At 68.6% G+C, this 57362-nt stretch carries 52 protein-coding genes, 1 tRNA gene and 2 pseudogenes (2 of these 55 only partly in view); 42 read left to right on the top strand and 13 right to left on the bottom strand.

Annotation, left to right across the window (positions count from 1 at the left end):
• The 5 genes in view from AC3ENX_RS05130 to AC3ENX_RS05110 are tightly spaced (at most 29 nt apart) and all read left to right on the top strand, a layout consistent with a single transcriptional unit that may run on beyond the window.
• Positions 1–734, top strand: partial view of a PH domain-containing protein gene (locus tag AC3ENX_RS05130; protein WP_434810779.1) — the 3' portion only. It extends 1033 nt beyond the left edge of the window; only the last 734 of its 1767 coding nucleotides appear in the window; its start codon lies beyond the left edge, outside the window; the stop codon is at positions 732–734.
• A complete protein-coding gene (locus tag AC3ENX_RS05125; RefSeq protein ID WP_434810778.1) occupies positions 731–1429 on the top strand; it encodes a DUF2520 domain-containing protein in 699 nt (232 codons plus the stop codon). The genes AC3ENX_RS05130 and AC3ENX_RS05125 overlap by 4 nt, the downstream gene beginning before the upstream one ends.
• A complete protein-coding gene (locus AC3ENX_RS05120) occupies positions 1426–2187 on the top strand; it encodes a formylglycine-generating enzyme family protein (protein WP_434810777.1) in 762 nt (253 codons plus the stop codon). The genes AC3ENX_RS05125 and AC3ENX_RS05120 overlap by 4 nt, the downstream gene beginning before the upstream one ends.
• 29 nt (positions 2188–2216) lie before the next feature.
• The gene (gene lysS, locus AC3ENX_RS05115) at positions 2217–3752 is read left to right on the top strand and encodes a lysine--tRNA ligase (RefSeq protein WP_434810776.1); all 1536 of its coding nucleotides are present in this window, start codon (positions 2217–2219) and stop codon (positions 3750–3752) included.
• The gene (locus tag AC3ENX_RS05110) at positions 3749–4714 is read left to right on the top strand and encodes a GGDEF domain-containing protein (protein ID WP_434810775.1); all 966 of its coding nucleotides are present in this window, start codon (positions 3749–3751) and stop codon (positions 4712–4714) included. The genes lysS and AC3ENX_RS05110 overlap by 4 nt, the downstream gene beginning before the upstream one ends.
• Positions 4715–4810: 96 nt before the next feature.
• On the opposite strand, the gene AC3ENX_RS05105 is transcribed toward AC3ENX_RS05110, so the two are convergent.
• Positions 4811–5920 (bottom strand): DUF4192 family protein, encoded by a 1110-nt coding sequence (locus tag AC3ENX_RS05105; protein WP_434810774.1) that lies wholly within the window; start codon positions 5918–5920, stop codon positions 4811–4813.
• 108 nt (positions 5921–6028) lie between these two features.
• Between AC3ENX_RS05105 and AC3ENX_RS05100 the strand changes: the two genes are divergently transcribed.
• The 8 genes from AC3ENX_RS05100 (at position 6029) to AC3ENX_RS05065 (ending at position 16505) form a co-directional block, all read left to right on the top strand.
• The gene (locus tag AC3ENX_RS05100) at positions 6029–6220 is read left to right on the top strand and encodes a hypothetical protein (protein ID WP_434810773.1); all 192 of its coding nucleotides are present in this window, start codon (positions 6029–6031) and stop codon (positions 6218–6220) included.
• Between the two features lie 48 nt (positions 6221–6268).
• Positions 6269–7741: a cardiolipin synthase gene (gene cls, locus AC3ENX_RS05095; RefSeq protein WP_434810772.1), complete on the top strand. Its 1473-nt coding sequence runs from the start codon at positions 6269–6271 to the stop codon at positions 7739–7741.
• A 592-nt stretch (positions 7742–8333) separates the two neighbouring features.
• Positions 8334–8855: an endonuclease domain-containing protein gene (locus tag AC3ENX_RS05090; protein ID WP_434810771.1), complete on the top strand. Its 522-nt coding sequence runs from the start codon at positions 8334–8336 to the stop codon at positions 8853–8855.
• 296 nt (positions 8856–9151) lie between these two features.
• Positions 9152–11680, top strand: a complete 2529-nt coding sequence (locus AC3ENX_RS05085) for an ATP-dependent Clp protease ATP-binding subunit (RefSeq protein ID WP_434810769.1) — start codon at positions 9152–9154, stop codon at positions 11678–11680.
• A gap of 157 nt (positions 11681–11837) precedes the next feature.
• On the top strand, positions 11838–12827 hold the full coding sequence (locus tag AC3ENX_RS05080) for a hypothetical protein (protein WP_434810768.1): 990 nt from the start codon (positions 11838–11840) through the stop codon (positions 12825–12827).
• Positions 12824–14488 (top strand): hypothetical protein, encoded by a 1665-nt coding sequence (locus tag AC3ENX_RS05075; protein WP_434810767.1) that lies wholly within the window; start codon positions 12824–12826, stop codon positions 14486–14488. The genes AC3ENX_RS05080 and AC3ENX_RS05075 overlap by 4 nt, the downstream gene beginning before the upstream one ends.
• On the top strand, positions 14485–15162 hold the full coding sequence (locus AC3ENX_RS05070; RefSeq protein ID WP_434810766.1) for an ABC transporter ATP-binding protein: 678 nt from the start codon (positions 14485–14487) through the stop codon (positions 15160–15162). Before AC3ENX_RS05075 ends, AC3ENX_RS05070 begins: the two co-directional genes overlap by 4 nt.
• Positions 15159–16505 carry an ABC transporter permease gene (locus tag AC3ENX_RS05065; protein WP_434810765.1) on the top strand — a complete coding sequence of 449 codons (1347 nt, stop codon included), beginning with the start codon at positions 15159–15161 and terminating at the stop codon, positions 16503–16505. The genes AC3ENX_RS05070 and AC3ENX_RS05065 overlap by 4 nt, the downstream gene beginning before the upstream one ends.
• 6 nt (positions 16506–16511) lie before the next feature.
• Here the strand turns inward: AC3ENX_RS05065 and AC3ENX_RS05060 are convergent, their stop codons facing one another.
• Positions 16512–17393, bottom strand: a complete 882-nt coding sequence (locus AC3ENX_RS05060; protein WP_434810764.1) for a transglutaminase family protein — start codon at positions 17391–17393, stop codon at positions 16512–16514.
• On the bottom strand, positions 17390–19900 hold the full coding sequence (locus tag AC3ENX_RS05055) for a circularly permuted type 2 ATP-grasp protein (RefSeq protein WP_434810763.1): 2511 nt from the start codon (positions 19898–19900) through the stop codon (positions 17390–17392). Before AC3ENX_RS05055 ends, AC3ENX_RS05060 begins: the two co-directional genes overlap by 4 nt.
• Before the next feature lie 106 nt (positions 19901–20006).
• On the opposite strand from AC3ENX_RS05055, the gene AC3ENX_RS05050 reads away from it, so the two are divergent.
• From AC3ENX_RS05050 to AC3ENX_RS05040, 3 genes are all read left to right on the top strand, one after another.
• Positions 20007–20516 (top strand): amino-acid N-acetyltransferase, encoded by a 510-nt coding sequence (locus AC3ENX_RS05050; protein ID WP_434810762.1) that lies wholly within the window; start codon positions 20007–20009, stop codon positions 20514–20516.
• 45 nt (positions 20517–20561) lie between these two features.
• On the top strand, positions 20562–21221 hold the full coding sequence (locus AC3ENX_RS05045; RefSeq protein ID WP_434810761.1) for a hypothetical protein: 660 nt from the start codon (positions 20562–20564) through the stop codon (positions 21219–21221).
• A gap of 320 nt (positions 21222–21541) precedes the next feature.
• Positions 21542–21952 carry a dehydrogenase gene (locus AC3ENX_RS05040; protein WP_434810760.1) on the top strand — a complete coding sequence of 137 codons (411 nt, stop codon included), beginning with the start codon at positions 21542–21544 and terminating at the stop codon, positions 21950–21952.
• Position 21953: 1 nt separating this feature from the next.
• Here the strand turns inward: AC3ENX_RS05040 and radA are convergent, their stop codons facing one another.
• Positions 21954–23309: a DNA repair protein RadA gene (gene radA, locus AC3ENX_RS05035; RefSeq protein WP_434810759.1), complete on the bottom strand. Its 1356-nt coding sequence runs from the start codon at positions 23307–23309 to the stop codon at positions 21954–21956.
• A gap of 68 nt (positions 23310–23377) precedes the next feature.
• Here radA and AC3ENX_RS05030 point away from each other — a divergent pair, with 68 nt between their 5' ends.
• Positions 23378–24211: a transposase gene (locus AC3ENX_RS05030; RefSeq protein ID WP_434810758.1), complete on the top strand. Its 834-nt coding sequence runs from the start codon at positions 23378–23380 to the stop codon at positions 24209–24211.
• Between the two features lie 125 nt (positions 24212–24336).
• Here AC3ENX_RS05030 and AC3ENX_RS05025 read toward each other — a convergent pair whose 3' ends face one another.
• Positions 24337–25290, bottom strand: a complete 954-nt coding sequence (locus AC3ENX_RS05025) for an L-lactate dehydrogenase (protein WP_434810757.1) — start codon at positions 25288–25290, stop codon at positions 24337–24339.
• 124 nt (positions 25291–25414) lie between these two features.
• On the opposite strand from AC3ENX_RS05025, the gene AC3ENX_RS05020 reads away from it, so the two are divergent.
• The 13 genes from AC3ENX_RS05020 (at position 25415) to AC3ENX_RS04960 (ending at position 38711) form a co-directional block, all read left to right on the top strand.
• Positions 25415–25505: transfer RNA gene (locus AC3ENX_RS05020), tRNA-Ser, on the top strand.
• A 94-nt stretch (positions 25506–25599) separates the two neighbouring features.
• A complete protein-coding gene (locus tag AC3ENX_RS05015; RefSeq protein WP_434810756.1) occupies positions 25600–26736 on the top strand; it encodes a 3-oxoacyl-[acyl-carrier-protein] synthase III C-terminal domain-containing protein in 1137 nt (378 codons plus the stop codon).
• A 41-nt stretch (positions 26737–26777) separates the two neighbouring features.
• Positions 26778–27467 carry an iron-containing redox enzyme family protein gene (locus AC3ENX_RS05010; protein WP_434810755.1) on the top strand — a complete coding sequence of 230 codons (690 nt, stop codon included), beginning with the start codon at positions 26778–26780 and terminating at the stop codon, positions 27465–27467.
• A gap of 1 nt (position 27468) precedes the next feature.
• Positions 27469–28347 carry a DUF6999 family protein gene (locus AC3ENX_RS05005; protein ID WP_434810754.1) on the top strand — a complete coding sequence of 293 codons (879 nt, stop codon included), beginning with the start codon at positions 27469–27471 and terminating at the stop codon, positions 28345–28347.
• 76 nt (positions 28348–28423) lie between these two features.
• Positions 28424–30007, top strand: coding sequence for a molybdopterin-dependent oxidoreductase (locus tag AC3ENX_RS05000; protein WP_434810753.1), 1584 nt, complete (start codon positions 28424–28426; stop codon positions 30005–30007).
• Positions 30008–30117: 110 nt separating this feature from the next.
• Positions 30118–31125, top strand: a complete 1008-nt coding sequence (locus AC3ENX_RS04995) for a LacI family DNA-binding transcriptional regulator (protein WP_434810752.1) — start codon at positions 30118–30120, stop codon at positions 31123–31125.
• Positions 31126–31189: 64 nt separating this feature from the next.
• Positions 31190–32857 (top strand): ABC transporter substrate-binding protein, encoded by a 1668-nt coding sequence (locus AC3ENX_RS04990; protein WP_434810751.1) that lies wholly within the window; start codon positions 31190–31192, stop codon positions 32855–32857.
• Between the two features lie 67 nt (positions 32858–32924).
• A complete protein-coding gene (locus AC3ENX_RS04985; RefSeq protein WP_434810750.1) occupies positions 32925–33902 on the top strand; it encodes an ABC transporter permease in 978 nt (325 codons plus the stop codon).
• 39 nt (positions 33903–33941) lie between these two features.
• Positions 33942–34919 (top strand): ABC transporter permease, encoded by a 978-nt coding sequence (locus tag AC3ENX_RS04980; protein ID WP_434810817.1) that lies wholly within the window; start codon positions 33942–33944, stop codon positions 34917–34919.
• A complete protein-coding gene (locus tag AC3ENX_RS04975) occupies positions 34916–35830 on the top strand; it encodes an ABC transporter ATP-binding protein (RefSeq protein ID WP_434810749.1) in 915 nt (304 codons plus the stop codon). The genes AC3ENX_RS04980 and AC3ENX_RS04975 overlap by 4 nt, the downstream gene beginning before the upstream one ends.
• Positions 35827–36867 (top strand): ATP-binding cassette domain-containing protein, encoded by a 1041-nt coding sequence (locus tag AC3ENX_RS04970; protein WP_434810748.1) that lies wholly within the window; start codon positions 35827–35829, stop codon positions 36865–36867. Before AC3ENX_RS04975 ends, AC3ENX_RS04970 begins: the two co-directional genes overlap by 4 nt.
• A complete protein-coding gene (locus AC3ENX_RS04965) occupies positions 36864–38306 on the top strand; it encodes a glycoside hydrolase family 32 protein (RefSeq protein ID WP_434810747.1) in 1443 nt (480 codons plus the stop codon). The genes AC3ENX_RS04970 and AC3ENX_RS04965 overlap by 4 nt, the downstream gene beginning before the upstream one ends.
• Before the next feature lie 33 nt (positions 38307–38339).
• Positions 38340–38711 (top strand): hypothetical protein, encoded by a 372-nt coding sequence (locus AC3ENX_RS04960; protein ID WP_434810746.1) that lies wholly within the window; start codon positions 38340–38342, stop codon positions 38709–38711.
• Positions 38712–38727: 16 nt separating this feature from the next.
• Here AC3ENX_RS04960 and AC3ENX_RS04955 read toward each other — a convergent pair whose 3' ends face one another.
• The 3 genes from AC3ENX_RS04955 to AC3ENX_RS04945 are packed head-to-tail and all read right to left on the bottom strand — an operon-like array spanning position 38728 to position 39929.
• The gene (locus tag AC3ENX_RS04955; RefSeq protein WP_434810745.1) at positions 38728–39240 is read right to left on the bottom strand and encodes a hypothetical protein; all 513 of its coding nucleotides are present in this window, start codon (positions 39238–39240) and stop codon (positions 38728–38730) included.
• Positions 39241–39267: 27 nt separating this feature from the next.
• Positions 39268–39603, bottom strand: coding sequence for a peptide ABC transporter permease (locus AC3ENX_RS04950; protein WP_434810744.1), 336 nt, complete (start codon positions 39601–39603; stop codon positions 39268–39270).
• A complete protein-coding gene (locus AC3ENX_RS04945; RefSeq protein ID WP_434810743.1) occupies positions 39600–39929 on the bottom strand; it encodes a DUF7882 family protein in 330 nt (109 codons plus the stop codon). Before AC3ENX_RS04945 ends, AC3ENX_RS04950 begins: the two co-directional genes overlap by 4 nt.
• 110 nt (positions 39930–40039) lie before the next feature.
• Here AC3ENX_RS04945 and AC3ENX_RS04940 point away from each other — a divergent pair.
• Positions 40040–40318 (top strand): annotated as a pseudogene (locus AC3ENX_RS04940) (MarR family transcriptional regulator); the annotation flags it as partial.
• 188 nt (positions 40319–40506) lie between these two features.
• On the opposite strand, the gene AC3ENX_RS04935 reads toward AC3ENX_RS04940, so the two are convergent.
• Positions 40507–40998 (bottom strand): MarR family winged helix-turn-helix transcriptional regulator, encoded by a 492-nt coding sequence (locus AC3ENX_RS04935; protein WP_434810742.1) that lies wholly within the window; start codon positions 40996–40998, stop codon positions 40507–40509.
• Between the two features lie 188 nt (positions 40999–41186).
• Here AC3ENX_RS04935 and AC3ENX_RS04930 point away from each other — a divergent pair, with 188 nt between their 5' ends.
• From AC3ENX_RS04930 to AC3ENX_RS04895, 8 genes are read left to right on the top strand one after another with little or no spacing between them, the layout of a single operon-like run.
• Positions 41187–42278: a LacI family DNA-binding transcriptional regulator gene (locus AC3ENX_RS04930; RefSeq protein ID WP_434810741.1), complete on the top strand. Its 1092-nt coding sequence runs from the start codon at positions 41187–41189 to the stop codon at positions 42276–42278.
• Between the two features lie 37 nt (positions 42279–42315).
• Positions 42316–43608, top strand: coding sequence for a sugar ABC transporter substrate-binding protein (locus AC3ENX_RS04925; protein WP_434810740.1), 1293 nt, complete (start codon positions 42316–42318; stop codon positions 43606–43608).
• Positions 43609–43661: 53 nt separating this feature from the next.
• Positions 43662–44603 (top strand): carbohydrate ABC transporter permease, encoded by a 942-nt coding sequence (locus AC3ENX_RS04920; RefSeq protein ID WP_434810739.1) that lies wholly within the window; start codon positions 43662–43664, stop codon positions 44601–44603.
• A 1-nt stretch (position 44604) separates the two neighbouring features.
• Positions 44605–45561, top strand: a complete 957-nt coding sequence (locus AC3ENX_RS04915) for a carbohydrate ABC transporter permease (RefSeq protein WP_283716200.1) — start codon at positions 44605–44607, stop codon at positions 45559–45561.
• The gene (locus tag AC3ENX_RS04910) at positions 45558–46505 is read left to right on the top strand and encodes a carbohydrate kinase family protein (RefSeq protein ID WP_283716201.1); all 948 of its coding nucleotides are present in this window, start codon (positions 45558–45560) and stop codon (positions 46503–46505) included. The genes AC3ENX_RS04915 and AC3ENX_RS04910 overlap by 4 nt, the downstream gene beginning before the upstream one ends.
• A 3-nt stretch (positions 46506–46508) precedes the next feature.
• The gene (locus AC3ENX_RS04905; protein WP_434810738.1) at positions 46509–47471 is read left to right on the top strand and encodes a glycoside hydrolase family protein; all 963 of its coding nucleotides are present in this window, start codon (positions 46509–46511) and stop codon (positions 47469–47471) included.
• A gap of 21 nt (positions 47472–47492) precedes the next feature.
• Positions 47493–49514, top strand: a complete 2022-nt coding sequence (locus AC3ENX_RS04900; RefSeq protein WP_434810737.1) for a glycoside hydrolase family 32 protein — start codon at positions 47493–47495, stop codon at positions 49512–49514.
• A 47-nt stretch (positions 49515–49561) separates the two neighbouring features.
• Positions 49562–50614: a LacI family DNA-binding transcriptional regulator gene (locus tag AC3ENX_RS04895; protein WP_434810736.1), complete on the top strand. Its 1053-nt coding sequence runs from the start codon at positions 49562–49564 to the stop codon at positions 50612–50614.
• A gap of 1 nt (position 50615) precedes the next feature.
• Here the strand turns inward: AC3ENX_RS04895 and AC3ENX_RS04890 are convergent, their stop codons facing one another.
• Entirely contained in the window at positions 50616–52256 is a 1641-nt protein-coding gene (locus tag AC3ENX_RS04890; protein WP_434810735.1) for a glycoside hydrolase family 32 protein, read from the bottom strand.
• 78 nt (positions 52257–52334) lie between these two features.
• A complete protein-coding gene (locus AC3ENX_RS04885; protein WP_434810734.1) occupies positions 52335–53927 on the bottom strand; it encodes a glycoside hydrolase family 68 protein in 1593 nt (530 codons plus the stop codon).
• A gap of 149 nt (positions 53928–54076) precedes the next feature.
• Here AC3ENX_RS04885 and AC3ENX_RS04880 point away from each other — a divergent pair, with 149 nt between their 5' ends.
• A complete protein-coding gene (locus tag AC3ENX_RS04880) occupies positions 54077–54742 on the top strand; it encodes a hypothetical protein (RefSeq protein WP_434810733.1) in 666 nt (221 codons plus the stop codon).
• Here AC3ENX_RS04880 and AC3ENX_RS04875 read toward each other — a convergent pair.
• Together AC3ENX_RS04875 and AC3ENX_RS04870 are read right to left on the bottom strand one after the other, a co-directional pair.
• Positions 54705–55496, bottom strand: a complete 792-nt coding sequence (locus AC3ENX_RS04875) for a DUF998 domain-containing protein (RefSeq protein ID WP_434810732.1) — start codon at positions 55494–55496, stop codon at positions 54705–54707. The genes AC3ENX_RS04880 and AC3ENX_RS04875 overlap by 38 nt on opposite strands.
• A gap of 617 nt (positions 55497–56113) precedes the next feature.
• On the bottom strand, positions 56114–56521 hold the full coding sequence (locus tag AC3ENX_RS04870) for an ROK family protein (RefSeq protein WP_434810731.1): 408 nt from the start codon (positions 56519–56521) through the stop codon (positions 56114–56116).
• On the opposite strand from AC3ENX_RS04870, the pseudogene AC3ENX_RS04865 reads away from it, so the two are divergent.
• Both AC3ENX_RS04865 and AC3ENX_RS04860 read left to right on the top strand, forming a co-directional pair.
• A pseudogene (locus AC3ENX_RS04865) lies at positions 56439–56777 on the top strand (FGGY-family carbohydrate kinase); the annotation flags it as partial. The gene AC3ENX_RS04870 and the pseudogene AC3ENX_RS04865 overlap by 83 nt on opposite strands.
• A 185-nt stretch (positions 56778–56962) precedes the next feature.
• A protein-coding gene (locus AC3ENX_RS04860; protein ID WP_434810730.1) for an APC family permease crosses the window boundary here: on the top strand, positions 56963–57362 show its 5' end (the start). 1148 nt of this gene lie beyond the right edge of the window; only the first 400 of its 1548 coding nucleotides appear in the window; the start codon lies at positions 56963–56965; its stop codon lies off the right edge, out of view.

Below are 57362 nucleotides of genomic sequence, written 5' to 3'. Positions count from 1 at the left end.
TCCGCATCAACCGCCTCACCGGGCGCTCGGTGATGGACACTTCGACGGCCGCACAGCAGATGACCGAAGTCCTCCCGATCGGCAAGCGGGAGGATGTGGAGCGTGTGCTTCGCCTCATCCTCCCGTCGTTGCCTGAGCAGGAATGGTCGGGGGTGTTCGAGCACGGCATCCTCGGCCCGCAGGCCGACGACCCGTACACGAACATGCCGCGGCGGGCGGCGTGGCTGCGACCGTTCTCGTGGCGCCGCGTCGGTCTTCTCGTCACGCCGGCGGCGATGCTCGCGCGGAAGGGCTACATCTGGCGGTCGCTCGTGATCATCCCGCTGGCGCGGCTGCAGTCCGCGCGCGTCGAGCAGGGGCCCATCGACCGGATGCTGGGCATCGCGATGGTGACGGCGCACACGATCGCCGGTCCGGTCGTCGGCTACGTTCCGCATCTTGACCGGGACGCGGCGCTCGCCGGCTGGCGGGCGCTGACGGACGGCGCCGTCGCCGCCGCCGCATCCGACACATCGCACCGGTGGAGCGCGCACCTGCCGGAGCACGCATTCGGCGTGCCTGATGCGGTCGCAGCGCCCGCGGTTGCGACCCCGGAGTCTACATCCGGCGTGCCTGAGCCCGACGCGCCTGCCGCGCCGAGCGCACCCGAGCCCGATGCGGTGCCGCTGACGCGCCGCGAGGCGCGAGCGGCCAACGAGACCGACGCACCGGCGCCGCCGCAGGACCCGTCGTGACCGGAACGGCCCGACTCGGGGTCGGGGTCATCGGGGCCGGTCGTGTCGGACCGGTGATCGGTGCGGCACTGGCCGGGGCCGGGCACGCCCTGCTCGGCATCACGCCCGGATCCGACCCCGACCGTGTTTCGGCGATCCTCGGCGACGTGCCCGTTCTCACGGCAGATGAGATCGTGCGACGCAGCGAGCTCGTCGTGATCGCCGTCCCGCATGATGAGGTGGCGGGGCTCGTCGCAGGCCTCGCCGAGCTGGGGGCGTGGCAGGTCGGCCAACTCGTGCTGCACACCGATCCGGCGTTCGGGATCGGCGTGCTCGCACCGGCGGCGGCGTGCGGTGCGATTCCGCTGGCCGTGCACCCTGCCGTCGCCTTCACCGGCACGAGCATCGACCTGCGGCAGTTGCCCGGCGCGTACGCCGCCGTCACCGCCCCCGGTGCGGTGCTGCCGATCGCCCAGGCGCTCGCCGTCGAACTCGGCTGCGAGCCGGTCGTCGTCGCCGAGGCCGACCGTGCGGCGTACGGCGAAGCCATCGTGACCGCGACGCAGTTCGCCGATTCGATCGTCCGGCAGTCCGCGCAGCTGCTCGGCGAGGCGGGCGTCGACGATCCCGGCCGCTATCTGTCGGCGCTGCTGCACGCGACCGTCGACCGTGCCCTGCTGGATGCCACGGTGCCGGTCGAGCCCGAACAGCCGTGAGCGACGTCGACCTCGTCGCGATTCCGGCGGGTGCCGTGCGTCTTCACGATGCGCGACGCAAGACGACCAGGGACGTCACGCTCCAGGCGTTCGAGTTGGGGCGCTACCCGGTCACCGAGGAGCAGGTCGCCGAGGTGCTCGGGTTCTCGGCATCCCACCCGCGCCGACCCGCCACGGACGTCTCGTGGCTGCGAGCCGTGCGGTTCTGCAACGCGCTCTCGGAGTGGGAGGGGTTCGATCCCGCCTACCGCGTCGACGGCGACGAAGTCACGTGGCATCTCGATTCGGAGGGATTCCGGCTGCCGACCGAGGCCGAGTGGGAGTACGCGTGCCGCGCCGGCTCGACCGCAGCGCACTACGGGCCGCTCCCCGATGTGGCGTGGACCAGCGCCGACGGCGTGAACACGCCACAGCCGATCGGCGGCAAGCTGCCCAACCTGTTCGGGCTGTTCGACACCCTCGGCAACGTGTGGGAATGGTGCTGGGACCTGCTCGATCCCGCCCGATACGACGACTACCGGGTGTTCCGGGGCGGCGGCTTCGCCGACGACGCGTGGAGTGTGCGCGCCGGCACGCGCCGCGGCGGCGGCCCGCGCATGCACCATGACGACGTGGGCTTTCGGGTCGCACGCGGCGGCTTCGACGCCGACGACGAGGCACAGGGGTGGTCGGCGCGCGCCGACGCAGAGCGGGCCGCGATCGAAGGCGCCCTGCCGAGCGGTTGGACGCCGCGCAGGGGAGTGAGCCGCGCTCGGTAGAATCGGTGGCTGATCCCCGAGGAGCCTGAATGACCGACGCGCCTGTGCCTGCGCCCGCCGAAGTAGCCGTGCCCGCCGAAGAAGAAGACGTCTTCGAGCAGAAGGCCGTGCGCCTGGCCAAGCGCGACCGGCTGATCGCAGAGCGGGCGGATGCCGCGGGCGGCGCGTACCCGGTCGCCGTCGCCGTCACCGACACCATCGGTGCACTGCGCGAACGCTACGCCGCGCTCGAAGCGGGAGAGGAGACCGGCGTGACCGCATCGGTCGCCGGCCGCGTCGTCTTCAGCCGCAACACCGGCAAGCTCTGCTTCGCGTCGCTGCAGGCCGGTGACGGCAGCCGCATCCAGGCGATGGTCTCGCTCGCCGAGGTCGGCGACGCATCCCTGCAGGCGTGGAAGGACCTCGTCGACCTGGGCGACCACGTCTCGGTCACCGGGCAGGTCATCTCGAGTCGCCGCGGCGAACTGTCGATCATGGTCTCGCAGTGGCAGGTCGCCGCCAAGGCTCTGCTGCCGCTGCCGAACCTCTACACCGAGCTCAGCGAAGAGAGCCGTGTGCGCTCGCGCTTCCTCGACCTGATCGTGCGCGACCAGGCGCGTGAGACGGTCATCGCCCGGGCGAAGGTCAACGCGAGCCTGCGGCAGACCTTCACGGAGCACGATTTCGTCGAGGTCGAGACGCCCATGCTGCAGGTGCAGCACGGTGGTGCCGCGGCCCGCCCGTTCGTGACGCACTCGAACGCGTTCGACGCGGAGCTGTTCCTGCGCATCGCGCCCGAACTGTTCCTCAAGCGCGCCGTCGTCGGCGGCATCGACCGCGTGTTCGAGATCAACCGCAATTTCCGCAACGAGGGCGCCGACTCCACGCACAGCCCCGAGTTCGCGATGCTCGAGGCCTACCAGGCGTACAGCGACTACCACGGCATCGCCGATCTCACCCAAGAGCTCATCCAGAACGCGGCGGTCGCCGTCGCAGGATCGACGACCGTCACGTGGGCCGACGGCACCGTGTATGACCTGGGTGGGCAGTGGGACCGCATCTCGATGTACGAGTCGCTGTCGGAGGCGGCGGGCCGCACCATCACCCCCGACACGTCGTTCGACGAGCTGCGCGCGTTCGCGCTCGAAGTCGGCGTTGAGGTTCCCGAGAAGATCGCGACGCACGGCAAGCTCGTCGAAGAGCTCTGGGAGCACTTCGTGAAGGGCTCGCTCACGCGCCCGACGTTCGTGATGGACTTTCCGCTCGACACGAGCCCGCTCGTGCGCGAGCACCGCACGATCCCCGGGGTCGTGGAGAAGTGGGACCTGTACGTGCGCGGGTTCGAGCTCGCGACGGGCTACTCCGAGCTCATCGACCCCGTCATCCAGCGCGAGCGCTTCGTCGAGCAGGCCAAGCTCGCCGCGCGCGGAGACGACGAGGCGATGCGCGTCGACGAGGAGTTCCTGCGCGCGCTCGAGCACGGCATGCCGCCCACCGGGGGGATGGGTATGGGCATCGATCGCCTCATGATGGCGATCACGGGCCTCGGCATCCGCGAGACGATCCTCTTCCCCCTCGTCAAGTGAGCATCCCGGCGCCGCCCGACTTGTCCGCGGCCGCGCTCAGCACGTTCGACGAGGCATCTGCCCTCGTGCTCGACTACCTGCAGGCGCAGGTGCCGATGGGGTTTTGGACGGTGTCGCGCGTCATCGGCGGTCGGCAGGTGTACCTCAGCGTCACGCCGAACGAATTCGGGCTGGGCGTGGGAGACGGTCCACGCTGGGAAGACGCCGTCTGCCGTGCGATGTGGGAGGACGGTGGCCCCCGCGTCGCCCCCGACATCTCGCGTGTCCCCGAGTATGCCGCCAACGAGGCGGCTCTCGGACTGCGGCTGGGCAGCTACGTGGGCGTGCCGATCCTCAACGCCGACCGGTCGTTGTTCGGCACCGTCTGCGGCATGGACGTCGACACCCGCGCCGCGTCGTTTGTCGAACTCGGTCCACAACTCGAACTGCTCGGGCAGCTGCTGTCGGTCGTGCGCAACGTCGACGACCAGGCGATAGCACTCACGCGACGTCTCGAAGTCAGCCTCGAAGACGCCGAGACCGACGAACTGACCGGCCTTCGCAACCGTCGCGGCTGGCACCGCATCTGCGAGACCGAAGAGGCCCGTCATCACCGTCTCGGTGACCTCGCCGGTGTCATCGTCCTTGACCTGGACGGACTCAAGCAGGTCAACGATCGCGATGGGCACGCCGCCGGAGACGCCCTGCTGCGGCGTGCCGCGAACGTCATCACACAGACCGCACGCGAGGGCGACATCGTCGCGCGCCTCGGCGGCGATGAGTTCGGCGTGCTGTGCCCGCAGACCGATCCCGGCGGCGTGGCTGCCCTCGGCGACCGCGTGCGCGAAGGGCTCACGGCGCAGGGGCTGTCTGCCGGCATCGGCGTCGCGACGCTCGACCGCTCCACGACGATGGCCGATACGGTCGCGCGCGCCGACGCAGCGATGTACACAGACAAGCGCTCGCGCACCGCTGGCCGCTGAGTCCCGGCATCCAGCACGAGTCGGGCGTCGTGCCGCACCGACTCGTGCTCGAATCCCGGACTCACCGTCGTGCACGCTCACGCCCGTCGTGCACGCTCACGCCCGGCGGAACGCCCAATCGGGCAGGTGACCGGCGGCGACGAACGAGCGCACGATGTCGGCAAGACCATGGTCGGGTTCGAGAGCCTGCACCATGCGCGCATACCGGTCGGCGTGCGTCGAGCGCCCCAGCGCCCATGACAGCCACGCGCACACCGCGAGGGCGCCCGGGCGCTCACGCTTTGGCGCAAGTGCCACGACGTCGCGACACAGCGCCAGCGCGGTCTCGAGTCGCTCGGGATCGGGGCGGCGACCTTCGCCCCACATGACCGACGCGAGTTCGACGGGATATTGCTCGCCCTCCTCCCAGCGGCGCTGCGCCTCCATCGCGTCCTGACCTGCGACGGTGTCGCCGCACCACTGCACGAGCGCGACGTCGCGCAACGACGGACGATTGAGGCACCACGCGATGACGGCGGCATCCATGGGCTGGTCGACGCCGCGGCGCAGCGCGTTCTCGTACAGTCGCGGCAGCTCGTCGAGCGCGCACACCGCTTCGAGGGCAGCCGGGTCGACGCGCGACGAATGCGCACCGTCCGACTCGATGCCGCACACCGCGTCGACGGCCGTGCGCAGCGAGCGCAGCGCGGCCGCCACCCCGCGACGCTGCGCCTTGTCCTTGCGCGGGATCGTCGCGCCCGCCGCCTGATCACCCGGCGCCACGCCCGGCAGCGCGGGGTCGTGCGACGCGAGCTCATCGAGCGGATGCCCACCCGCCGGGTGATCGGCCGCGAAGAACGACCCCCAGCCGCTCGGGGTGACCGCGAGCGCATCGAGCAGTCCCAGCCCGCTGGCATCGGCGCGCACGGCGATCGCCTCGTGCAGCCCGCGGTGCGGAAGCGCGTCGTCGATCGGGCAGTCGGTGTAGACGACGGCGCAGAGGGAATCGGCGGCATCCAGTCGGCACACCATACCGATCACGGTCGAGGCGACGGTCTCGACGTGTTCGATCTCGTCGTCGGGCGGCAGATCGACGCGCAGCACGCCGATCGACTTCGCCTGCGACATCGGGATCACCACGAGACTGCGCGTGGGCGTGAACCCGAGCATCCGCGGTACGAGGGAGAGGAACTGGGCCGCATCGGCGGCTTTCGCGATCTGTGTCATGCAGCGAAGATGGCCGATCCGCGGCGGGTGTGCGGGGCGTCGCGCGCACCCGTTGTGCGTAACCCGCAACGGGCCGTCGATGTGCAGGAGGCGACGTACGATGGATGCATGGACTCCTACTGGGCCGCCGTCATCTGGTCGCTGGTGCCGACCGTGGTGGTGCTGGGGCTGTTCATCTTCGTGATGCGTTCGGTGCTCCGCATGGACCGCAACGAGCGCCGCGCGTACGCGAAGATCGAGGCCGAGGAGCGCGCCAAGCGGGGCCTCACGCCCGCCGCCGGTGACGCCGACGCTCGCTGACGGAACCTGTCGCTACGCTGAACCCAGCGCAGTACCGGGGGAGTTCACGTGATCCGCATCGATGTCGACTGGACCTGGACGTGGCCGCTCGTCGCGTTTCTCGTCGTCGACATCACGATCCGCATCCTGGCCGTCATCGTCGTGCCCCGAAATCGGCGCCCGACGGCGGCGATGGCCTGGCTGTTGGCCATTTACTTCATTCCGATCGTCGGGGTCTTCCTGTTCCTGCTGATCGGCAACCCGCGCCTGCCGCGCAAGCGTCGCAAGATGCAGCAGCAGATCAACGAGCAGATCACCGAACTGAGCGCAGGGCTCGACTTCGGCACGCTCCGACCCTACGCACCGAAGTGGTTCCAGTCGCTCGTCGAACTCAACCGCAACCTCGGCGCCATGCCGCTTGCCGGCGACAACGGGGCCCAGTTGATCTCGGACTACCAGCAGAGCATCGACGCGATGGCCGACGCGATCCGCGCCGCCGAGCGGTATGTGCACGTCGAGTTCTACATCTTGCAGGCCGACGCTTCGACCGACAACTTCTTCCGCGCGCTCGAAGAGGTCGCGGCCCGTGGCGTCATCGTGCGTGTGCTGCTTGACCACTGGGCCAACCGCAGCAAGCCGTACTATGCCGAGACGCGGCGACGACTGGATGCCATGGGTGCCCACTGGCGGCTCATGCTGCCGATCCAGCCGTTGAAGGGAAAGTTCCAGCGGCCCGATCTGCGCAACCACCGCAAGCTGCTCGTGATCGACGGCCGTGTGGCGTTCACGGGGTCGCAGAATGTGACCGACTCGACGTACAACCTGCCCAAGAACATCAAGCGCGGCCTGCACTGGGTCGACCTGATGGCGCGCATCGAAGGGCCCGTTGTCGGGTCGATCAACGCCGTGTTCCTGTCCGACTGGTACAGCGAGACCGAAGAGGTGCTCGAAGAGGAGATCGGACTGTTCGAACTGGAGCCGGGGCCGGGCGACCTCGACTGCCAGATCGTGCCGTCGGGCCCCGGGTTCGAGTTCCAGAACAACCTCAAGCTGTTCATGGCACTGCTGTTCGCGGCCCACGAGCGCATCATCATCGTGAGCCCGTACTTCGTGCCCGACGAAGGACTGCTGCTGGCGATCCAGACGGCGTGTCAGCGCGGCATCCATGTCGAGCTGTTCGTGTCTGAAGAGGGCGACCAGGCGATGGTCTATCACGCGCAGCGCAGCTACTACGAGGCGCTGCTGCGGGCGGGCGTGAAGATCTGGATGTACCAGAAGCCGTTCATCCTGCATTCGAAGTCGATCACGATCGACGACGAGATCGCCGTCATCGGCTCGAGCAACATGGACATGCGCTCGTTCGGTCTCAACCTCGAGATCTCGATGCTCGTGCGGGGCGAGGAATTCGTCGCGCAGATGCGCGAGGTCGAAGATCAGTACCGCAGTTCGTCGCGCGAGCTGACCCTCGAAGAGTGGATGCAGCAGCCTCTGCGCTCGACGATCCTCGACAACCTCGCCCGCCTGACCTCCGCCCTGCAGTAGGCACGCCCTCGGCAGCTTCGGCCTCGGCCGCTCGCCTGTCACAACACGCGCGAAGAGCACGTGGATTGTGACAGGCGAACGAGGCGTCGCCTCCTCCACAGGTGCGCGGAATTCAAGGATCCGACCGCGGTCTGTGGAGGAGGACGATGCGGTGCTCGACTGCTGGCAACGTGCGGGGATGCAGTTCGAAGACAACGTGTCGCGGTTTCGTGTCCGCAGCGCGATCGCGCAGGGGCTCAGCCCCGCGCAACTCGCCTCATCGCGCTACCGGCGACCATTCCATGGAGTTCGCGCAATCGGGGATGCCCCCGCGTACACCGATCGAGCCGGCCGGCCGCTCGGGAGGTTGGAGAGCCAGCACCTCGAGCGAGCACTGGACTACGTCCCGCGGATGCCGGACGAAGGATTCCTCAGTCACGTGACCGCGGCGGTGCTCTGGGAATTGCCCCTTCCGCTTGCGGCCCTGGCGGATCAGCGAGTCCACGTTGCGGTCCCGCCGTCTCGTCGGCTCCCCAGAGGTGCAGGAGTCCGCGGACACGAGGTCTCCCACAGGCTCACCGCTGTGGTGCGGCATCCGATCTGGGGCGTCCCGGTGAGCACGCCGGAGTCGACCTGGGCTTCGCTCGCCGCCGTGCTCGCCGATGATCGTGACCTGATCGCGGCAGCCGACGCAGCCGTGCGCACGTGGCGTGTCGACAGTCCGCTCGCGACCGTACGCAGCCTCGAGCGCGCTGTTGCGGCGGGACGTCGGGTCGGCATCGTCCGGCTTCGCGAAGCGCTGCCGCGCGTGCGCTGCGGCTCGGCATCTCGCCCGGAGTCGTGGCTCCGACTGCTGCTTGTCGACGCGGGTCTGCCGGAACCGGAACTCAACGCGGACATCCCTGTCGCGGGAGGCAAGGTCGCCGGCGACCTCGTCTACCGCCGGCAGCGCGTGGTCGTCGAGTACGAGGGTGAGCACCATCTGTTGGATCCTGCACAGTGGGCGTCCGATATCGAGCGCTACGAACGCCTTGCGGCAGCGGGCTGGATCGTGATCCGCATCACCAAGACCGACTTGTTCGCCGCGCCGACAAGCGTTGTCGACCGTGTGCGACGCGCGCTTGTCGCACGCTGACCTGCGGCCACACCTCAACCGCTCGTCCTCGGTCTCCTCGCCTGTCACGATCACCTTCGCCAGACCGCCGTTCGTGACAGGCGAGCGGGCGGTGGAGCGCTCGCCTGTCGCAATCACAGGCTCGAAGCTCGGATTCGTGACAGGCGAGCGGGGGTCGCGTGGGGACTGCGGAGCACCGCCCGCGCGTCAACCCCGCGCCCTGTCACGCCGACGGCGAACACGGGCATACCCACCCGCGCCCGTGGTTACTCTCGTCGTAAGGCGTCAGAAGACTCGGTGCCCGAAGGAGAAGAGCCATGTTCGAGAGATTCACGGACCGTGCCCGTCGTGTGGTGGTGCTCGCCCAAGAAGAGGCGAAGCTGCTGAACCACAACTACATCGGCACCGAACACATCCTCCTCGGCCTCATTCACGAGGGCGAGGGTGTCGCTGCGAAGGCGCTCGAAAGCCTGGGCATCTCGCTCGAATCGGTGCGCGAGCAGGTGCAGGACATCATCGGCCAGGGGCAGCAGCAGCCGACGGGGCACATCCCGTTCACGCCGCGCGCCAAGAAGGTGCTCGAGCTGAGCCTGCGCGAGGCGCTGCAGCTGGGCCACAACTACATCGGCACCGAGCACATCCTGCTCGGTCTCATCCGCGAGGGTGAGGGCGTCGCAGCCCAGGTGCTCGTCAAGCTCGGCGCAGACCTCAACAAGGTACGCCAGCAGGTCATCCAGCTGCTCAGCGGCTACCAGGGCAAGGAGCCCGCGGGGGTCGCCTCCGGCGCCGGCGAGCAGACGCAGCAGGCCGCCCAGGGCGGCTCGGCGGTGCTCGACCAGTTCGGCCGCAACCTCACGCAGGCCGCGCGCGAGAACAAGCTCGACCCGGTGATCGGGCGCGAGAAGGAGATCGAGCGCGTCATGCAGATCCTGTCGCGCCGCTCGAAGAACAACCCGGTGCTGATCGGTGAGCCCGGCGTCGGCAAGACGGCCGTCGTCGAGGGCCTCGCGCAGGCCATCGTGAAGGGCGACGTGCCCGAGACGCTCAAGGACAAGCAGGTCTACTCGCTCGACCTCGGCTCGCTCATCGCCGGCTCCCGCTACCGCGGTGACTTCGAAGAGCGCCTCAAGAAGGTCACCAAGGAGATCCGCACCCGCGGCGACATCATCGTCTTCATCGACGAGATCCACTCGCTCGTCGGTGCCGGCGCCGCTGAGGGCGCGATCGACGCCGCGTCGATCCTGAAGCCGCTGCTTGCCCGTGGCGAGCTGCAGACGGTCGGCGCCACCACGCTCGACGAGTACCGCAAGCACTTCGAGAAGGATGCCGCGCTCGAGCGTCGCTTCCAGCCGATCCAGGTCGGCGAGCCTTCCATCCCCCACGCGATCAACATCCTGAAGGGGCTGCGCGACCGCTACGAGGCGCACCACAAGGTGCAGATCACCGACGGCGCGCTCGTGGCCGCGGCGAACCTCGCCGACCGGTACGTCAGCGACCGCTTCCTGCCCGACAAGGCCATCGACCTGATCGACGAGGCCGGCGCCCGCCTGCGCCTCAGCATTCTGTCGTCGCCGCCCGAGCTGCGTGAGTTCGACGAGAAGATCGCGAAGGTCCGCGAAGACAAGGAGCGCGCCAGCGAAGAGCAGGACTTCGAGAAGGCCGCGTCGCTGCGCGACGAGGAGAAGTCGCTGCTGGCGGAGCGGCTGCGTCTGGAGAAGCAGTGGCGCTCGGGTGACGTCGCGACCCACGCTGTGGTCGACGAGGGCCTGATCGCCGAGGTGCTCGCCCAGGCCACCGGCATTCCGGTGTTCAAGCTGACCGAGGAGGAGACCAGCCGGCTCGTCTTCATGGAGACGGCGCTGCACCAGCGCGTCATCGGCCAGGAGGAGGCGATCGCTGCGCTCAGCCGCACGATCCGCCGTCAGCGTGCGGGCCTGAAGGACCCGAAGCGTCCCAGCGGCTCGTTCATCTTCGCCGGCCCCACCGGCGTCGGAAAGACCGAACTGGCGAAGGCGCTCGCCGAGTTCCTGTTCGACGACGAGGGTGCGCTCATCTCGCTCGACATGAGCGAGTTCAGCGAAAAGCACACCGTCTCGCGGCTGTTCGGTGCCCCTCCCGGGTTCGTCGGCTTCGAAGAGGGCGGCCAGCTCACCGAGAAGGTGCGCCGCAAGCCGTTCTCGGTCGTGCTCTTCGACGAGATCGAGAAGGCCCACCCCGACATCTTCAACTCGCTGCTGCAGATCCTCGAAGAGGGTCGCCTGACCGACGGTCAGGGTCGCGTCATCGACTTCAAGAACACGGTCATCATCATGACCACCAACCTCGGTTCGTCGGCGATCGCCGGCGGCCCGGTCGGGTTCCAGGTCGAGGGTGACTCGCAGACGACGTACGAGCGGATGAAGGGCAAGGTCGACGAAGAGCTCAAGCGCAACTTCAAGCCCGAGTTCCTCAACCGTGTCGACGACGTGATCGTCTTCCCGCAGTTGAGCAAGGACGAGCTGCGTCAGATCGTCGGCCTGTTCACCAAGCGTCTGAGCGAGCGCCTCCTCGACCGTGACATGACCGTCGAGCTCAGCGATGCCGCGAAGGACCGGCTCATCGAGATCGGGTTCGACCCGGCGCTCGGTGCCCGTCCGCTGCGCCGCGCCATGCAGCGCGAGGTCGAGGACCGACTCAGCGAGAAGATCCTGCACGGCGAGCTCAACAACGGTGACCACGTGAAGGTGGATGCCGAGAACGGACAGTTCACGTTCGAGCACGGCCCGCGCGGCGACAAGGTCGCCATCGGCGTCGGGGCTGCCGGCGCGATCGAGGCCACCCCCGATATCGCCGCATCGGGAAGCTGATCGAACGATCGATTCGAAGAGGGCGGATGCTGCGGCATCCGCCCTCTTCCGCGTTTCAGGGAATGTCATCCTCAAGGTGGATACCGGGAATACATTTCTTACGCCATGATGTGAGGTGACGCCATTGCACCGGCGTCACCGGGTCACAGGGGGACACATGCGTAAGACAGCTGTATCGATCGTCGGCGCCATCGGGGCGATGGCTCTTCTCGCCGGGTGCGGCACGGGCGGCGGAGGTGAGCTCACCTACGACGACTCGCCGCTGAACGAGTACATGTCGGCGATGTGGGGCGGCAACCTGTCGCCCGAGGAGCAGGAAGCGCAGTGGGCGGAGCAGAACCGTCTGCGCGAAGAAGCGATCGCCGAGTGCATGACCGACGAGGGCTTCGAGTATATCCCGGTCGACAGCTCCGGCGGCATCGTCATCACCGACGAGGAGGACGACCCATGGAAGCCCGACGACCGCGACTGGGTCGCGCAGTACGGATACGGCATGGTCAACTCGCCCGGCATGGAAGAAGAGATGCCGGTCGAGGAGGAAGGCCCCGTCGACCCGAACCAGGAGTACGTCGAGTCGTTGTCCGAGTCCGAGATGCAGGCCTACTACGAGGTGCTGTACGGCCCTGAACCGCCCGAAGAGGCGTACGAGGACGAGGACTTCGATTGGGACAGCTGGGACCGCGGATGCCAGCAGGCCGGCGACGAAGCAGTCGGCGACGACTCGCAGGCCCTGTACGAGAGCGAAGAGTTCAAGCCGCTGTTCACCGCGATCGAAGAGTTCTACACGAGCGCGCAGGAGAACGAGGGCATGGCCGAACTGCAGCAGGAGTGGTCGTCGTGCATGGCCGATGCCGGTCACCCCGGGTTCGAGACCCAGATGGCCGCGCAGGAGTCGATCATCGAGAAGACGAACGCCTTCTGGGAGGACTACACCGACTACGAGAACGACCCGACCGAGACGCCCGAAATGCAGGCGATCGCCGAGGAAGAGATCGAGCTCGCCCTCGCCGATCTCGACTGCCGCGAGAAGACCGACTTCCGTCAAGAAGAACTGCGCATCCAGTTCGAACTCGAAGAACAGTTCATCGCCGAGCACAAGGCCGAGCTCGACGCGCTCAAGGCGGCTGCCGAGCAGGCGAACGAATGAGGTCGGGGCGCCGCGGAGGCGACGCCGACGCCATCGAGCCCACCGGTGACGGTGCGGCCGAAAGCGCCGAGGCGTCGGCCGACGCCGACGCGACAGCGGTCTTCGACACGGTCGACGGCGAGCAGCAGGCCGAAGTGACCGAGGTGACCGAGGTCACCACGACCGACGGTCCCGCCGCCGGCGGCTGGCGCCGCGTGCTGACGGGCAACCGGGCACTGTGGACGATCGCCGCAGTCGCGATCGTCGCGCTCGTGGCGGGGCTCGTGCTCGGCCGGTTCGTCATCTCGCCTGTCGACGCCGCCACCGGACAGGGGGCACCCGATCCGGGCCTCGTGACCGTGCCCGTCGAGTTCGGAGAGCTCAGCAACGACATCACGATGCGCGGCGACGTCGCATATGCCGATGCCGTCGAAGTCACCCTCGACACCTCGTCGTTCGAGGGTGCCGCGGTCGTCACGGGACTCGTCCCCGAAGTCGGCAGCGAGCTGAAAGAACTGTCGGTCGCGCTCGAGGTGACCGGGAGGCCGGTCATCGTGCTGCCCGGTGAGCTGCCCGCCTACCGTTCGCTCGCCTACGGTGACTCGGGGCCTGACGTCGTGCAGCTCAAGCAGGCGCTCGCCGCGGTCGGCATCGACGGCGGCAACGCCGACTCCGACGTGTTCGATGAGGTGACGGCAGCCGGCATCGACGCGCTGTACGAGAAGGTCGGCTACCCCTCGCCGCAGGCGGCGGAAGGCTCGGACGAGGCAGTGGATGCCGCACGTGAGGGCGTGCGCGCAGCCGAAGAGTCGCTGGCATCCGCCAAGGCTGCGCTCTCGCAGGCGGGAGCCGGGCCGAGCCAGTCCGAGATCAAGACCGCAGACAATCAGATCGCCAGCATCCAGCGACAGCTCAACGTCGCCGAACAGACGGTGCCGCGCGACCCGGTGACGATCGGCGATCTGCGCGACCAGCTCGAACTCGCGAAGATCCAGCGGCGCGAACTGCTCGCCGCACGCGACACGAGCGCCGAGGCGCAGGGTGTCGAGAGCGCGCGTGAGCAGATCGCCGACGCCGAGCGTGCGCTCGCCACCGCGCGCCAGGCGGCACTCACGCCGATGCCGTCGAGCGAGATCCTGTACCTCACGCAGCTGCCGCGTCGCATCGACGCCATGAACGTGCAGCGCGGCACCGTGCTGCAGGGCGCCGCGATGACGGTCTCTGGCGCGACGATCGAGCTGAGCGGCACGGTCGCGCAGGCCGATGCCGAACTGCTCGAGGTCGACGCAGAGGCGTTCTTCGAACTGCCTGACGGTGAGCGGCACCGCGCCGTCATCACCGCGATCGAGGCCGAGGACGGCGGCGGCCGGTCGACGGTGAGCTTCACCCCAGACCCGCTCACGTCCGAGCAGATCGGCGAGCTGCAGGGCACCAACGTGCGCCTTGAGGTGCCCGTCGGCGCGACCGAAGGGTCGGTGCTGTCGGTGCCGTACGCGGCGCTCACCGCGGGGCCGGGTGGCGAATCGCGTGTCGAGGTCGTCGAAGGCGACCCGCGAGAGGGTGAGGATGCCGAGACCCGAATGGTCACGGTCGAGACCGGTCTCGCCGCCGACGGGTATGTCGAGGTGACCCCGACAGAGGGTGACCTCGAAGAGGGCGACCTGGTCGTGGTGGGCTCGTGAGCTCACCCCTCGTGGAACTGCGCGACGTCACCCGCTCGTTCCCCGGCCCGCCCGAGGTGCAGGCGCTCAAGGGCGTCTCGATCTCGCTCGCCGAGGGGGAGTACGTGTCGATCGTGGGGCCGAGCGGTTCGGGCAAGTCGACGATGCTCAACATCCTCGGCCTGCTGGATCGGCCGAGCGTCGGCGAGTATCGCCTGGCAGGGTCACTCACGGGAGACCTCGACGACGATCAGCGCGCAGCCGTCCGAGCCCGGTTCATCGGGTTCGTCTTCCAGGCCTTCCACCTCATGCCCCGCCGGTCGGTGCTCGATAACGTGCTCATGCCGATGCTCTACAGCGGCGTGCCCCGCGCAGAGCGGCACGAGCGCGCCAGGCGCGCGCTGGAGCGGGTGGGACTCAGCCACCGCGAGAACTTCTTGCCCGGCACGCTGTCGGGCGGTGAACGGCAGCGTGTCGCCGTGGCGCGCGCCGTCGTGAGCGGACCGAAGCTGCTGCTGGCCGACGAACCGACCGGCAGCCTCGACCAGCGCACCTCGGGCGAGGTGATGAGCCTGTTCGAAGAGCTCAACGCCGACGGCATCACGCTCGTCGTCATCACGCACGACCGCGACGTCGCCGCACGCGCGACGCGATCGCTGCGCATCTCGGACGGCCGCATCGAGGACGTCGCATGAAGCTGTGGCCGGGCCGGCGCCGCCGCAAGAAGACCGCCGACGCCGAGACGACGGAGCAGCAGCCGGAGACCGTCGCCGAGCCCCAGGGGTCAGCCGTCGAGTCCCTGCTGCCCCCCGTTCCGCGCGCCGACAGGTTCTCGGCGAGCGACCTCGTCGTCGAGGCGACCACCGATATCGGCTCCCGCCCCGGGCGGCTGTTCGTCACGATTCTCGGCACGGTGCTCGGCATCGGGTCGCTCGTCGCGACGTGGGGGTTCGCGCAGACCGCCGCCAATCAGGTCGCCAGCCAGTTCGACGCCGTCGCCGCGACCCAGGTCGTGATCACCCCGGCCACGACGTCGGCCGGGCGTGAGGGGCAGTCCGCCGCCACCGGGCGATTGCCGTGGGATGCTCCCGAACGTCTCGAGCGGCTCGCGGGCGCTGAGGATGCCGCGCTGGTCGCAACGGTCGTCATCGACGGTGCCGAGATCACTGCGGTGCCGCGCAACGACCCGTCGGCAGCGAGCATGTCGCCACCGACGCTGCTGGCGGCGACCGCGGGGCTGAACGACGTGATCCAGGGCTCCATCACGATGGGCCGCATGTTCGACGAGGGCCACGACGAGCGCGGCGACCGGGTTGCCGTCCTCGGCAGCCGTGCCGCCGAACGTCTTGGCATCGTGCGCATCGACCGCCAGCCGTCGATCTTCATCGACGGCATCGCGTACGCCGTCATCGGCGTCGTCGACGACATGGCGACGCGGGCCGATGTCCGCGACGCGGTCGTGATCCCGATGGGCGCCGCACGCGCCGACTTGTGGCTCGGTGCGCCGCAAGAGGCGCTCGTGCGCATCGCCGTCGGCGCGGGGCCTCAACTCGCAGAGCAGGCGCCGCTCGCCCTCGCACCCGCAGATCCCGAATCGGTGGAGGTGAAGGCGCCGCGGGGGCGTTCCGACCTGGGCAGTGCCGTGCAAGCCGATGTCAACATCGTCTTCATCGTCGTCGGTGCGATCTCGCTGCTCGCCGGTGGCCTCGGCATCGCGAACGTGACGCTGCTGTCGGTGCTCGAGCGCACCGGCGAGATCGGCCTTCGCCGCGCACTGGGCGCGACGCGGCGGCAGATCTCGGCGCAGTTCACGGTCGAATCGGTCGTGATCGGTCTGCTCGGCGGGCTGATCGGGGCCGCGTTCGGCGTGCTGGCGGTCGTGGTCGTCGCCGCGACGCAGCAGTGGACGGCCATTGTCGATCCGCTCGTCGCGCTCGGTGGCGTCGTGCTCGGCGCCCTCGTGGGCTGGCTGTCGGGCCGCTACCCGGCTCGCCGCGCCGCCCGCATCGAACCCGTCAACGCCCTCCGGGGTGCCTGACCGGGATCAGTCGAGGGGCGCGACGTCGACCGAGACGCGCAGCGTCGAGCGCTCCGCTTCGGTGTAGATGATGCCGCGCACCGGCGAGACATCGCCGTAGTCGCGGCCCCACGCCACCGTCACGTAGCGGTCGTTGGCCCACTGGTTGTTCGTCGGGTCGATCGCGAGCCACTCGTCCGTGCCCGGCAGCCACACCGCGAGCCACGCGTGTGACGCGTCAGCACCGAACACGCGCTCCTTGCCCGGCGGCGGCTGGGTCGCGAGATACCCCGACACGTAGCGGGCCGCGACGCCGTGCGCGCGCAGGCAGGCGAGTGCGACGTGGGCGAAGTCCTGACAGACGCCCGCGCGCTTGTCCATGGCATCGGCCACGGTGCTCGTGACCGTCGTCGCCGTCGAGTCGTAGTCGAAGTCGCGGAAGATCCGCTCCATCAGGTCGGTCGCCGCTTCACCGATCGGGCGGCCGGGTGTCAGCGACACGGCGCCATATGCGGTGGCGTCGTCGACGTGGCGGACGCGGGGCGACTCCATTGCGAACTCGGCAGCCCGCCACGCGCCTTCGACGTCGGGGTGGTCGAGTGGGCGTGCGTCCTCCCACGGGCGCGCCATGGCGGCCTCGTCGTACGCGGGCCGGTGCACGGTGACCTCGCTCGTGCACTCGATCGCGAGCGAGTCGTGCGGTTCGGTGAGGTGGAAGTACGTCGCCGCGTTGCCGAAGTAGTCGGCGTCGGGGCTGATGTCGCCGGGCGGCGGCGTGACCGTCACCTGTGATGACTCCACCTGCTGCCACGGCAGTGTGCGCGGCGACAGATGGAACTTGCCGACGCTGTCTTCGACCGGGGCGCTGTAGGTGTACGCCGTGCGGTGCCACACGCGATAGCGCTTCACGCCCTGGCCTCCATGAGTTCTTCGATGATCGCCAGCGACGATAGCGAGACCGCCGGCGGGCCGGACTCGAAGTGGGCCTGCGAGATCGCGTCTGCCACCTGCTCGATCTGTGCGCGAACATCGTCGAGCGTCTCGGAGAGAGCGGATCGGTGGCCGTCGGTCACGGCGGCGAGCTCTGCCACATCGAACTCATCGACCGTCGTGATGAGGTGATCGACGAGGCGCTCGGGGCGGCTCGAGCCGGTCGAGGCGGGCAGTGCGGCGAGGTGGTCACGGATCGCGTGGAGCGAGAACAGCAATGACCGCGGGTTGTCGGCGTCGAGCAGCAGCAGGTCGAGCACGTCGGCGGTGCGCATCGAGCCGCGATAGCGGCGGCGGTAGGTGACGATCGATTCGGATGCCGTCAGCACCGACTCGAGCACCTCCCGATCGGCGCGGAGCGTGCGCCGATCGACGGCGCCGACCGCGAGGATGTGGCACAGCTGCAGTGCACGCTCGAGTGCGCGCCCCGTCTCGATCATGTGCCAGCCGGCGTCGCGGATCATGTTGGCGGTCACACCATGCAACGACAGGATCGACGACAGCATGCGTCCTGCCGACTCGACAGTGCGGTGCGGATGCTGCGAGGCGCGCAGCGCTCTGGTCGCGCGGTCGATGTGGGCGAACACGCGCCAGGTGTCGCCCGAGAGCTGGTCACGCACACCCTCGAGCGCATCGCGCAACCGAAGGATCGACTGCGCCGGTGCCCCGCGTCGCCGCGTATCGAGCAGCAGGGAACGGAACTCCGCTTCGGGGTCGTCGTGGTGCCGGCCGGCGAGCCGTTCGAGCGTCGCGAGCAGCACGACCGCGCTCGGGTCGCGGTGGCGGTGCGCGCCTGGCTGGTCGAGCAGGTGCTGCGCGGTCAGCAGCAGTCGCAAGAAGTCTTCGGTGCGTTCGGCGTAGCGACCGACCCAGAACATGTCGGCCAGCGCGCGCGGCGCCAGGGGCGGCACCGTCCGTGCCGCCGGAAGCGGGTCGACCTCGATGAGCCCCTGGTCGGGGTCGGCATCGGATGCCTTCAGCACCCAGACGTCCTTCGTGGTCGGCGCGGCATCCGCGCTCTCGCGCACCGTCGCGAGGCCGCCGACGAGCGGGCGGTAACTCGAGCCGTAGCGCAGCGTGAACGACCGCAGCACGAGCGGCACCGACGCGGCAGATCCCGCAGAGGTCCACACCGGTGCCTGCGACAGCGGCAGCAGCTGCTGACCGACGAAGCGATGCGGAGCGGTGCGGATGCGAGCGATCAGGGCGTCGGTGTCGAGCCCCGCGAGCGCCTTGCGAGGCTCATCGAGGGCGCGCACGAACAGTCCCTCGTCGCCGGCGCGCAGCCGCGCGATCACGTCTTCGCGCGAGCCCGGATCGCCGCACCACCACGTGGGGGCTGACGGCAGTCGCAGCTGCTCACCCAGCAGGTGCTCGGCGGCCGCCGGCAGGAACGGCATCAGCGCCGGGTTCTCGAGGACGCCGGCGCCGAGTCCGTTCACCAGGCGCACGCGTCCGCGCCGAACGGCCTCGCTGAGGCCGGCCACGCCCAGACGCGAGTCGGCGCGCAGCTCCAGCGGGTCGCACCATTCGGCATCCACGCGTCGCACGATCACGTCGACGCGCTCGGTCGGGTTGCGCGCCGGCCACCCTGCCGGCTTCATCCAGACCCCGCCGTCGTGCACGACCAGGTCGCTGCCCTGCACGAGGGGAAAGCCGAGTGCGCCGGCGAGAAAGGCCTGATCGAACGCCGTCTCGCTCATCGTGCCGGGGGAGAGGATGACGATCGTCGGGCTCGTGACGCCCTCGGGCGCCGCGTTGAGCAGCGTCGCGTGCAGTGCCGAGAAGTACGGCTCCATGCGATGCAGGCTGCTCTCCTGATAGAGCTCGGGGATCACCTGCGAGATGACGCGACGGTTCTGCATCGCGAAGCCGAGGCCCGAAGGTGCCTGTACGCGGTCGGCGAGCACATGCCAATCGCCCTCTGCGTCGCGCCCCAGATCGACGGCCGACAGCAGCAGCGGATGAGGATCTGCCGCGCTGGGCCGCGCGACCGAACGGGCAAAGCCCGAATGCCCCAGCACGACCGGCGCCGGGATGATGCCCTTCGAGAGGAGGGTCTGGTCGCCGTACAGGTCGACGAGCAGCGCGTTCAGCAGTTCGGCGCGCTGCGCCAGACCCACGTCGAGGCGCGCCCAGGACGCGGCGTCGAGGATGAGCGGCATCGCGTCGAGCTGCCACGGCAGCGCCCCGACGTCTGGGTGGATGTACGAGACGCCGTCGTCGGCCAAGAATCGCACGATCTCGCCGTCGACGCGTCGCAACTCGTCGTCGGTGACCGCGAGGGCACGTTCGGCGAGTGCCTTCCACGCGGGGCGCAACGAGCCGACGGGGTCGACGACCTCGTCATAGCGTGCGTCGCCGGGCGCGGTGAACGGCAGTGTCGGCTGCGACACTGCCGTCGCGTAGTCACGGAGCACACTCACGCCGGCGCGCCCTTCCAGCAGCGGGGCCGATCGCTCGGCCGTGTACGGGTCACAGCAGAGCCTATCCGGCACCGGCGTTCCCGCGTCGCGGGCTTACGCTGGTGCCGTGACCGATGCATCCGCCTACACCGTCCGTCCGGCCCGCACGGCCGACGTGCGCGGCATCCTCGAGCTGCTGCAGCCGTGGGTGGAGCGACGCATCCTGCTGGGCAAAGAGCTCGTCACGCTCTTCGAGTCCGTGCAGGAGTTCGTTGTCGCCGAGGCGGGTGACCGCCTCATCGGATGCGGTGCGCTGCACGTCATGTGGGAGGACCTCGGCGAGATCCGCACGCTCATCGTGGCGGAGGACTGGCTGCACCACGGCGTCGGTGGGGGGCTCGTGACGGCGCTCGAAGACCGCGCGAACGCGCTCGGCTTGCGGCGGCTGTTCTGTCTCACCTTCGAAGTGCCCTTCTTCACCCGTCGCGGATTCGAACCGATCGGGGAGCAGATCGTCGACCCCGACGTGTACTCGCAGCTGCTGCGCAGCCCCGACGAAGGTGTTGCCGAGTTCCTCGACCTCGCGCACGTGAAGCCCAACACCCTGGGCAACACCCGCATGCTCAAGCAGTTGTAGGCGCGCCGGGGCGGCTGGCTCGGCCCCGCACCGTACCCTGACTGCGTGAGCACCCCACCCCGTCGCAGGCACTCCCCGGCCGTCTACCGCCGCCGGCGGTTGGCGTTGCTGCTCATCCTGCTGCTCGTCGCGGCGGCCGTGGCCGTGCTCATCTGGCAGCCGTGGCGAACCGCGGCATCCGATCCGGATCCGAGCGGGTCTGCTCTCGCGGCGCCGACCGACACCGCCACACCGGGGGCCACCGCGTCCGGCACGCCGCAGTCGACCCCCACGCCGAGTGGGACGGCGACCGTCGCCGAGGCGTGCAACGGTCGAGACCTGATCGTCGAGGCGGTGACCGACAAGGACTCCTACGGCGCCGGCGAGTTGCCGCAGCTGTCGATCTCGCTCACGAACGACGGCGAAACGGACTGTCTCATCGACGTCGGCACCGCGACGCAGCGATTCGTGATCACGAGCGGCAGCGACGAATGGTGGAACTCGGCGCACTGTCAGATCGAGTCCGCGAACCAGGTCGAAACCCTCACGGCAGGGCAGACGGTGACGACGGTCGAGCCCATCGTCTGGGATCGCACCCGCTCGTCGACCGAGACCTGCGCCGAGGGTGAGGACCGCCCGAGCGCGCCCGGCGGCGGCGCCTATTACAACCTGACGGTGACGATCGGCGGCATCACGTCAGACGACAAGGCATTCGAACTGCGCTGATCTGCTGCGGCGGTCTGTGCTGATTAGCTGCGGAAAGCGTCTACCTCGGGCAGAACGAACGAAACCCTGAGAGGTTTCTCACCATTTGTCCCCCGAAGGGGGGACATCATTCATGCGTGCGGATGGGTACCCTGAAATCAGCTCCCGTAGCGACCGCCGTTGTCCCCAGCAGCGGAAGTCACACTGATCCCCAGAGGTGTGACGTCGGATCCCCCGCCGGTGAGCACGGGCCCTCCCGAATCCCCCAGTCCCCAATGGGGGGATCGAGAGGGCCCCACTCTTTGCCTTCAGTGCCTTCGGCCGGTCATAGGCTGGAACGCATGGCCGGCAACAAGAAGGCGAAGGGCGGCAAGCCGCCGCTGGAGTTCCGCAATCCGCAGCTCGCGGACGCGCTGCAGACGCAAGACCTCGCGGCCGTCGCGTTCGCCCTGCGCCACGGCCCCACCGTCGTGCCGCTGCTGCGCCCCGGCCAACGTGACAACCCGCTCGACACCGGCGAGGTCTGGACCTACCGCGCACCCGACACGGGAGACGTCGCGCTCCTGCTGTTCAGTGACGCGTCACACAAGCCGGCATCCCTCCCGCCCGCCGTCGGTCTCCAGTCGCCGGGGTGGCTGCGCGCCTTCCTCGGCGTGCACGGCGACGAGATCACCACCGTCTTCCTCGACATCGCTGGTCCCCATCCGATGCAGGCGACGCCGGCGGACATCATCGCCGCGCTCGACGCCTGAGTCAGAACCCGGGTTCGTCGCCCGGCGCCGGCCGGTGCAGGCGGCCGAGGTCGGCGAGCGCCGTGCGAAGGTCTTTCGACGACGTGTCGAGGATGCTGCGATAGCCGACGCGGCCGGCCTCGACGCGTCGCTGCTCGTGCTGCGTGACGGCTCGGATCTCGCCCGCGAGACTCAACTCGCCGATCGCGGCGAGCCCGCTCGGATTCGGGTGATCGAATACGGCGCTCGCCACCGCGAGGGCGATCGCCAGGTCTGCTGCCGGTTCGGTCAGGCGCACCCCGCCGACCGTCGACACATAGACGTCGAGGTCGGAGACCTTCACCCGCGCACGCTTTTCGAGCACCGCCAGGATCATCGCGACTCGGGCGCCGTCGACGCCGCTCACGATACGCCGCGGGTTCGGCGCGCCCGTCGGAATCGTGAGGGCCTGCACTTCGACGGGCAGAGCGCGTCGCCCCTCGAGCGCGATCGTGACGCACGTGCCCGCTTCGCGCGAGCCGTGGCCGAGGAACAGCGCACTCGGATCGGGCACCTCGGCGATGCCGTCACCGGTCATATCGAAGCATCCGACCTCGTCGGTCGCGCCGAACCGGTTCTTCAGCGCCCGCACGAAGCGCAGCGAGGTCTGCCGGTCGCCCTCGAAATGGCACACGACGTCGACGAGGTGTTCGAGGATGCGGGGCCCCGCGATCGAGCCGTCTTTCGTGACGTGACCGACGATGATCACCGGCAGGTCGCGTTCTTTCGCGATGCGGATGAGGGTGGATGCCACTTCGCGCACCTGGCTGGGGTGACCGGCGACGCCATCGGTGAGGCTCGACGAGACCGTCTGAACGGAGTCGACGATGAGCAGATCGGGCCGCACCTCGTCGATATGACCGAGCACGGTCGCGAGATCCGTCTCGCTCGCGAGGAACAGGCGGTCGTGCAGCGCTCCGGTGCGCTCGGCGCGAAGACGCACCTGGCCGAGCGACTCTTCGGCGCTCACATACAGCACCGTCTGCCCGGCTCCCGCACTGCGTGATGCCACTTCGAGCAGCAGCGTCGACTTGCCGACGCCCGGTTCGCCCGACAGCAGGATCGCCGCACCCGGCACGACGCCTCCGCCCAGCACCCGGTCGAACTCGCCGACGCCGCTCGTGCGACGCGGTGCTTCGCTCGTGTCGATCGACGTGATGGGCGTCGCCCGACGGGCCGGCGCGATCGCCGTCACCGACGTCACGATGCCGGTTGCCGCGCCCTGCTCGACGACCGTGCCCCACTGCTGGCATTCGCCGCAGCGGCCGACCCATTTGGCGGTCGTCCACCCGCATTCGGTGCACCGGAACGCGGTGGTCATCGTCTTGCGGGTCGCCATGGATCCAGCGTAGGTGCGAGCGCCGACATGCCTCGGCATCCATCCCCCGCATGCGCGAGACTTGCCTCATGGCAGAAGGCGAAGACCTCGACACGATCGTCGTCGAGCTGTACGCCGTGCCGCCGGCGGACTTCACGACGGCGCGCAGCGAGCGCGCGCGAGGTGTCGACAAGGATCTCGCCGCCCGCGTCGCGAAGATCCGCAAGCCGGTCGTGTCGGCGTGGGTGGTCGACCTGCTCGCCCGTGAGGGAATGCTCGCTGACGCGCTCGAACTCGGGGCCGCGTTGCGTGAGGCCCAGGACGATCTCGACGCCGCTGAGCTGTCCCGCCTCGGGCGACAGCGACGGCAGTTGGTGGCGGCGCTCGCTCGGTCTGGTGGCGACCGTGCTGCCGATGTCGGTGTCGCGGTCAGTGCCGCCGCGCTCACAGACATCGAGTCGACCCTGAACGCTGCACTCATCGATGCGACAGCGGCGGCCGCCGTGCGCACGGCGCGACTGGCCAAGCCCATCGCCGCCGGGGGAGACCTCGACCTCGCCGATGTGCTGAGTGGTTCGGCGCCGCTGCCGCAGCGCGACGAGACCCCCGACGACGAACTCGCAGAACGTCGAGCCCGCAAGGCCGCCGAAAGTGCCGCCCGCGAAGCCGAACGCGCCGCCGACCGCGCCGCCCGCGATCAGACGGATGCGGAGGATAAGCGCGACCGCGCACAGGCGAAGGCCGACGGGCTCGAGACGCGCGCCGACGCGTTGCGGCGTGAACTCGCACAGATCGAAGCGGAGGCGTCAGCGGCCCGCGCAGACCTCGACGCCCTCATCCGCGCGGCCGCGGAGGCCGCCGAGCAGGCTCGTACCGCCGCGCGCCGCGCGAAAACCGCGCGTGCCGCCGTCGACCCCGGGTGAGTGCGCGACGCGCGGGTACCGAACTCCTCAGTTTTGGGGCTGCGGTGCCCTGAAACGACCCTGCCGGGCCGGCCGGGTGCGAAAACTCAGGAGTTACGCGCGCCGCGGCTGAGCAGAGCGGGCGGTCACCGCAGCGACGCCGCGACCTCTGACAGGGCGTCGGCGGAACGGCGGAACAGACCGAGCTCGGCGTCGCTGAACGTGGTCTCGGGGATTGGGAACGCGCCCGAGCGGCCGACGATCGACGGCACCGACAGGGCCACGCCGCTCACACCCTGGAAGTCGTTCAGCACCGTCGAGACCGGCATGACGGCGCTCTCGTCGTTCAGCAGTGCTTCGACGATGCGTGCGCTCGAGAGGCCGATCGCATAGTTCGTGGCGCCCTTGCCCTGAATGACCTTGTACGCGGCATCCCGCACGTCGATCGCGATCTGGTCGAGCTCTTCGACGGTGAACTTCGGCTGCCCGTCCCGCGGCACCCAGTCGAGGATCGGCACCGTGCCGATCGTCGCGTGCGACCACAGCGGAAACTCGGTGTCGCCGTGCTCGCCGACGATGTAGGCGTGCACGCTGGAGGTCGATACTCCTGCGCGCTGTGCGAGCTTCCACCGCAGCCGCGACGTGTCGAGCACGGTGCCAGACGCGAACACGCGCTCGGGCGGAAGACCGGTGGCCTCCTGCGCGAGCACCGTCAGGACGTCGCAGGGGTTCGTGACGATCACGAAGGTTGCGTCGGGGGCGACCTCGAGCAGCTGCGGCATCATCGTCTTGAGGATGCCGGCGTTCACACCAGCCAGCTCGATGCGGGTCTGCCCGGGCTTCTGCTTGGCACCCGCGGTGATCACCACGACGTGCGAGCCTGCCGCGACCGAGATGTCGGAGCCGCCGATGATGTCGCTCGACCCGGTGAATTGCGCGCCGTGGGCGAGGTCGAGCACCTCCGCCTCGGTCTTCTCGGTGGCGATGTCATACAGGGCGACGTGCCTCGCCGATCCGCGGATGAGGGCGGCATAGGCGACGCTGGATCCGACCGCGCCGGCGCCGACGACGGTGAGTTTCGAGTTCTCGATCGCGCTCATGCGCTCAGTCTGGCAGTGTCCGGTCGCATCCGGGAGGGTACGGGCCGGGAATAACGGGTGACCTGCGGCTTCGCCCGTGAGGCTCGGTTCGCGGCACGGCTGAACGTGTCGTAAACTGTTCGGCGGTGACGTGTCCGAGCGGCCGAAGGTGCAACTCTCGAAAAGTTGTGTAGGGTAACCCCCTACCGTGGGTTCAAATCCCACCGTCACCGCCACTTTCAGCAGATCAGCCCCGGTTTTCGCCGGGGCTGATATGCGTTCGGTGGAGAAATCCGGCGCCGGTTCGGCCCCACCGTCTAGTCTCGACCCATGGGGGTCACGGCGAACGCGTATCTGACGGGCTTCGGGCGCTATCTGCCCGGGCCGCCGATCGGCAATGACGAGATCGTGACGCGCCTCGGCGGTGACGACAAGGTCACCGCGCGCATCCGCGAACGCATCCTCGCAGCCAACGGCATCAAGCAGCGCCACTACGCGCTCGACGAGCAGGGTGAACCGACCGAGCTCAACGAACAGCTCGCGGTGAAGGCACTGCAGGCCGCGCTCGACGACCGTGGCATCGCGGCATCCGATCTGCGCATGCTCGCGTGCGCCACGACGATGGGCGACGTGCTCGTACCGGGCTTCGGGTCGATGGTGCATGGTCGACTCGGCGGCGGCCCCATGCAGGTGCTGACGGCGACCGGCGTGTGCTCGTCGAGCCTCAGCGCGCTCGATGCTGCGGTGGCCAAGGTCAAACTCGGCGACCACCCGCGCGCCGCCGTCGTCGGGTCAGAGCTTCCCAGCCGCAGCCTCCGCCAGCGGCGCTTCGACGGGGTCAAGGCCGGTATGGACTCGCACTTTCTCCGGTGGATGCTCTCGGACGGGGCAGGTGCCGTCGTCGTCGAGTTCCAGCCGCATCCGGATCGCCCGTCGCTGCGGGTCGACTGGGTGCGACAGGTCTCGCTCGCCCACGACAATGCCGTGTGCATGCGCTCGGGCATGACGGGTCTCGACCCGGTGCCCGGTGCGACGTGGCAGGACATCCCGGTCGATGAGGCGAGGGATGCCGGCATGTTCACGCTTCGGCAAGACGTGAGCGTGCTCGACAAACTCGCCGACACCGGGCTCGCCCAGTTCGAGGAGCTCGTCGACACGGGACTCGTGGACGTGCACCACCTCGACCACGTGCTCTGCCACTACTCGACGAACATGTTCCGCGACCTCGCGTTCGACGGGCTGCGCCGCCGGGTGCCGTCGCTGGACACCGACCGCTGGTTCTCGAATCTCGAGACCTGCGGCAACACCGGGTCGGCGAGCATCTTCATCGCGCTCGAAGAGGCGTGGCGCACCGGCCGCTTCGCGCCGGGCGAGACGATCCTGCTCGCCGTGCCCGAGTCGGGCCGGTTCTCGTTCGCCTTCGCCCACCTCACCGTGGTCGCACCACCGGCCCGACCCGTCGCCTGACCGACCGCCGCACGATTCACCCAATGACAGGGAGTACGCCGATGACCACCGAACTGACCGCCGAAGCATCCGCCACCGTCGAATCGCTCACCGAGCGCCTCGCCGACGTCTGGGTCGAGCTCGAGGAACGGCTCGCCGAGGTGCCGATCCTGCGCCGCCTCGAAGAGGGCACCGTCACGATCGACGACTACCTGCGACTGCTGTTCAACCTGCGCCAGCAGGTCGTCGACGGGTCACCGTGGATCTCGCGCGCCGCATCCAACTTCGACATCGCGCACTTCGAACTGCGTGCCGCCGCGATCCGCCACGCCGAGGAGGAGCACCGCGACTACCTCATGATCGAACGCGACTACGTCGCCGTCGGCGGCTCGCTCGACGACCTGCGCGCGGGGCGCAAGAACCTCGGCTCCGAAGCGCTGTCTGGCTACATGTTCACCTACGCCGACCGCCCCAACCCGGTCGGGCTGCTCGGCGCGATGTTCATCATCGAGGGCCTCGGCGCCAACCGCGCCGCAGGCTGGGCGAACCGATTCCAGGAAGTGCTGGGGCTGGCCGACAACCAGGTGCACTTCATGAAGTACCACGAGGTCGCCGACGCGCAGCACACGGGTGGGCTCGACGCGATCCTCACCTCCGGCATCATCGACGACGCTGCCGCCGACGAGATCGTCCGCTGCGCACAGGTCGTCGCCCGCCTCTACGCGCTGCAGCTCGAAGAACTGGACCGCTGAGGTGGCGACACGCCCGCCGCTGCCGCTCGTCCGCGAGTTCGTCCGCTCCGACCCGAGCATGTGGGAGGCGATCTACGCCGACCCGTCGGTGCCGCTCGATCGTGCGGTGGTGCGGCAGATCCTCAACGACCAGCGGCGACTGTCGAGGCGGTGGCTGTATCCGATCGCACGCATCTTCTCGCGCGTCGTCGTGGCGCTCGTGACCGTCGTCAAACGCGTGCTGCCGATGCGGTGGATGCCGCTGCGCACGATGGATGCGCTCTGCGTCTGGTTCTTGCGGCACTTCGTCTCGCCCGCCGCGGTCGAACTGCTCATCCGACACTTCGTCGTCGAGACGAACCTGGTGAACTTCATCATCCGCAACACCCCCGTCGACATGGAGCCGGTGACCCTGCGCCCGACGGCGCTGTCGGGGTTGGGCGACAACGCCGTCGTCGAACACGACGTGAACGTGTACGACGTGCTCATCGCCCTCGAGCACGTGCCACTGGCGAAAGTCGAAACGCCCGACTACGCGCAGCTCGACATTCCCAAGCTCGATGCCGAGCGGAACATCCAGCGCGTCATCCGCCTCGACATCCAGACGGCGCTGTGTTTCATGAACATCCCGTTCTCGATCGCGCTGACGCTCGAGGAGTACCGCCGCGCGGTGCACTCGATGAAGTTCGACGACTCCTTCCTCGAGATCCTCACGGTGCTCACCGGCGACGACACGTTCCGCCACTGGAAGGTCGGCGCCCTGAGTCTGTGGATGGACTCCAACGTCGACGTGCCGCAAATGGTCTATCGCCACGCCCTGGTGTGCGAATACGCGCACGCACACCTCGTGAAGATCGCACACGGCGTCTCGCCCCGCCACACCGAGGCGGCCTACGACTGAAGGTCGTCCGCGATCCGATCGCCTGACCGTTCCGAACCCCATAGACAGGGGATGCCGCGGATCGGAGGATGGCGACATGGAGCGTGGATCGAAACCCGCACGGGCGGCGATGTTGTGGGCTGCCGTCGTCGGTGTGGTCGCGGCAGCGGTGCTGCTGGCGGTCGCCGAAGTGCTCGCGCTCGTGTTCACACCCGGTGGCGGGCCGATCGTCGCGGTCGGGGCGTTCGTCATCGACATCGTTCCCCGCCCGCTGAAGGAATTCGCGATCGCGACATTCGGCGAGGCCGACAAGCCGGTGCTGTTGATCGGCCTAGGCGTCGCAGTACTCGTCGCCGCCGCCGTCACCGGGGTGCTGCAGTACGTGCGACGGCCCCTCGGTGCCGCCCTGTTCGCGTTCGCGGGGGTGCTGGCGCTCGCCACCACCGTGACCCGGGCGGGCGCGTCGTGGTTCTCATGGGTGCCGACGGCTGCCGGCACCGTCGCAGGCGTCATCACCCTCGTGCTGCTCATCGGGCGGCTGCGCGCCGCCGAGACGCCGGATGTCGCGGCATCCGTGCCCGAGAATCCCGCCGCGCCGAAGCCGGACGCAGGGGTCGACCGGCGGGGTTTCTTCAGGACGACGGCGATCGTCGGGGCGGCGGCCGTGCTCGTCGGCGTCGGTGCGCGCGTCTTCGACTCGGTGCGGCGAACCGTCGATGTGATCCGCGATGAGCTGCAACTGCCCGCACCGCGACGTACGGTGACGATTCCCGACGGCGCCGAACTCGACATCGAGGGACTCTCGCCGGTCATCACGCCCAACTCCGACTTCTACCGCGTCGACACCGCCCTGCTCGTGCCGACCGTCGACCCCGCCGAGTGGCGGCTTGTGATCGACGGGATGGTCGACGAGCGCGTCGAGCTCACCTTCGACGACCTGCTCGAGATGGGACTCGACGAGTACGCCGTCACACTCACGTGCGTCTCGAACGAGGTCGGAGGGGGATTGGTCGGCAACGCCGTCTGGCTCGGCGTGCCGGTTCGCGAAGTGCTCGCGCTCGCCGGCCCGCAGGCGGATGCCGACATGGTGCTTTCGCGGAGCGTCGATGGGTTCACGGCATCCACACCGCTCGCCTCGCTCACCGACGACGGGATCGATGCGATCCTCGCCGTCGGCATGAACGGCGAGCCGCTGCCCGCCGAGCACGGGTTCCCGGTGCGGATGGTGGTGCCGGGGCTGTACGGGTACGTGTCGGCGACGAAGTGGGTCACCGAGCTGAAGGTCACGACCTTCGCGCAGGACGAGGCCTACTGGACGCCGCGCGGGTACAGCGCGAAGGCGCCGGTCAAGTTCAGCTCGCGTATCGACACCCCGCGCGCCGGCGGCTCGGTGGAGGCGGGGACGATCGCGGTCGCCGGGGTCGCGTGGGCGCAGACAGTCGGCATCGAACGGGTCGAGGTGAGCATCGACGACGGCGAGTGGCAGCAGGCGACGCTCGCGACGGCCATCAACGCCGACACCTGGGTGCAGTGGTTCTTCGAGTGGGAGGCGACGACCGGATCGCACTACATCGCGGTGCGCGCCGTCAATGGCGACGGTGAGCTACAAGCAGAGGAGCGAGCCCCGATCTACCCAGACGGCTCGACCGGCTGGCAGCGGCTGCTCGTGACCGTGCGCTGATCTGGCGCTGACAGCGGATGCCTGCATCCCTGTTGACGCGGGTACCTAACTCGCGTTAGAGTCGTCCGCGACCGCATCTAACGCGAGTTAGGCGCACGAAGGAGTACGCAATGGCCGCTCGGCCCGTGACCATGAAAGACGTCGCCATCAAGGCGGGTGTCTCGCGGTCGGCCGTGTCGTTCGTGCTGAATGACCGCCGCTCGGTCGGGCTCTCCGATGACACCCGAGATCGTGTGCTGGCCGCTGCCGCCGAGTTGGGCTACCGCCCGAACGCGGGGGCTCGCGCACTCGCCAAGAAGACGAGCGATTGGTACGGGCTGGTCACCGAGATCGTCACCGCGCCCTTCGCCGTCGACATCATCAAAGGGGCGCAGGACGCGGCCCTGGTCGATGGCAAGCATCTCCTGATCGCATCCACCGAATCCGACCCCACGATCGAGCAGGCCGCCATCGAACGCCTGCTCGAACAGCGGGTCGAGGGCATTCTCTACGCGGCCACATGGCATCGAGCCGTCGAGCTGCCCGAAATCGCGCGCGAAGTGCCGACCGTCCTCGTGAACTGCTTCGACGCAGAAGGCCGCTTTCCAGCAATCGTCCCGGATGAGCGCGCGGGCGGCCGACGCGCGACTGAGCGGCTGCTTGCGGCCGGTCACCGCCGCATCGGCTTCATCAATCTCGACCCAGAAATCCCTGCCGCGGTCGGGCGACGATCCGGATTCCACGAGGCGCTGCAGGATGCGCAGATCAAAATCCACGATGCGCTCGAGGTCTCTGGGCACGCAACCGCGCACGGCGGATACGACGCGGCGACGGCGCTGCTCGAGCTTGCCGAACCGCCGACCGCTATCTTCTGCGCGAATGACCGCATGGCCATGGGAGCGTTCGATGCGATCAAGGAGCGAGGGCTCCGCATTCCTCATGACGTCGCCGTCATCGGATTCGACAACCAGGAGCTCATCGCGGGCTACCTGAGGCCGGGTCTGACGACGGTTGCACTGCCCTTCGAACAGATGGGCGCACTCGGCGTGGAACTCCTCGCCGACATCATCGCGGGTCGGCCGACCGCCACGGAGACCGTGACGGTCGACTGCCCGCTCCTCGAACGCGCGTCGGTGTGACTGGACATCTCGTCCGACGCGCAGCCCCTTCGGCTTCAACGAAGAAGAAAGGAACTCACCCATCATGACAGTTCACCGCAAGGCGGTGGCCTTGGCGGCTGCCGTCGCGGCGGCCGCGATCGCGTTGTCGGGCTGCAGCTCTGACACCGGCAGCCCCGCTGCCGATGCCCTCGACGGCTCGCAGCTGCTCACCATTCCGCGCGAAGACATGGGCACCTTCGACCGCAACTTCAATCCGTTCGCCAATCCCGACTTCCCCATGACGCAGCAGGCGATCTACGAATCGATGCTGATCTACAACCCCGCCGACGGTTCCACCACGCCTTGGCTGGCCACCGAGTGGGAGGTCGCGGCCGACAGTTCGGGCATCACGTTTACGCTGCGTGACGACGTCACCTGGTCTGACGGTGAGCCGCTCGTCGCCGACGACGTGGTCATCTCTTTCGACCTGCAGCGCGAAGTGCGCGGCGGGTTCGATTATCTCGAGCAGGTGAGCGCGGTCGACGAGCACACCGTGCAGTTCGACTTCTCGGAGCCGTTCTCGCCCGCGCTCCTCGACATCGGACAGCAGACGATCGTGCCCGCGCACGTCTGGCGCGACGTCGAAGACCCCACCACGTTCGCCAACGAAGAGCCGGTCGGGTCGGGCCCTTACACCGAGGTCACGAACTTCCAGGCGCAGTCGTTCGACCTCGGCAAGAACCCGAACTACTGGCAGCCCGACAAGCAGCGCATCGAAGGCATTCGCATGCTGGCGTTCTCGGGCAATGACGGTGCCAATCTCGCCGCCGCCAACGGTGACGTCGACTGGGCGCCGCAGTTCATTCCGAACATCGATCAGGCCTACGTCGCGAAAGATGCCGACAACCGGTTCTTCTGGTTCCCCCCGACCGGGTCGATGATCAACTGGCAGTTCAACACGACCAAGGCGCCGTTCGACGACCCGAACGTCCGCAAGGCGCTGTCGATGGCCGTCGACCGCGAACAGGTCACCGCCGTCGGCATGCAGGGATACACCGAGCCCGCCGACTGCACGGGGCTGAGCGGTTCGTACGACTCGTGGCGCGACGAGGACCTCGCGGGATCGTGCTCGTGGACCGAACGCGATCTCGAAACCGCCGGCGAACTGCTGGATGCCGCGGGCATCACGCTCGGCGCAGACGGCAAGCGCGTGCTGCCCGACGGTTCGCCGTTCGCATTCGACTACTCGGTCGGGTCGACCTCGAGCGACTGGGTGTCGGTCGGCAACGTCATCTCGCAGAACCTCGCAGAGCTCGGCGTCACCGTCACGGTTGCCGCGAAGGACTGGGGCGACGTCGTCGCCGGGTACGAGAACGGCACGTTCGATTCGGGCATCGTGTGGAGCGCGAACGCCCCCACGCCGTACCAGTACTACCGCGGCGTGATGTCGACCGAGACGGTGAAGCCCGTCGGAGAGCAGACCTTCGACAACTATCACCGTTACGGCAGCGAGGAAGCCGATGCGCTGCTGGCCCGGTTCGCACAGGCCCCCGACGAGGAGGCGCAGCACGCGGTCGTCGACGACCTGCAGGCGCTGTTCGCCGAGGAGGCGCCGGTCGCGCCACTGTTCCCCGGCCCGGAGTGGGGCGCTGCCAGCAACGCTCGCTTCACCGGTTGGCCCACGGAGGGCGACCCGTACGCGACCCTGTCGACGCGGTCGCGCACCACCGTGCTCGTGCTGACGACGCTCGAACCCGTCGTTACCGACTGATCACACAGATCGAGTCGTCCTGCTGCGCCGCGAGCGCGGCGCAGCAGGGCGCTCGAGGAGATACGCCATGGGTTATGTGCTGCGGCGGCTCGGCTTCTATCTGGCCGCCTTCTGGGTGTCGATCACCCTCAACTTCTTCCTTCCCCGCTTCATGCCGGGCGACCCTGTCTCGCGCATGGTCGCACGTTTGCAGGGACAGATCCGTCCCGATCAGATCGAGGCACTGCGCGAGTCGTTCGGACTCAGTGACGCGCCGCTCATCGAGCAGTACGTGCGCTACCTGGGGCAGATCTTCACCGGCAACCTCGGATTCTCGATCTCTCGATTCCCGACACCGGTCATGGACGTCATCACCAGCGTGATCGGCTGGACGTTCCTGCTGGGCTTCGTCTCGCTGATCATCGCGGTCGTCATCGGGAATCTGCTCGGCGTGCTGGCCGCGTGGCGACGCGGCGGCATCCTCGATTCGTTCGTGCCGCCGCTGCTCGTCTTCATCGGATCATTCCCGTACTTCTGGCTGGCGATGGGGCTGCTCTACCTCTTCGGCGTAACACTCGACTGGTTCCCCCTGCGACACGCGTTCGAGGTGGGCAGTGTGCCGGCGATCACCCCGGCCTTCATCGGCGACGTCGCTCACCACCTGTTCCTGCCCGCAGCCTCGATCGTGCTCGTCTCCGTCGGTGGATGGATGCTGGGCATGCGCAACACCATGATCGCGACCAACGCCGAGGACTACATCGTCATGGCCGAGGCCAAGGGGCTTCGCCCGCATCGCGTGATGATGCAGTACGCCGCTCGCAATGCACTGCTGCCCTCGGTGACGGCATTCGGCATGTCACTCGGGTTCGTGGTCGGTGGGGCGCTGCTGACCGAGGTCGTCTTCGCCTACCCCGGCATCGGCTACACGCTGCTCGCGGCCGTGCAGAACCTCGACTACCCGCTCATGCAGGGGCTGTTCCTCACGATCACCACAGCCGTGCTGATCGCCAACTTCCTCGTCGACATCGTGTACGTGCGGCTCGACCCGCGCGTGCGCGTGAACTGATCGGAGGGCGAGATGTCGCTCGCACAAGACCCACGTGCCATGGTCGAACTCGACCTCGGCACGCCGCCGGGACCCGACGGCGAAGCCGCAGCGGTCACGCCGTCGCGTCGACGGCAAGGAGGCTCGAACCTCCTGCTCGGACTGCTCGGCAACGCGAAGGCGCTCACGGGGGTGGTCATCCTGATCGTCTTCGTGCTGGTCGCCCTCCTCGCGCCGGTGCTCTCTCCCGGTGATCCGACCCTCATCCAGGGCATCGGATCGCAGCCGCCGTCAGCGGAACACGTCCTCGGCACCACCGCGAAGGGGCAGGACGTGCTCGCCCTCAACATCTGGGGCGCACGCTCGTCACTGTTCGTCGGGTTCACCGTCGGCATCCTGGCAACGCTCGTCGGTCTGCTCGTCGGCCTCGCCTCGGCCTACCTCGGACGAACCGTCGACAACCTGCTTTCGCTCGTGACCAACGTCTTCCTGCTGCTGCCCGGGCTTCCGCTGCTCGTGATCCTGGCGGCATTCCTTCCGCAGGGGCTCGGCACCGTGATCCTCGTACTGGTCATCACCGGGTGGGCGGGGTCGGCGCGCGTCCTGCGTTCGCAGGCCCTGTCGATCCGCGGAAAGGACTTCGTCTCGGCATCGCAGGTGACCGGTGAGAGCGGCATCCGCATCATGTTCCGAGAGATCCTCCCGAACATGGCCTCGATCGTCATGAGCACCTTTCTCGCCTGCGTCATCTTCGGCATCGGTGCCCAAGCCGGCCTCGAGTTCCTGGGGCTCGGCGACATCAGCACCATCAGCTGGGGAACGAACCTCTACTGGGCCAGTAACGACGGTGCCCTGCTGACCGGTGCCTGGTGGGTGTTCGTCCCACCAGGTGTCTGCATCGCGCTCGTCGCCTTCGCGCTCGCACTGGTCAACTACGGCGTCGACGAGACCACGAACCCCAGACTGCGACGTCCGAAACGTCGCACCACCCCAGACGCGCCCACGCGTGTCGCAAGCCGTCCGGAGGCTCAACGATGAGCGCGCCACTGCTCGATGTGTCCGATCTGTCGGTCGAGTACGTCACCGACGCCCGCACCGTGCGGGCGGTCGACCGGGTGTCCTTCACGATTGCCGAGCGCGAGGTGTTCGGTCTGGCGGGCGAGTCCGGATGCGGCAAATCGACGATCGCGAATGCGATTCTGCGGCTGCTGCGCGACCCCGCCGTGATCGCGGGCGGATCGATCCGCTTCGCCGGCACCGACGTGCTCTCGCTCAGCGCCGAAGCGTTGCGGGCGTTCCGGTGGCGACAGGTCGCCATGGTCTTCCAGAGTGCGATGAACTCGCTCAACCCGGTCATGACGATCGGCGCACAGATCATCGACATCTTCACGACCCACGAAGGCATCTCGAAAGCGTCCGCGCGGGCAAAGGCCGCCGACCTGCTTGATCTCGTCGGCATCCCGCGAGACCGGCTGCGCGCGTATCCGCACCAGTTGTCTGGTGGGATGCGTCAACGCGTCGTCATCGCGATGGCGACCGCGCTGCGGCCGTCGCTGCTGATCATGGACGAGCCGACGACTGCGCTCGACGTCGTCGTGCAACAAGAGATCATGGCGCAGATCAAAGACCTCCAGCAGGAGCTCGGATTCGCGATCCTGTTCATCACGCATGACATGTCGCTCATGGTCGAGCTGTCCGACCGCATGGCCGTGATGTATGGCGGCAGGTTCGTCGAGACGGCACCCGCGAACGACATGTTCGCGACACCCCGGCATCCATACACGCGCGCGCTGATGAACGCGTTCCCGCCGATGTCGGGTCCGCGCACCAGACTCCGTGGCCTCGGCGAAGGCGTGCGATTCGCGGGAATTCCCGATCTGGAACCGGCCACCCCCACCCACTGGGTCGCTCCGAGCGACGACGCTCTCATCACGGAGGCACTCACATGACCGACACTCCTGTGCTTTCGGCTCGCGGTCTGGCCAAGACCTTCACGACGGGCGGCGCCTTCTCGCGCAGCCGAGTGCGAGCGCTGGGTGGCGTCGATCTCGACATCGCGCACGGCGAGATCGTTGCGCTCGTCGGCGAGTCGGGGAGCGGAAAATCCACCTTCGCGCGCTGTATCGCCCGCCTCGAACAGCCCAGCTCGGGCACGTTCCTCTTCGAGGGCGAGGACGTCGTCGCGACCACTCGCCGCGCCACTCGGGCCTACCGGTCAGCCGTGCAGATGATCTTTCAGGACCCGTTCGGGTCGCTCAACCCCGTGCACCGCGTCGGGCACTTCTTGGAGCGCCCGTTGCGCATCCATGGCGCCGTCGCCGACCGCAGCGCGCTCGAGGCAGCGAAGCGACGCCTGCTCGAAAAGGTCGGGCTGCCCGACGAGATGCTCGACCGCTACCCCCACGAACTGTCGGGTGGCCAGCGGCAGCGCATCGCAATCGCCCGCGCCCTCGCGGTCGGTCCGCGGCTACTCCTGGCCGATGAGCCGACGTCGATGCTCGACGTCTCGGTGCGCATCGGCGTCCTGAACCTCATGCGCAGCCTCTGCGAAGAGCAGGGCATCTCGATGCTGTACATCACGCACGACCTCGCGTCGGCGCGATACCTCGCCGACCGCATCGCCGTGATGTACGCGGGGGAGCTGGTCGAAGTGGGCGACGCGATGCAGCTGCTCGCGCAACCCGCCCACCCCTACACGCGACTGCTCATCTCGGCGGTCCCCGACCCGGCCCGGCGCGACCCCTTCGACGCCGAACAGCGGGCCGCGCTGCGCCGAGACGTGCTGCATCCCACTCGGTGCCCATGGCAGGGCGACCCCGACCAGCCGTGCACCGCTGAGAACGCCGTCTTCCACACCATCAGCGCCCAACCCGAGCACCGGGTGCGATGCGGGCTGTACGCCCCGCCGCCGGACGCACCCGGCACCGCCCTGGAACAACCTGCCGCCGCTCCCCGCTCGGCCGACCTGGAGAACGACCCCGCATGACCACCACCACCGCATCCGCACCGGCGACCGAGTTGATCGAACGGGCGAGGGCGGACCGGCATCGTCCGGCGTTCCACTTCGTCGCCCCGGCCGGATGGCTCAATGACCCGAACGGGCTGACCCAGCGAGACGGGTGGTTCCACCTCTTCTACCAGTACAACCCGCATGCGCCCGTGCATCACCGGATCCACTGGGGGCACGCGCGCAGCAAAGACCTCGTGCACTGGGAGGAACTGCCGATCGCGCTCGAGCCGAGTGAGGGCCCCGATGTCGACGGCTGTTGGTCCGGCGTGCTCGTCGACCACGACGGCGTGCCCACGCTCGTCTATTCGGGACGCCACGGCGATCGGGAGCTGCCGTGCATCGCGACCGGGTCGGCCGATCTCGCGACGTGGACGAAGCACGACGCGAACCCCGTCATCCCGGCGCCGCCGGCCGACCTCGATATCGTTGCCTTCCGCGACCATTGCGTGTGGCGCGAGGAGTCGGGAACGTGGCGCCAGATCATCGGCGCCGGGATCCGGGATGTCGGCGGCACCGCGCTGCTGTACGAATCCACCGACCTGCGCACGTGGGAGTACCTCGGTCCGCTGCTCACCGGTGACGCCGGAGCTCAGGACCGCAACGCCGCCGACTGGACCGGCACCATGTGGGAATGCGTCGACCTGTTCGCCGTCGACGACGCCGATGTTCTTGTCTTCTCCGCGTGGGACGACGGCGTGACCCACCACCCCCTCTACTGGACGGGGCGGTACGCCGGCGACCGCTTTGAGCCGGCTTCGCTGCACCGCCTCGACCTCGGCGGGCGCTTTTTCTACGCGCCGCAGTCGATGTGCGACGCGTCCGGGCGGCGCGTGATGTTCGGCTGGATGCAGGAGGGTCGTCCCGACGACGCCGCCGTGCAGGCGGGCTGGTCGGGCGTGATGTCGCTGCCGCGCGTTGTCACGGCTCGCGCCGACGGCTCGCTGCACCAGGCGCCTGTGCCTGAGGTGGAGCTGTTGCGCGAATCGCTGCTGTACCGCGGCGATGCCGTGGACGGCTTCGATGTCGCCGGCGATCAACTGGACATCGAAGTCGACGTGCAGCTACCGGAGGGAGCGGCGATCGAGGTGACAGTGCGGGCGACCGCCGATGGTCGTGAGCGCACGGTGTATCGGCTCGAACGGTCCGGCCACCACGCCGACTTCTCGCTCGATCGCTCGCACGCGAGCCTCGATCAGTCCACAGATGCCGGCCCGCTGGGCGGGCGAGTGCCCGTCGAGGGCGATCGCGTGCGCGTTCGCGTGCTCGTCGACCACTCGGCCCTCGAAGCGTTCGCGAACGGGGTGCCGCTCGCCGCCCGCGTGTACCCCGTCGCGCCCGACGCGGATCGCGTGTCGATCCGTGTCGACGGCGCCACCGCGCAGGCATCGGTGTGGCGCATGCGCGCCGCGCACTGACCAGGAGCACTGACCACAAGAGAAAGGTGACACATGGACGTCTCACCAGCGGTTTCACGCCGCGCACTGTTCGCCACCACTGGTGTCGCAGCCATCGGCGGCGCGCTCGGCACCCTCGGCACGACAGTCGCACTCAACCGCGGTTCATCGTTCGCGGCGCCCGCGCGGTGGACGAACGACTTCAGTTCGCGCGAGTGGACGTCCGGCTGGATGCCGCGCAGCGTGACCGACGTGAACGGCGACGGTCGCGCCGACATCGTCGGCTTCGCCCATGACGGGGTGCATGTCGCGCTCAGCAGCGGATCGCGTTTCGGTGCCGCGGCGCATTGGGCGGCCTCCTACGGAAGGCACGGCTCAGCAGGAAGCTGGCGGGTCGGCAGTCATCCGCGCGCAATCGCCTCATGACCGGTCGACCCGGGCGTCAGTACTCGACGACGAGCTCTTCGATGAACGTCGCGTGCAGATAGGTCTCCATGCTGCCGAGTGCCTCGAGGCGGACGGATGTCGTCGCCTCGAGGTCGAGCTCGATGCCGTGAGGCGCCTCGTCGCACACGACCTCAGATGTGACGGGCTCCGATTCCCCGCCATCGGCTGAGACGGCCGTGACCGCGACCTGAGCCGTGCCCCCGCCGAAACAGCGGACGTCGGCACGGACCAGCTTCGTCGGATTGTCGATCGTCGCGACGATGAACGTCGGCGTGCCGTGGTTGGTCACGAGCATTCCCGCGGAGACGGCTGCGCCGGGGCCGTCGGACACGCTCGCGCTCACCTCGTCGAACCATGCCGCCGCTGCAGTGAGGTCGACGGTCGCCGACGGTGATGGCGTGGTCGGTGACGCCGCAGAAGTCGCCGGTGACTCGGCCGGCTCGGTGGCGCACCCCGCGAGGAGCAGCAGGGTGATCCCCGATGCCAATGCGAGCGGGCGACGCGTCATGGTGCCACGGTACGCCACCCCGCGCGGTCAGGTCAGGAGGGATGCGGTTCCGACAGTGAGTGCGATGGCGCTAGCCCCACCCGCCATCACGGCTGCGGTCTGCAGCGTCGAGAGGACTCGCGTCTCCAACTCGCGGCGCTCAGGCGGCTGGGTCGTGGTGAGGGAGCGCTTCGCTTCGGCGAGCGTCTCATATCGACCGATGGGGGTTGAGCGCGCATCGAGCGCGACGAAATGCCCGTCATGGGTGGTGTCGACCGACCCAGCGAATTCGCCGTCTTTCGTCGCGACGTGGAAGCCGGGGTCGACCTCTGCCCATTGCAGGCGCAACCCGGACAAGAGGGGGGCGGCATTGAGCAAGCTCATGCTGCCCGTACCAGTTCTGCCGCGCGCGCCGGCTCGATGAGCTCCAGCACGATACCGCGGTTCGTGTTCGCGGCTTCGGCGAGCTGTTGCAGTCTGGTGCGGTCGAGCGCGTCCGCATCGCCGCCGTCGAACTCGAAGCGCAGCGGAATCGAGCAGTGCATCCACACACTCGACAGTCGAGGGTCGGTCTCGGTGCCGTGGCGCCACGAGAGGGTGAAGCTTTCGGAGCGTCGCAGTTTGGTGGCGACCACGATCTTGAGGTGCGCCAATTCGTCATCGGGCATCGTGATCTGGTCTCCCGCGGCTCCGTAGTACAGACGACCCATGGCGATTCCTTCCGAATCGATTATTCTTGGTGGACAATCTACTCATATAGCAAGTAACTAGACAAGCTAGTAATTCGGCTTGGTTGGAGAATGTCCGAACGGAGGCGGCGATGTCAGGGCGGGATGGCCACAGGAGTCGGGAGGTCGTCGAAGCCGTGAAGGCCTACGCGGTGGCCGAGTCCGACATGCGGCATCGTGCGCGCAGATCTATGGCGCTCGGCGAGAGCGAATTCTCGGTGCTTCGCGATCTGGTCGCCGAACAGTCCGGCGCGGGCCTCACGCCGGGCGATGTCTCCCGACGTCTCGGAGCGAGTTCTGCATCGACGACGGCCCTGCTCGATCGCCTCGAGCGAGCCGGCTATCTGCACCGCGAGGCGCACCCGACCGATCGTCGACGGGTGCTGCTCGTTCCGAGCGAGACCGCGCGCGCGCAGATGGATGCGACGATCGGCGCGTTCGAGCGCGACGTCGAAGGGGTTGCGCGCGGCCTGCGCGATGACGAGGTCGACATCGTGCTGGCCTTCCTCGCGCGCATCGCAGCCGCGGCCGGAGGCATGACCAGAACCGGAAACGCTCGTCAGTCGTCGATCTGATCCACCGCGCGACGCATGGCGTCGAGGAAGTCGACGACGGTTGCGCGGTCGCGCGCCGACATGGGGCGGACGACGGCCATCATGCGTTCGTGCATGGCGCCCAGGGTGTGTCGCACCTCGGTCTCGGAATCGTCCGTGATCGAGACCACGACGCTGCGCCGATCGGTCGGATGCGGCGAGCGTGTGACGTGGCCGCTCATGGTGAGTCGGTCGAGCAGCGCTGTGGTCGATGCTGTCGTGATGCCGAGATAGCGGCTCAACTGTACGGGGGTGACGACCTCGTCACGCACGCGCGCACGACTGAGGAAGCGCAGGACGAGGAGTTCGTTCTCGCCCATGTCCATGCTCCGCTGCGTGCGTCGTCGCATGGCGGTCTCTGCAGCGCGGTAGGCGCGCAGGGCTTCGAGCGCCGATGTGGAACGGGCGTCGGCGTCGGCGTACCAGTACGACGGTGGCCGCCGCTCTGAATCGGACACTGCGAACCTCCTGCCGTCGCTCGATTCCCCGACCCGGAATCTACCGGATCGCGGCGTTCGCAACGGGGCTTGACGAAAGGCGGCCGGCGCGCGCATAATCATCTCGCAGGGCGCTCAATCGATTTATCACCATTGATCAATCGATTTTGCACCGCAGGAAGACAGCATCCACTCAACGAGGAGCAGACGTGGCCAGGGTTCGCATCTCCGATGTCGCCGCGGCGGCAGGCGTGTCGGTGTCGACCGTCTCGCTCGTCATGAACGACGTCGAATCGCGTATCCCCGAAGCCACGCGTGAGCGGGTGCGTGCCGCCGCGAAGCAGGTCGGCTACCAGCCCAGCTCCGTCGCCCGCAGCCTGCGCACGCAGCGCACTCGCACCGTCGGGCTCATCTCCGACCAGATCGCGACGACGCCGTTCGCCGGACGCATGCTCGCCGGTGCGCAGGACGTCGCCCGCGAGCACTCGCACCTGCTGTTTCTCGTCGACACCGGCGGTGACGCCGACATCGAGCGTGACGCGATCCGTGCCCTCGGCGCGCAGCAGGTCGACGCCATGATCTACGCCGCGATGTGGCATCGCGTGCTCTCGACCCCGGCCGGCCTTCCCGACGACGCCGTCTTCCTCGACTGCCGCCCCGAGGCCGGCGGCTACCGATCCGTCGTGCCGGCCGACCGCGAAGGCGGTCGCGCGGCGGTGCGTGCGCTCACCGAAGCCGGGCACCGCCGCATCGCATACATCGACACCAACGAAGACGCGCCGATCGCCGCGAGCCTGCGTCACGAGGGCTACCTGGAGGCGCTCGCCGAGGCGGGCATCGAGCCCGACCCCGCATGGCACGTCGCCGCGCAGACCTCGCCCCAGGGTGGTCGCATCGCGGCCGAGAGGCTGCTCGACCTGCCCGAAGCGATCCGCCCCACAGCTTTCTTCTGCTTCAACGACCGGATGGCGACCGGCGTCTACCGCGCGGCGCACGCCCGCGGCCTCGACATCCCCCGCGACCTCTCGGTCGTCGGCTTCGACGACCAGCAGTTCGTCGCGGCCGAACAGGACCCACCCCTCACCACCGTCGCCCTGCCCCACTACGAGATGGGTCGCTGGGCGATGGAGGCCGCGCTCGGCATCCGCGCGGAGGGTGAAAAGGATGCCGTGCACCACATGGAGTGTCCCGTCGTGCGACGAGACTCCGTGGGCCCGCCGCCGGCGCACGTCGGCAAACAGAACCGGCGACGGGCTTCACACACAACCGAACGGTCGCGAACCGCGACCACCGATCGGTGATCGACGCGGGCGTCGATCACAAGAAAAGGAAACCATAATGAAGCGCACTCCCGTGCGGGTCGCCGCGGCAGCGGGGCTCGTGAGCGTTCTGGCACTGGCCGGCTGCGGACAGGCCGGTCAGGGCGACACCACCACCGAGGACGGTCGCACCCAGCTCACCATGTGGACCCACTCGGCCGGAAACGAGGCCGAGCTCGAGGTCTACGAGCAGATCATCTCCGACTTCAACGCGTCGCAGGACGAGTACGAGGTCGTGCACGAGTCGTTCCCGCAGGGCGCGTACAACGACGCGATCGTCGCGGCGGCAGCCTCGAACGACCTGCCCTGCCTGCTCGACCTCGACGGTCCGATCATGCCCAACTGGGCCTGGGCGGGCTACCTGCAGCCGCTCGAGCTGCCCACCGAGCTCACCGACTCGCTGCTGCCCACCGCGGTGGGTGTCTGGGACGACGAGATCTACTCGGCCGGCTACTGGGACGCCGCACTCGGCATCTTCGCTCGCCAGTCGGTGCTCGATGAGAACGGCATCCGCATTCCCACGGTCGACGAGCCCTGGACGGCAGACGAGTTCGCCGACGTCCTGTCGACGCTGAAGGATGCCGGCTACGAGACGCCCATCGACATCGGCGCCGAAGACACCGGCGAGTGGTGGCCGTACGCGTACTCGCCGTTCCTGCAGAGCTTCGGCGGCGACCTCATCGACCGCGACACGATGCTCTCCGCCGACGGCGCGCTCAACGGCGCGGATGCCGTGGCATGGGGCGAGTGGTTCCAGGGGCTGTTCGCCGACGGTTACGCGAACGCGAGCGGCACGATCGGCAACCAGGAGTTCATCGACGACCAGGTGGCGCTCAGCTACACCGGCGTGTGGAACGCGCTGACGGCGCTCGACGAGGTCGGCGACGACCTGCTCATTCTGCCGGCGCCCGACCTCGGCAATGGCCCCAAGATCGGCGGCGGTTCGTGGCAGTGGGGCATCTCGTCCAGCTGCGAGCAGGCAGACGGTGCCCGTGCCTACCTGGAGTTCAGCTTCCAGGACGAGTACATCACCGCCTTCGCCGACAAGCAGATCGTGATCCCGGCCACCGAGTCGGCAGCGGCGGCATCCGAGTACTTCGGTGAAGACGGCGCCCTGCGCGACTTCGTCGAGTTCTCGCAGCAGTATGCCGTGCTGCGCCCCGAGACGCCCGCCTACGCGGTCATCTCGACCACGTTCGAGACCGCTGCGAAAGACATCATGAACGGCGCCGACGTGCAAGAGACCCTCGACCGCGCCGTCTCCGAGATCGACGCCAACATCGCGTCGAACGACGGGTACGGATTCCAGTGATCGCCTGACCGGTGGGGGCGCTCGCCCCCACCGGTCTCCACGGAAGCACTCCCATGACTGTCACACCCCCGACGGTCGCGGCCGAGACGCCTCGGCGCGCGACCCGCCGCATCCGCAGCGCACGCGGACGCGAGACCTGGGCCGGCCTCGGCATGATCGCCCCCGCGGCGCTCCTGCTGCTGTTGTTCCTCGTGATCCCGGTGATCCTCGCCTTCACGCTCTCGTTCACCAACGCGCGACTCATCTCTCCCAACCCGCCGCGGTTCGTCGGCTTCGACAACTTCATCCGGGTCTTCACGACCGACCCCGTCTTCTTGCAGTCGGCGTGGAACACCTTCGTCTTCGCCCTGGTCGTCGTGCCGGTGCAGGCGGGCCTCGGCCTGCTGCTGGCCGTACTCGTGAACCGGCGGATGCGGGGGACGACGTTCTTCCGCGTCGTCTTCTTCATCCCCGTCGTCACCTCGATCGTCGTGGTGTCGATCCTCTGGAAGTTCATGTACCAGAAGGACGGCCTCATCAACTCGATGATCGACACGCTCACCTTCGGAGCGTGGGCGGGCGTCGATTGGCTCAACAACCCCGACACGGCCCTCGGCGCCATCATCGCGCTGTCGATCTGGCAGGCCGTCGGGTTCCACATGATCATCTGGCTCTCGGGTCTGCAGACCATTCCCGAAGAGCTCTACGAGGCGGCCAAGATGGACGGCGCGAGCCCGTGGCGCCAGTTCACGAACGTCACCTGGCCGGGCCTGCGCCCGACGATGGTGTTCGTCCTGGTGACCATCACGATCGCGGCCCTCGGCCTGTTCGTGCAGGTCGATGTCATGACGCAGGGCGGTCCCGTCAACTCGACCTCCACGATCGTCTTCCACGCCGTGCGCAAGGGCTACGAGCAGCAGGAGATCGGCTACGCGGCGGCGATCTCGCTGATCTTCTTCGTCGCCGTGCTGATCATCGCGCTCATCCAGCGCTGGCTGACGCGAGAGAAGGACTGACATGGCCATCGATACGACCTCGACCCGTGCCGTCACCACGCGCGGCAGCGGCCAGCGCCGCGCGGCGACGCCCGCCAGCGAGCACCGTGTGCGCCTGCGGGGCCGCATCTTCACCTACATCGCGATGAGCGTGTTCGGAATCATCTTCATGTTTCCGCTCGTGTTCATGTTCGTCTCCAGCCTCAAGCCCGACGCGCAGATCCTGCAGGACGTCGACTCGCCGATGGCGTTCGTGCCGGCAGGCGACATCAGCCTCGACAACTACTTCGGGGTCTTCGACCGGGTACCGGTGGCGCAGTTCCTGTTCAACTCGATCTTCATCACGGTGCTCACCGTGGGACTCGGGCTCATCGTCAACTCGATGGCCGGCTTCGCACTGTCGCGTCTGCGGTGGAAGGGTCGCGCCGTCGTCATGGCGATGGTGATCGCGACGCTCATCGTGCCCTTCGAGACGATCGCGGTGCCGATGGTCTACTGGGTCGCCCAGCTGCCCACCCTCGTGATGGAGGGCGGACTGCTCAAGTACGACTTCGGCTGGCTCAACACCTACGAGGTGCAGATCGTGCCGTTCGTCGCGAACGCGTTCTCGATCTTCCTGTTCGCGCAGTACTTCTCGACGATCCCGACCTCGCTCGACGAGGCGGCGCGCATCGACGGGGCGAGCTGGTTCACGATCTACCGTCGCATCCTGGTGCCGCTGTCGGGTCCCGCGTTCGCGACGGTCGCGATCCTCACGTTCCTGCCCGCGTGGAACCAGTACCTGTGGCCGCTCATGGTGGTGCAGAAGGAAGAGCTGCGGCCGGTCATGGTCGGCATGCAGTACTTCTTCCAGCTCAACACCGCGTGGGGCGAGGTCATGGCGTACACGTCGCTGATCACGCTGCCCGTGCTCATCGTGTTCTTGATCTTCCAGCGGGCGTTCGTCAGCTCGATCGCCGCGAGCGGGGTGAAGGGATGACGCCGCCTGCGCGCGTGGCCGTCGTCGGCGAAGCGCTCGTCGACGTGGTCCACCGCATCGACGGGAGCGTCGATCGCGCCCCTGGTGGCAGTCCTGCGAACGTCGCCCTGACCCTCGGCAGACTGGGGCTCGACGTGGCGCTGCACACGCGCCTCGGCGACGACCCCGATGGACGCGCGGTGCGGCGGTGGCTCTCCGACTCGGGGGTGCGGATCGAAGCCGCTGCTGCACCGCGCACCTCGACGGCGACCGCCCGGCTCGATGAGGCGGGAGCCGCCGAGTATACGTTCGACATCGACGGCGAGCCCGTCGACGCGGCGCTCGCGCCGGCCGACGTGCTGCACGTCGGTTCGGTCGCTGCGCTGCTGACGCCGGGTGCGGATCTGGTCGTCGAACTGGCCGAGCACCGGATGCCGGGGACCCTCCTCAGCTACGACCCGAACATCCGCCCCGCACTCGTCGACGACCCCGCCGACGTGCGTCATCGCGTGCAGCGCCTGGTCGCCGCGGCCGACATCGTGAAGGCCAGCGATGAGGACGTGCGGTGGCTGCACCCCGACCGTGACATCGACGACGTCGCGCGGGAATGGCTGGCGAGCGGGCCGACGCTGGTGGTGGTCACGGCAGGCTCGGGCGGCGCCACCGCCTATCGGACGGACGGACGCCACCGTGTCGTGGCGGCCGACACCACCGTCGTCGACACCGTCGGCGCAGGCGACACGTTCATGGGCACCCTCGTCGCCGCGCTGCTCGCGGCGACATCGGGTGCCGAAGACAGGAGGGCCGCGATCGCGGCGCTCACGCCCGGCGTGCTCGAGCATGTGCTGCTTGCGTGCGCCGAAGCAGCCGCGATCACCGTGTCGCGGCCCGGTGCCGACCCGCCGGTCGCCGCCGAACTCAACTTCCTCAACTCCGTGGGCCTCGCCCACACCACGAAAGGCTGATGCGTGTTCGATCTTCCCGGTTCCTGGGTCTGGGACTACTGGTTCGCCGACGACGGCGAGCGCTACCACCTCTTCTACCTGTACGCCTCGCGCGCGCTGCAGGACCCCGATGCGCGCCACTACCGCGCGTCGATCGGTCACGCCGTCTCGACCGACCTCGAGAGGTGGACGCAGGTGCCCGACGCACTTGTGCGCAGCGATGCCCCCGCGTTCGACGACCTCGCCACGTGGACCGGCTCGACCGTGCGCCACCCCGACGGCACCTGGTTCATGTTCTACACGGGGTCGACGCTCGCCGAGGGCGGCAAGAACGTGCAGCGCATCGGGTATGCGACCTCACCCGACCTCGAGGTGTGGACGAAGCACCCCGGTGCCGTGCTTGAAGCATCGGGCCCGTGGTACGAGACCCTCGCCGACGACGCCTGGCACGACGAGGCGTTCCGCGACCCGTGGGTCTTCGCCGACCCGAACGGCGACGGCTGGCACATGTACATCACCGCCCGCGCCCCGCACGGTGACCCCGCAGGGCGGGGCGTCATCGGGCATGCGACCTCGCCGAACCTGCGGGAATGGACCCTGCAGCCGCCGCTGTCGACACCGAGCGAGACCGGGTTCGGGCAGCTCGAAGTGATGCAGGTCGAGGTCGTCGACGGCACACCCGTGCTGCTGTTCTCGTGCCTGGGTGATCACGCCACGGCATCCCGCAGCGATGCCCGCGGCGGCACCTGGGCGGTGCCCGCGGACAGCCTCACCGGGCCGTTCCACCTCGACGACGCCTACCCGCTCACCGACGAGACGCTCTACGTCGGGCGTCTGCTGCAGCGTCGCGACGACGGCCAGTGGCTGCTGTTCGCATTCCGCCACCAAGACGCCGACGGCCGCTTCGTCGGCGGTGTGACCGACCCGATGCCCGTCTCGTGGGTGGGTGGCCGCCTGACCGCCGCAGGGGTGACAGTCTCCGCCTGACCTCAATGAAAGGAGACGCCGATGACGTCATCTCCCCACCACTCCGACACCCGAGCCCGCCGGTGGGCTCGGGTGGGCGGGGCGTCGGCCGCAGCAGCCGTCGCCGCGTCGCTCGCGCTCGCAGCCCCCGCGGCGCCGGCTGAGGCCGCGCCCGGCGACACGTACCGCGCGCAGTATCACTTCACAGTGCCCGACCATTGGAAGAACGACCCGCAGCGGCCGGTCTTCATCGACGGGAAGTTCCACTACTACTACCTGTACAACTCCGACTACAACGCGGATCCCGCCGCGAACTTCGGCACCGAGTGGCGCCTGGCGACCAGCTACGACGGCGTCGTGTTCGCCGACCAGGGCATCGCCGCGCCGAAGAAGACGAACGCCAACTACGACCTGTGGTCGGGGTCTGCAGTCGTCGACCACGACAACACCGCCGGCTTCGGGGCGGGTGCCGTCGTGATGCTCGTCACGCAGATGGATCACCCCACCGAGTCGCAGCAGCAGACCGCCTCGGGGCCGCAGGCGCAGTTCCTCTGGTACTCGATCGACGGCGGACGCACGTTCCGCCCGCACGGCGAGCAGCCGGTCATCCCCAACGGCGGACGCCAGCACACCCGCGACCCGAAGGTGGTGTGGGACGACGAGCGCGACCAGTGGATCGCGCTCGTGGCCGAGGGCGATCGCGTCGGCTTCTACACCTCGCCGAATCTGAAGGACTGGGATCGGGCCTGGGAGTACGTCAACACGGGCATCGGCATGATCGAATGCCCCGACCTCTTCCGCATCCGCGCCGACGACGGCACCGAGAAGTGGGTGTTCGGCGTCAGCGCGAACGGCTACGCGACGAACGAGCCGGCCACCTTCGCCTACTGGACGGGCGACTTCGACGGCACCGCGTTCACCTTCGACGAGACGGCGCCGCAGTGGCTCGACCACGGCTTCGACTGGTACGGGGCCGTCACGTGGGAAGACCCCGCCGCGCCGCTGGACCGGCGCTATGCGGTGGGCTGGATGAACAACTGGGACTACGCGCACACGACGCCCACCTGGACCGAGGACGGCTTCAACGGCACCGACTCGATCACCCGACAGGTCACACTCCGCAGCTCCCCGGACGGGTACCGGCTCGCCTCGCAGCCGGTCGCGGCCCTCGACCACATCGCGACGCGCACCGTCGAACTCGGTGATGTGACCGTCGATGGGCATCGCGTGCTGGACTACACCGGCGACGCCTACCGCATCCAGACCACGGTCAGTCGCGAGACCGCGGCGAACGTCGGCCTGCAGCTGCGCCGGTCCGCCGACGGCTCCGCGCACGCCGACGTCGGGGTGACCGACACCTACGCGTACGCCAACCGTGGCCAGACGGGGCATCCGCCGAACCCGTTCAAGCTCGAGAGCCGCACGCCGGTGGCGGGCGACCAGGTGGCGCTGACGATCCTCGTCGACCGCACCACGATCGAGGTCTTCGTCGACGACGGTCGCTATGTGCACTCCAGTCAGGTCTTCGCCGACCCGGCAGATGTCGGTCTGGCCCTGTACACCGTGGGCGGCGCGGCGACCTTCGGCGACCTGACGATCACCGAGTTCGGCAGCGTCGATCAGCGACCTGCGCGCGTGCTCGCCGACTTCGAGTCCGACGTGTGGGGCGAGGGGTGGACGGCATCGGGCGACCTCGCGGGCATCGGCCCGGTGACGGCGTCCGCGCCGGGCCAGGTGGGCGCCCGCGTCGCCGACACGTTCGCCGGCGCAGATGCGGCAACCGGGGTGGTGACGTCGGCGCCGTTCACGATCGACCGCAACTTCATGCACCTGCTGGTCGCGGGCGGCGACAACGCGCTCGGCAGTGAACCGGCGACGTCGGTGCAACTGCTCGTGGACGGCGTGCCGGTCCGCACGGCGACCGGTGACGACTCCGGCACGTTCCGACCCGTCGAGTGGGATCTGCGAGACCTCGCCGGTCGGACCGCGCAGATCCAGATCCTCGATGACGCCGTCGGCGCGTGGGGGCACCTGCTGGTAGATCAGATCGTCCTGAGCGACTGAGCGCGCGCCGATCAGACCACGTCCGCCCCCGTCGCTACGCTGGAGCGATGGGGGCGGACGTCGATCAGCGCGCGCACGGTGGACGTGCGCGCATCAGCGACGTCGCGCGGGTGGCCGGCGTGTCGCCGACGACCGTCTCGCACGCGTTGAGCGGCGCGCGGAGCGTCAACGCGCAGACGCGGGAGCGCATCCTCGTCGTCGCCCGAGAGCTCGGGTACGCGCCCGACCGTGTCGCGAGCGGCCTGCGCCGGCAGCGGACCGGCATCGTCGGGTTCATCGGCGACCATGTCGCGACGACGCCGTTCGCCGGCCGCATCATCGCGGGAGCCCGTGCCGCAGGGCTCGAGCGCGACGTGCTGCTGCTGGTCGTCGAGACCGAGGGCGACGAAGCCGAGGAGAGCGCGCTCGTCGACCGGATGCTGGCGCAGCGCGTCGACGGCCTGCTGCTCGCGCGAAACTACAACCAGCGCATCGCTCGACCGAGACTCTCGGCAGACGTTCCGATCGTGCTCATCGACGCTGCACCCGACCCGGGCTGGCATGTGGATGCCGTCGTGCCCGACGAGGCGCAGATCGCCGCGCTCGCGTGCGAGGTGCCGCTGCGCCTGGGGCACCGCGAGATCGCGTACGCGACGACGAACGACGATTCACGCGCCTCTCGAGGCAGAGCGCTTGCCGTCCGAACGATCCTCGGCGACGCGGGAGTCGCGCTGCCCGACGACCGCATCGTCCACGTCGCCTCGGATGCCGCAGGCGGGCGAGAAGCCGGCGCGAGACTGCTCGACCGCGCCGACCGCCCGACGGCGGTCGTGTGCTTCAACGACCAGATCGCGATGGGGGTCATGCAGGCGGCGGGCCGGCTCGGCCTGCGGGTGCCCGAAGACGTCTCGATCGTCGGCATCGATGACCTGTTTCCGGTCGCGGACGCACTCGACCCCGGGCTCACCACCGTCGCGCTGCCGCACGAGCAGATGGGGCGGTGGGGGATGGAACGGCTCCTCGACCGCATCGACGGCGCTACCGACGAGCGCCCCGGGCGCGTGCATCAGTTACCTGGCCGCCTCGTCGAGCGAGCGTCGGTCGCACCGCCGACGCGCTGAGTCACTCCGCCCGCGCGACGGGTGCCGCTCGCAGCGGCACGAGCGTCGCCGCTGCGAGCGTGACGGTGCCCCGCTCGGCGCCGAGCCCGATCGCGGACGCTTCGCGCCGCTCGGCGCCCTGCCCGGAGACCATGCTGAGCGTCGCGCGTCCCGACCCGGTGAACACCTCGATCGATGCGGCGTCGACGATGATGTCGAGCCTGACCACGCCATCACGCGGCGATTCCGGCGCGGTGCGCACCACGCGATACGCCTCGGGCATGTCGCCGGCGATCGCGTCCGCGTCGCGCGCGACGAACACTTCGCCGGCTGCCGCGTCGTAGCCGACCGTCGCGAAACCGTCGCCGCGGGGGATGCGGATGCGTGCCTCCGAGGTCGATTCCTCGACCTGCAGGTCGACGGTGAGGCGATAGGCTTCGGCATCCGGTTCGCCCAGCGAGATCGTGGCACCGGGTTCGACGACGGCGCTCGCGGTCTCGAGCGCCGGGCCCGCGAGGCCGTCGATGGTGCGTGAGGGGGTCGATGCGAGCAGGGTGGCGTCGCCGTCCGACACGAGCCGCAGCTCGCGGATGATGCTGTCGGACCCGCCGGCGAACTGTTCGCCGGGCACCTGTCCCGCGTACGCCCAGTTGTTGAGCCAACCGATGCCGTACCGCTGGGCAAGGCGGTCGTCGTCGCTGAGTGATGGATCGTCCCAGGTGACGGCCGCGTAGTAGTCGGCGCCGCGGTCGAGCCACCGGTGCCCCTGCTCGTCCGGAGTGAACCGTTCGCCGTCCCAGGCGCCGGTCCAGTAGACCGTGCCGGTGGTCATCCCCTCGGCTTCGCCATTGGCGCCCGCCATCAGGATCCACTGGGTGCGTTCCGGGTCGCCGTCGACCGACATCACGAACAGATCCGGACACTCGAGCACGCCCAGATCTGCTGCCGTCACGTCGGACTGGTACGTCCACGTCTTCAGGTCGGGGGAGGTATAGAACCCGATGCGTTCACCCTCTGCGAGCGCCATGACCCATTGCCCGGCGGCCTCGTCCCACAGCACCCGAGGGTCGCGCCAGTCCGGGGTGCCGGGATTGTCCATGACCGGGTTGCCGTCGTACGAGGCGAAGGTGTCACCGCCGTCGGTGGAGAAGAACAGCGACTGCCGCTGCACACCGTCGTGTTGCTGCGTCACGAGCGCGATGACGGCTCCGGCACCGAATCCGGCGGTGTTGTCGTGGTCGACGACGGCTGTGCCGGTCCAGATGTCGCCGAGGCCGTTCGTGTACTTGTCGATCGCGACGCCGCGGTCGGTCCAGTGCACGAGATCGGTGGAGGTTGCGTGGTACCACGCCGTGCCGTTCCCGTCGGGGTGGTCGGCGTTGTAGAGGTAGTAGAAGTGCCACAGCCCGTCGAGGAAGAACGGGCGCTGCGGATCGTTCATCCAGTGCTGGGCGGGAGTCAGGTGGATCGCCGGCCGGGCGGGGTCTTCGCCCGCAGGCAGACGGTAGGGGTCGGCCGCCTCGGTGTGCTCGGGTGTCGGGGTGGGGGTGACCTCGGTGTCGGGGCGCGCGAGCGCGATCGCGAGCACCGTGGCGAGCACGACGACCGCCGCCATGGCGATCGAGAGGATCGTCAGGCGGCGCCGGTCTGAGCGCGGCTCCATGCGGACTCCTTCGGGTCGGAGCGGAATGCGGACGCGGGACGGCGCGTGCCCCCGGTGGGGAGCACGCGCCGTCGCGTGTCAGTTCTTCTTGCCCTTGGTGACGAGGTTCTTGTTGGCCGGGACATCCGCCCAGCCGCCGAGACCGCCGTCGCCGTAGGAGTAGTCGACCGACGTCGTGTCGCCGTCGATGTCCATCTTCACGGTGGGGCCGAGCGTGCCGCCGCGGACGAAGTCGTCCGAGGTGCCGATCGTGTCGATGAACGACTGCACCAGACCGCCCGGCATGACGTAGTGCGAATACGCCTGGAATGCGCCGGGGTGCTGGTTGTAGTCGGGAGCGAACGGCTGCCCCTGCCAGAAGTTCAGGTTCGTCGGGTTGCCGAGCGCGAGACCCGAGCCGCCGTTGAGCGGCTGGAAGTCGCTCCGGATGCCGTCGCCGACGAATCCGTAGACACCTTCCGGCCCGTCGATCCCCGCCGCGTAGGTGCTGCGGTGCGTGATCGTGAACAGATACGCCTTGCCGTCCTTGAAGACGAACTGCGGGCGTTCGGTCTGGTCGGTCACGCAGTTGGCCGAGAGGATCGGCGGCAGGAACTCCCATTCGGTGAGCTGCTTGTTCTTCGCGACCGCAAGGCCGACGTTCGCGATCTGGTACGTCGCGCCCGACGCGTTGACCTCGTCGACCGTCTCGGCGTAGGGGTCACCTTCGCGGTAGCCGAGGTCTTCTTCGGTGCAGTACGCCTCTTCACGCGCCATGGCGGTGTTGCCCTCGAAGACCATGTAGGTCTTGCCGGGGTTGTCGGGGTCTTCGAAGGTGAACGGGTCGCGGAAGTTGAAGTACGGGTTCTGCTCACCGGTCTGGTAGTACTCGCCGTCGGCCTGCAGCAGGTCGGTCACCTTGTTGAAGCCGGTCAGCTTGACCTTCTTCTTCGTGGTGTGCACCTTGCCCACGCTCAGCGCGATGCGCGGGTCGTAGGGCTTGATGTCGGCACCGCTCTCATCGCGGTAGAACGCGACGTCGGTGAAGAACAGCTTGATCTCGCCGTTCTTGAAGATGCGCGCGGAGCCCGACCACTGGGTCTGGTGGCTGTACGACTGGTCTTCGAAGATCTTGCCCGTCACGCCCTCCTTGAAGACGAGGCCGCCGTAGGTCCAGCCGCCGTCTTCCGGGCGGTCCTCGGCAGCGATGTCGGCCGGACGGTAGAAGTATCCGATCTTCGCGTAGACGTGACGGTCGTCGAAGCCGAGGTCGCGGTCTGCGACGAGCGAGAAGATGATCTCCCACCCGTTCACCGAGTACTGGTTGCCGTCCTCATCGGTCAGCGGCCAGGTGTCCCACACCCACACCTGCTCGTCCGACATGTCGGGAAAGTCCTGCGGGACCGTCGGCATGGTGAGCGAGGTGGGCATGGAGTTCTCCCGCGACGGAGCGTCGGGGTCCGACAGGCGCACCAGCTGGCGGGCGTCGGCACGCGTCCACTTCGCGGTGAAGTCGTCTTCGGGGGCGTAGGCCTCCTGGGTGTGGATCGTGGGCTCGGGCCCATCCTGCAGTTCATCCGCCGGTGCCGCAGTGGCAGCCGTCGACGTGCCGACCAGGGCGGTCGCGACGAGCGCGGCTGCCGAGGCTCCCCCGGCGATCAGGCGCGCGATGCGCCGTCTCTTCGTGTGCATTTCTCTGGTTTCCCTTCTGATGCAGACGTATACAAATCGATTTGTATACGCATCTAGGGTGACACGGGTTCGCAGAATGCGCATGTCGGCCGTTTGGGGGACTCCGTTGTCGGGGCCCGCGGTGTGGGTGCGCGGGTAGAGTTTCGAGCGTGGCGAGCAAGGATGATGGCCGGAACGGACGGGACGACCCGAGGTCGACCGCACGTGCACGCGTGCTCACGCTCGCGCGGGCCATGCTTCCGCTCTCTGACGGCATCTCCGACGAGCTCATCGACGACCTCGCCGACGGTGCGGGCGTCTCGGTCCGTGCGCTTCGCACCCTGTTTCCGACGAACGCAGACCTGCTGCGCGCCGTGAACCAGCAGCTCATCGACGAATGCGCAGGACGGCTCACGAGCGCTGCCGGGCGCTTCACTCCGGTCTCGCCCGACGACGACCTCCGCGAAGCAGCCGTCGCCCTCGCCGAGGCCTGGCCGATGGATTGGGCCTCGCTCGTGATCCGCTCCCGCGAACGGGCCGACGCGCTCGCGGGGCGCACGGGACACGCCGAGGTCGCCGACTCCGAGCGCAGCTTCGTGCCGGCGCTGCTCGATGCGTTCCTCACGCTCATGGCGCGACTGAACCGTCAGTTCACCTGGGAGCCCGTGCTTGCCGTACGGCTCGTCATCCTCGCCTACGAACGGTCCTTCGAAGCGTGGGTGATGTCGGGCGGTGACGAGCGCACCTTCGCGACGTCGCCATTCGTGCAGCAGACCCTGCCGCAGATCTTCGCCGGGATCAGTGCACCGCTGCCCGCGGCGGACGCCACTGGCTGACCGACCGGCTGTTTCGTGGGCGCGACGGCGCGCGCGTCGGCGCCCGGTGCAGGATGCGCAGCCGGGTCGCGCGCTGCGACGTCGTCGCAGCGAACCCCGGACGGTGTGCGGGCGTGTATGCCCGGCGCAGCTCGGGGGTGGCCTGTTCGACGAGTTCGGCGGCATCCTCGTCGCGGCCCGGCTGCACCGCGATCCGCGCGAGTGCCGACTGGATCAGTTGCACCCACGTCAGGATCGTGCCGAAGGCGATCACCTCGAACAGGGTCAGATTGATGACGCCGGTTATCATGGCGATGATCCCGACGATCAGCGTCGTCACGCCGATCACAGCCCAGCGATGCAGCGCCGGCGGGATCTCGGGGAGCATGATGCGACACGCGACGACCATCGCGAGGAACGACAGGAGCACGCCGTTCGCCGCCCGGTCGTGCAGGAACTCGTTCGTGCTCACCGGCACGACGCCGATCATCGAGAGGCTGACGCCCATGACCAGCACGATGGGTGGGAGCACGTGGCGTGTGCGCACGTCGGCGATCGCGCCGGCCTCGAGGGCGCGCTCGATGAACAGCCGCACCGGGATCGCCGAGAACACGACGATCGCACCGCACAGGATGAGCCCGGCGTTGAAGACGTGGCTCGACAGGTCGCCGAAGGTGCCGAGGTGGCTGAAGTACAGCACCCACCACATGGGATCGGTTGTGGACAATGCCGACACGACGATGCCGAGGCACAGTACGATCCCTGAGGCGAGCACCCAGGGGAGGGGGCGCTCGAGGAGCGTCGGAAGGGCGCGCTGACCACCGGTAGGGGGTGACGACTCGCCAACGGCGAGTGGGACTCGCGAGTGCATGGGCGCTCCGGGTTCGGGGGCACTCGCGCGCTACGTCTCGGGGAGCGACGTAGGTGCCCTGCGCGAGTATCCGCAGGGCGCGGGCCACGTGAGGGCACCCGCTTCGTGACGCCCATCCTATGGGAGTGGCGGTGCGAGTTAGAGAAAAGTTTCCTACGGAAGCCGCTTGTCCCCCATCTGGGGGACAAGCTACAGTGAGGCCCACGGAGGCACCAGGAGCCGTTGGGGGACGGCCCTGGAGCATCCGAATTGGGGATCGAACTGGGGGCGACGGGGAGCCATGGGGGTGGCTCCCCTCTTCCGATATGAGAAGGTTCCCCTCAGGAGCGCTGCTTGACGACTGGCCCCTGAGGGGAACCTCGGATCCTCCCGCCGCCGCGATGTGGGGCCCTCTGGGGAAAGGCCACACGCCGAAGCTGGGGACAACGGCTTGGGATACGGAACGGCGTCACAGATCCGACCCCCAGGGTATCGGTCCTGGCTGAAGATCGGCACAACGCGCCGTACGCGATCGAACTCGATCAGGCGTCGACTGGATCGTTCACGACGCGCGAAAACGCGAGCTCGGCGGCGCCGATGTGCAGGCGGTCAGCGGCCAATGAAGCACGGCGGGTGCGCAGATCTTCGCCGTTCGCGTGCATCGCCTTCGCGCGGACCAGCCGCGTGAGGTCGTCGCCGTCGCCGGCGACATCGCCGAGAAAGCCGCCCAGCACGATGAGTGCCGGATTGAGCACGTTGACGGCGTTCGCGAGCGCTGTCGCGAGGATGCGGCGCTGGCGGGCGAGCTCGTCACCCACCGAACCGGCGTCCGAGGATTCCAGTGCTGCCGTCAGCGTCGCATCGTCGGCCGCCGGGCTCGCGCTCGTGCCGTACTTCGAGGGGGAGCGTACTCCGAACCTGCCCGACGCGTCGGCATCGCTGACCGGCATGACCCTGGCATCCACGACCCGCGAAAACCTCGCCAGGGCTGCCGTCGAAGGGATGCTGTCGGGCCTTGCCGCCGGCCTCGACGCGATCCGCGCGCTCGGCGTGCCGATCGAACGCGCCCTGCTCGTCGGCGGCGGGGCACAGTCTCAGGCGGTGCGCGAGATCGCACCGCTGGTGCTCGGCGTCCCGGTCGAGGTGCCGCCGCCCGGCGAGTACGTCGCGCTCGGCGCCGCCCGCCAGGCCGCAGCGCTCGTCTGAGCGACGCGGATCGCCGAGTTCCTGCATCCGTCGCGAGACACGCCGTCAGACCGTCTGAACCACCACCGAAGACCGGACTCGGTTTACCCCACGAGGCGCACACCTCGGGAGTAGTCTGCGATCAGCGGCGGCGACGGGGCCACCGCTCGACGCACCCGAGCGTCGTGTTCGAAGGGGCGGATGCCATGACTGCAACCGAGCCGATCAAATTCGAGCGGCAAGACGGCAAGGGGCTCGCAACCGGCACTCTCGGCCTGTTCGGCTCGACCGTCATCGGGCTCGCCTCGACGGCGCCGGTCTACTCGCTGGTCGCGACCCTCGGCTGGGTCGTGCTCGCCGTCGGCGCGCAGGCGCCCATCGCCTTCATCGTCGCCTTCGTGCCGATGCTGTTCATCGCCTTCGCCTACCGCGAGCTCAACAACGCCGTGCCCGACTGCGGCACCACCTTCACGTGGGGCACGAAGGCGTTCGGGCCGTGGGTGGGCTGGATGGGCGGGTGGGGCGTCGCGGTGGCCGGCATGGTCGTACTCGCCAACCTCGCGCAGGTCGCCTCCATCTACTTCTGGGCCATGTTCGGGATGGAGT

This window comes from Microbacterium sp. bgisy189 (assembly GCF_057707225.1).
The sequence above is the reverse complement of the archived record's forward strand: the minus strand, read 5'-3'. Positions and strand labels throughout refer to the sequence as shown.

Excerpts from the sequence above, each read along its gene's own strand:
- lysS (WP_434810776.1), top strand. The coding sequence starts at position 2,217 with ATGACCGACGCGCCTGTGCCTGCGCCCGCCGAAGTAGCCGTGCCCGCC.
- AC3ENX_RS04990 (WP_434810751.1), top strand. The coding sequence starts at position 31,190 with ATGACAGTTCACCGCAAGGCGGTGGCCTTGGCGGCTGCCGTCGCGGCG.
- AC3ENX_RS04925 (WP_434810740.1), top strand. The coding sequence starts at position 42,316 with ATGAAGCGCACTCCCGTGCGGGTCGCCGCGGCAGCGGGGCTCGTGAGC.
- AC3ENX_RS04995 (WP_434810752.1), top strand. The coding sequence starts at position 30,118 with ATGGCCGCTCGGCCCGTGACCATGAAAGACGTCGCCATCAAGGCGGGT.
- AC3ENX_RS04895 (WP_434810736.1), top strand. The coding sequence starts at position 49,562 with ATGGGGGCGGACGTCGATCAGCGCGCGCACGGTGGACGTGCGCGCATC.
- AC3ENX_RS05010 (WP_434810755.1), top strand. The coding sequence starts at position 26,778 with ATGACCACCGAACTGACCGCCGAAGCATCCGCCACCGTCGAATCGCTC.
- AC3ENX_RS05080 (WP_434810768.1), top strand. The coding sequence starts at position 11,838 with ATGCGTAAGACAGCTGTATCGATCGTCGGCGCCATCGGGGCGATGGCT.
- AC3ENX_RS04970 (WP_434810748.1), top strand. The coding sequence starts at position 35,827 with ATGACCGACACTCCTGTGCTTTCGGCTCGCGGTCTGGCCAAGACCTTC.
- radA (WP_434810759.1), bottom strand. The coding sequence starts at position 23,309 with ATGGCGACCCGCAAGACGATGACCACCGCGTTCCGGTGCACCGAATGC.
- AC3ENX_RS04975 (WP_434810749.1), top strand. The coding sequence starts at position 34,916 with ATGAGCGCGCCACTGCTCGATGTGTCCGATCTGTCGGTCGAGTACGTC.
- AC3ENX_RS04915 (WP_283716200.1), top strand. The coding sequence starts at position 44,605 with ATGGCCATCGATACGACCTCGACCCGTGCCGTCACCACGCGCGGCAGC.
- AC3ENX_RS04910 (WP_283716201.1), top strand. The coding sequence starts at position 45,558 with ATGACGCCGCCTGCGCGCGTGGCCGTCGTCGGCGAAGCGCTCGTCGAC.
- AC3ENX_RS04950 (WP_434810744.1), bottom strand. The coding sequence starts at position 39,603 with ATGAGCTTGCTCAATGCCGCCCCCCTCTTGTCCGGGTTGCGCCTGCAA.
- AC3ENX_RS04965 (WP_434810747.1), top strand. The coding sequence starts at position 36,864 with ATGACCACCACCACCGCATCCGCACCGGCGACCGAGTTGATCGAACGG.
- AC3ENX_RS04900 (WP_434810737.1), top strand. The coding sequence starts at position 47,493 with ATGACGTCATCTCCCCACCACTCCGACACCCGAGCCCGCCGGTGGGCT.
- AC3ENX_RS04955 (WP_434810745.1), bottom strand. The coding sequence starts at position 39,240 with ATGACGCGTCGCCCGCTCGCATTGGCATCGGGGATCACCCTGCTGCTC.
- AC3ENX_RS05105 (WP_434810774.1), bottom strand. The coding sequence starts at position 5,920 with ATGACACAGATCGCGAAAGCCGCCGATGCGGCCCAGTTCCTCTCCCTC.
- AC3ENX_RS04960 (WP_434810746.1), top strand. The coding sequence starts at position 38,340 with ATGGACGTCTCACCAGCGGTTTCACGCCGCGCACTGTTCGCCACCACT.
- AC3ENX_RS05000 (WP_434810753.1), top strand. The coding sequence starts at position 28,424 with ATGGAGCGTGGATCGAAACCCGCACGGGCGGCGATGTTGTGGGCTGCC.
- AC3ENX_RS04985 (WP_434810750.1), top strand. The coding sequence starts at position 32,925 with ATGGGTTATGTGCTGCGGCGGCTCGGCTTCTATCTGGCCGCCTTCTGG.
- AC3ENX_RS04945 (WP_434810743.1), bottom strand. The coding sequence starts at position 39,929 with ATGGGTCGTCTGTACTACGGAGCCGCGGGAGACCAGATCACGATGCCC.
- AC3ENX_RS05075 (WP_434810767.1), top strand. The coding sequence starts at position 12,824 with ATGAGGTCGGGGCGCCGCGGAGGCGACGCCGACGCCATCGAGCCCACC.
- AC3ENX_RS05030 (WP_434810758.1), top strand. The coding sequence starts at position 23,378 with ATGGCAGAAGGCGAAGACCTCGACACGATCGTCGTCGAGCTGTACGCC.
- AC3ENX_RS04920 (WP_434810739.1), top strand. The coding sequence starts at position 43,662 with ATGACTGTCACACCCCCGACGGTCGCGGCCGAGACGCCTCGGCGCGCG.
- AC3ENX_RS04885 (WP_434810734.1), bottom strand. The coding sequence starts at position 53,927 with ATGCACACGAAGAGACGGCGCATCGCGCGCCTGATCGCCGGGGGAGCC.
- AC3ENX_RS05085 (WP_434810769.1), top strand. The coding sequence starts at position 9,152 with ATGTTCGAGAGATTCACGGACCGTGCCCGTCGTGTGGTGGTGCTCGCC.
- AC3ENX_RS04890 (WP_434810735.1), bottom strand. The coding sequence starts at position 52,256 with ATGGAGCCGCGCTCAGACCGGCGCCGCCTGACGATCCTCTCGATCGCC.
- AC3ENX_RS04870 (WP_434810731.1), bottom strand. The coding sequence starts at position 56,521 with ATGCCGGTCAGCGATGCCGACGCGTCGGGCAGGTTCGGAGTACGCTCC.
- AC3ENX_RS05040 (WP_434810760.1), top strand. The coding sequence starts at position 21,542 with ATGGCCGGCAACAAGAAGGCGAAGGGCGGCAAGCCGCCGCTGGAGTTC.
- AC3ENX_RS04980 (WP_434810817.1), top strand. The coding sequence starts at position 33,942 with ATGGTCGAACTCGACCTCGGCACGCCGCCGGGACCCGACGGCGAAGCC.
- AC3ENX_RS05015 (WP_434810756.1), top strand. The coding sequence starts at position 25,600 with ATGGGGGTCACGGCGAACGCGTATCTGACGGGCTTCGGGCGCTATCTG.
- AC3ENX_RS05100 (WP_434810773.1), top strand. The coding sequence starts at position 6,029 with ATGGACTCCTACTGGGCCGCCGTCATCTGGTCGCTGGTGCCGACCGTG.
- AC3ENX_RS05025 (WP_434810757.1), bottom strand. The coding sequence starts at position 25,290 with ATGAGCGCGATCGAGAACTCGAAACTCACCGTCGTCGGCGCCGGCGCG.
- AC3ENX_RS05065 (WP_434810765.1), top strand. The coding sequence starts at position 15,159 with ATGAAGCTGTGGCCGGGCCGGCGCCGCCGCAAGAAGACCGCCGACGCC.